General features: G+C 70.4%; 50 protein-coding genes and 1 pseudogene. 17 read left to right on the plus strand and 34 right to left on the minus strand.

Features of this window, described 5'->3' with window-relative positions; genetic code table 11:
* The first annotated feature begins 225 nt into the window (after positions 1-225).
* Complete coding sequence (locus J7I98_RS30175) at positions 226-801, plus strand: hypothetical protein (protein WP_214928210.1); 576 nt, start codon at positions 226-228, stop codon at positions 799-801.
* A gap of 32 nt (positions 802-833) precedes the next feature.
* Entirely contained in the window at positions 834-1,274 is a 441-nt protein-coding gene (locus J7I98_RS41505) for a hypothetical protein (protein ID WP_251021432.1), read from the plus strand.
* Between the two features lie 219 nt (positions 1,275-1,493).
* On the opposite strand, the gene J7I98_RS30185 is transcribed toward J7I98_RS41505, so the two are convergent.
* The gene (locus tag J7I98_RS30185) at positions 1,494-2,207 is read right to left on the minus strand and encodes a creatininase family protein (protein ID WP_214928211.1); all 714 of its coding nucleotides are present in this window, start codon (positions 2,205-2,207) and stop codon (positions 1,494-1,496) included.
* Between the two features lie 32 nt (positions 2,208-2,239).
* Positions 2,240-3,538, minus strand: a complete 1,299-nt coding sequence (locus tag J7I98_RS30190; RefSeq protein WP_214928212.1) for a hypothetical protein — start codon at positions 3,536-3,538, stop codon at positions 2,240-2,242.
* Between the two features lie 515 nt (positions 3,539-4,053).
* On the opposite strand from J7I98_RS30190, the gene J7I98_RS30195 reads away from it, so the two are divergent.
* Both J7I98_RS30195 and J7I98_RS30200 read left to right on the plus strand, forming a co-directional pair.
* Positions 4,054-4,527 (plus strand): ATP-binding protein, encoded by a 474-nt coding sequence (locus J7I98_RS30195; RefSeq protein ID WP_308377999.1) that lies wholly within the window; start codon positions 4,054-4,056, stop codon positions 4,525-4,527.
* Between the two features lie 405 nt (positions 4,528-4,932).
* Positions 4,933-5,142, plus strand: a complete 210-nt coding sequence (locus tag J7I98_RS30200) for a DUF397 domain-containing protein (RefSeq protein WP_214928213.1) — start codon at positions 4,933-4,935, stop codon at positions 5,140-5,142.
* 312 nt (positions 5,143-5,454) lie between these two features.
* Here J7I98_RS30200 and J7I98_RS30205 read toward each other — a convergent pair whose 3' ends face one another.
* Positions 5,455-7,923, minus strand: a complete 2,469-nt coding sequence (locus tag J7I98_RS30205; RefSeq protein ID WP_214928214.1) for an ABC transporter permease — start codon at positions 7,921-7,923, stop codon at positions 5,455-5,457.
* Positions 7,917-8,654 carry an ABC transporter ATP-binding protein gene (locus J7I98_RS30210; RefSeq protein ID WP_214928215.1) on the minus strand — a complete coding sequence of 246 codons (738 nt, stop codon included), beginning with the start codon at positions 8,652-8,654 and terminating at the stop codon, positions 7,917-7,919. Before J7I98_RS30210 ends, J7I98_RS30205 begins: the two co-directional genes overlap by 7 nt.
* Positions 8,655-8,912: 258 nt before the next feature.
* Between J7I98_RS30210 and sbnB the strand changes: the two genes are divergently transcribed.
* A complete protein-coding gene (gene sbnB, locus J7I98_RS30215; RefSeq protein ID WP_214928216.1) occupies positions 8,913-9,911 on the plus strand; it encodes a 2,3-diaminopropionate biosynthesis protein SbnB in 999 nt (332 codons plus the stop codon).
* Between the two features lie 303 nt (positions 9,912-10,214).
* On the opposite strand, the gene J7I98_RS30220 is transcribed toward sbnB, so the two are convergent.
* Positions 10,215-12,065, minus strand: coding sequence for an AfsR/SARP family transcriptional regulator (locus J7I98_RS30220; protein ID WP_214928217.1), 1,851 nt, complete (start codon positions 12,063-12,065; stop codon positions 10,215-10,217).
* 327 nt (positions 12,066-12,392) lie between these two features.
* Here J7I98_RS30220 and J7I98_RS30225 point away from each other — a divergent pair, with 327 nt between their 5' ends.
* Positions 12,393-12,911 carry a phospholipase gene (locus J7I98_RS30225; RefSeq protein ID WP_214928218.1) on the plus strand — a complete coding sequence of 173 codons (519 nt, stop codon included), beginning with the start codon at positions 12,393-12,395 and terminating at the stop codon, positions 12,909-12,911.
* Here J7I98_RS30225 and J7I98_RS30230 read toward each other — a convergent pair.
* Positions 12,842-13,657, minus strand: a complete 816-nt coding sequence (locus tag J7I98_RS30230) for an alpha/beta fold hydrolase (protein ID WP_214928219.1) — start codon at positions 13,655-13,657, stop codon at positions 12,842-12,844. The genes J7I98_RS30225 and J7I98_RS30230 overlap by 70 nt on opposite strands.
* A gap of 181 nt (positions 13,658-13,838) precedes the next feature.
* On the opposite strand from J7I98_RS30230, the gene J7I98_RS30235 reads away from it, so the two are divergent.
* Entirely contained in the window at positions 13,839-14,057 is a 219-nt protein-coding gene (locus J7I98_RS30235; RefSeq protein ID WP_214928220.1) for an MbtH family protein, read from the plus strand.
* An 89-nt stretch (positions 14,058-14,146) separates the two neighbouring features.
* Here the strand turns inward: J7I98_RS30235 and J7I98_RS30240 are convergent, their stop codons facing one another.
* The 3 genes from J7I98_RS30240 to J7I98_RS30250 form a co-directional block, all read right to left on the minus strand.
* On the minus strand, positions 14,147-15,664 hold the full coding sequence (locus J7I98_RS30240; RefSeq protein ID WP_214928221.1) for an FAD-dependent monooxygenase: 1,518 nt from the start codon (positions 15,662-15,664) through the stop codon (positions 14,147-14,149).
* A complete protein-coding gene (locus J7I98_RS30245; RefSeq protein ID WP_214928222.1) occupies positions 15,661-16,947 on the minus strand; it encodes an alpha/beta hydrolase in 1,287 nt (428 codons plus the stop codon). The genes J7I98_RS30240 and J7I98_RS30245 overlap by 4 nt, the downstream gene beginning before the upstream one ends.
* 74 nt (positions 16,948-17,021) lie before the next feature.
* Positions 17,022-18,482, minus strand: a complete 1,461-nt coding sequence (locus tag J7I98_RS30250) for a DHA2 family efflux MFS transporter permease subunit (protein ID WP_214928223.1) — start codon at positions 18,480-18,482, stop codon at positions 17,022-17,024.
* Between the two features lie 218 nt (positions 18,483-18,700).
* On the opposite strand from J7I98_RS30250, the gene J7I98_RS30255 reads away from it, so the two are divergent.
* The 8 genes from J7I98_RS30255 (at position 18,701) to J7I98_RS30290 (ending at position 27,677) form a co-directional block, all read left to right on the plus strand.
* Complete coding sequence (locus J7I98_RS30255; RefSeq protein WP_214928224.1) at positions 18,701-19,750, plus strand: Gfo/Idh/MocA family oxidoreductase; 1,050 nt, start codon at positions 18,701-18,703, stop codon at positions 19,748-19,750.
* Positions 19,747-20,970, plus strand: coding sequence for an ATP-grasp domain-containing protein (locus tag J7I98_RS30260; RefSeq protein WP_214928225.1), 1,224 nt, complete (start codon positions 19,747-19,749; stop codon positions 20,968-20,970). The genes J7I98_RS30255 and J7I98_RS30260 overlap by 4 nt, the downstream gene beginning before the upstream one ends.
* Positions 20,971-20,996: 26 nt before the next feature.
* Positions 20,997-22,229 (plus strand): ATP-grasp domain-containing protein, encoded by a 1,233-nt coding sequence (locus tag J7I98_RS30265; protein WP_214928226.1) that lies wholly within the window; start codon positions 20,997-20,999, stop codon positions 22,227-22,229.
* Complete coding sequence (locus J7I98_RS30270) at positions 22,216-23,466, plus strand: MFS transporter (protein ID WP_214928227.1); 1,251 nt, start codon at positions 22,216-22,218, stop codon at positions 23,464-23,466. Before J7I98_RS30265 ends, J7I98_RS30270 begins: the two co-directional genes overlap by 14 nt.
* A gap of 92 nt (positions 23,467-23,558) precedes the next feature.
* Complete coding sequence (locus J7I98_RS30275; RefSeq protein WP_214928228.1) at positions 23,559-24,182, plus strand: phosphoribosylanthranilate isomerase; 624 nt, start codon at positions 23,559-23,561, stop codon at positions 24,180-24,182.
* Between the two features lie 95 nt (positions 24,183-24,277).
* On the plus strand, positions 24,278-25,690 hold the full coding sequence (locus tag J7I98_RS30280; RefSeq protein WP_214928229.1) for a phenylacetate--CoA ligase family protein: 1,413 nt from the start codon (positions 24,278-24,280) through the stop codon (positions 25,688-25,690).
* Entirely contained in the window at positions 25,687-26,385 is a 699-nt protein-coding gene (locus J7I98_RS30285; RefSeq protein ID WP_214928230.1) for a hypothetical protein, read from the plus strand. The genes J7I98_RS30280 and J7I98_RS30285 overlap by 4 nt, the downstream gene beginning before the upstream one ends.
* A complete protein-coding gene (locus J7I98_RS30290) occupies positions 26,382-27,677 on the plus strand; it encodes an amidohydrolase family protein (protein ID WP_214928231.1) in 1,296 nt (431 codons plus the stop codon). Before J7I98_RS30285 ends, J7I98_RS30290 begins: the two co-directional genes overlap by 4 nt.
* A 21-nt stretch (positions 27,678-27,698) precedes the next feature.
* On the opposite strand, the gene J7I98_RS30295 is transcribed toward J7I98_RS30290, so the two are convergent.
* The 15 genes from J7I98_RS30295 to J7I98_RS30365 form a co-directional block, all read right to left on the minus strand.
* Positions 27,699-28,382: a flavodoxin family protein gene (locus J7I98_RS30295; protein WP_214928232.1), complete on the minus strand. Its 684-nt coding sequence runs from the start codon at positions 28,380-28,382 to the stop codon at positions 27,699-27,701.
* Positions 28,340-28,951, minus strand: a complete 612-nt coding sequence (locus J7I98_RS30300) for an aminodeoxychorismate/anthranilate synthase component II (RefSeq protein WP_214928233.1) — start codon at positions 28,949-28,951, stop codon at positions 28,340-28,342. Before J7I98_RS30300 ends, J7I98_RS30295 begins: the two co-directional genes overlap by 43 nt.
* A complete protein-coding gene (locus tag J7I98_RS30305) occupies positions 28,948-30,420 on the minus strand; it encodes an anthranilate synthase component I family protein (RefSeq protein ID WP_214928234.1) in 1,473 nt (490 codons plus the stop codon). The genes J7I98_RS30300 and J7I98_RS30305 overlap by 4 nt, the downstream gene beginning before the upstream one ends.
* A 140-nt stretch (positions 30,421-30,560) precedes the next feature.
* On the minus strand, positions 30,561-31,244 hold the full coding sequence (locus tag J7I98_RS30310) for a phenylalanine--tRNA ligase beta subunit-related protein (RefSeq protein WP_214928235.1): 684 nt from the start codon (positions 31,242-31,244) through the stop codon (positions 30,561-30,563).
* Positions 31,241-32,572 (minus strand): Gfo/Idh/MocA family protein, encoded by a 1,332-nt coding sequence (locus J7I98_RS30315; RefSeq protein WP_251021433.1) that lies wholly within the window; start codon positions 32,570-32,572, stop codon positions 31,241-31,243. The genes J7I98_RS30310 and J7I98_RS30315 overlap by 4 nt, the downstream gene beginning before the upstream one ends.
* A complete protein-coding gene (locus tag J7I98_RS30320) occupies positions 32,569-33,681 on the minus strand; it encodes an Ldh family oxidoreductase (protein WP_214928236.1) in 1,113 nt (370 codons plus the stop codon). The genes J7I98_RS30315 and J7I98_RS30320 overlap by 4 nt, the downstream gene beginning before the upstream one ends.
* A gap of 41 nt (positions 33,682-33,722) precedes the next feature.
* Positions 33,723-35,030, minus strand: coding sequence for a M20/M25/M40 family metallo-hydrolase (locus tag J7I98_RS30325; RefSeq protein ID WP_214928237.1), 1,308 nt, complete (start codon positions 35,028-35,030; stop codon positions 33,723-33,725).
* Positions 35,023-35,907 carry a sugar phosphate isomerase/epimerase gene (locus J7I98_RS30330; RefSeq protein ID WP_214928238.1) on the minus strand — a complete coding sequence of 295 codons (885 nt, stop codon included), beginning with the start codon at positions 35,905-35,907 and terminating at the stop codon, positions 35,023-35,025. The genes J7I98_RS30325 and J7I98_RS30330 overlap by 8 nt, the downstream gene beginning before the upstream one ends.
* 5 nt (positions 35,908-35,912) lie before the next feature.
* Entirely contained in the window at positions 35,913-37,049 is a 1,137-nt protein-coding gene (locus J7I98_RS30335) for a DegT/DnrJ/EryC1/StrS aminotransferase family protein (protein ID WP_214928239.1), read from the minus strand.
* Positions 37,046-38,191 carry a DegT/DnrJ/EryC1/StrS aminotransferase family protein gene (locus J7I98_RS30340; RefSeq protein ID WP_214928240.1) on the minus strand — a complete coding sequence of 382 codons (1,146 nt, stop codon included), beginning with the start codon at positions 38,189-38,191 and terminating at the stop codon, positions 37,046-37,048. The genes J7I98_RS30335 and J7I98_RS30340 overlap by 4 nt, the downstream gene beginning before the upstream one ends.
* Positions 38,188-38,985 carry a tryptophan synthase subunit alpha gene (gene trpA, locus J7I98_RS30345; RefSeq protein WP_214928241.1) on the minus strand — a complete coding sequence of 266 codons (798 nt, stop codon included), beginning with the start codon at positions 38,983-38,985 and terminating at the stop codon, positions 38,188-38,190. The genes J7I98_RS30340 and trpA overlap by 4 nt, the downstream gene beginning before the upstream one ends.
* Positions 38,972-40,168 (minus strand): tryptophan synthase subunit beta, encoded by a 1,197-nt coding sequence (gene trpB, locus J7I98_RS30350; RefSeq protein ID WP_308378000.1) that lies wholly within the window; start codon positions 40,166-40,168, stop codon positions 38,972-38,974. The genes trpA and trpB overlap by 14 nt, the downstream gene beginning before the upstream one ends.
* Positions 40,165-40,956, minus strand: a complete 792-nt coding sequence (locus J7I98_RS30355; protein WP_214928242.1) for an indole-3-glycerol-phosphate synthase — start codon at positions 40,954-40,956, stop codon at positions 40,165-40,167. The genes trpB and J7I98_RS30355 overlap by 4 nt, the downstream gene beginning before the upstream one ends.
* A gap of 58 nt (positions 40,957-41,014) precedes the next feature.
* Positions 41,015-42,058, minus strand: coding sequence for an anthranilate phosphoribosyltransferase (gene trpD, locus J7I98_RS30360; RefSeq protein ID WP_214928243.1), 1,044 nt, complete (start codon positions 42,056-42,058; stop codon positions 41,015-41,017).
* Positions 42,058-43,389 carry a nucleotide sugar dehydrogenase gene (locus J7I98_RS30365; protein WP_214928244.1) on the minus strand — a complete coding sequence of 444 codons (1,332 nt, stop codon included), beginning with the start codon at positions 43,387-43,389 and terminating at the stop codon, positions 42,058-42,060. Before J7I98_RS30365 ends, trpD begins: the two co-directional genes overlap by 1 nt.
* 108 nt (positions 43,390-43,497) lie before the next feature.
* Here J7I98_RS30365 and J7I98_RS30370 point away from each other — a divergent pair, with 108 nt between their 5' ends.
* A complete protein-coding gene (locus J7I98_RS30370) occupies positions 43,498-44,892 on the plus strand; it encodes a PLP-dependent aminotransferase family protein (protein WP_214928245.1) in 1,395 nt (464 codons plus the stop codon).
* 172 nt (positions 44,893-45,064) lie between these two features.
* Here J7I98_RS30370 and J7I98_RS42355 read toward each other — a convergent pair whose 3' ends face one another.
* The 5 genes from J7I98_RS42355 to J7I98_RS30395 all read right to left on the minus strand — a co-directional run bounded on the left by J7I98_RS42355 (position 45,065) and on the right by J7I98_RS30395 (position 50,987).
* Complete coding sequence (locus J7I98_RS42355) at positions 45,065-45,286, minus strand: ferredoxin (protein WP_214928294.1); 222 nt, start codon at positions 45,284-45,286, stop codon at positions 45,065-45,067.
* 45 nt (positions 45,287-45,331) lie between these two features.
* The gene (locus J7I98_RS30380; protein WP_214928246.1) at positions 45,332-46,558 is read right to left on the minus strand and encodes a cytochrome P450; all 1,227 of its coding nucleotides are present in this window, start codon (positions 46,556-46,558) and stop codon (positions 45,332-45,334) included.
* Between the two features lie 66 nt (positions 46,559-46,624).
* Positions 46,625-47,446 (minus strand): ABC transporter permease, encoded by an 822-nt coding sequence (locus tag J7I98_RS30385; RefSeq protein WP_214928247.1) that lies wholly within the window; start codon positions 47,444-47,446, stop codon positions 46,625-46,627.
* Positions 47,443-48,444, minus strand: a complete 1,002-nt coding sequence (locus J7I98_RS30390; RefSeq protein WP_214928248.1) for an ATP-binding cassette domain-containing protein — start codon at positions 48,442-48,444, stop codon at positions 47,443-47,445. Before J7I98_RS30390 ends, J7I98_RS30385 begins: the two co-directional genes overlap by 4 nt.
* A 287-nt stretch (positions 48,445-48,731) precedes the next feature.
* On the minus strand, positions 48,732-50,987 hold the full coding sequence (locus J7I98_RS30395; RefSeq protein ID WP_214928249.1) for an MMPL family transporter: 2,256 nt from the start codon (positions 50,985-50,987) through the stop codon (positions 48,732-48,734).
* A 204-nt stretch (positions 50,988-51,191) separates the two neighbouring features.
* Between J7I98_RS30395 and J7I98_RS43035 the strand changes: the two are divergent.
* Positions 51,192-51,419: pseudogene (locus J7I98_RS43035) on the plus strand (histidine kinase dimerization/phospho-acceptor domain-containing protein); the annotation flags it as partial.
* 566 nt (positions 51,420-51,985) lie between these two features.
* On the opposite strand, the gene J7I98_RS41515 reads toward J7I98_RS43035, so the two are convergent.
* From J7I98_RS41515 to J7I98_RS30420, 5 genes are all read right to left on the minus strand, one after another.
* Complete coding sequence (locus J7I98_RS41515; protein WP_251021434.1) at positions 51,986-52,822, minus strand: DUF4097 family beta strand repeat-containing protein; 837 nt, start codon at positions 52,820-52,822, stop codon at positions 51,986-51,988.
* Between the two features lie 69 nt (positions 52,823-52,891).
* A complete protein-coding gene (locus tag J7I98_RS30405; RefSeq protein WP_214928250.1) occupies positions 52,892-53,428 on the minus strand; it encodes a hypothetical protein in 537 nt (178 codons plus the stop codon).
* A gap of 238 nt (positions 53,429-53,666) precedes the next feature.
* Positions 53,667-54,347, minus strand: coding sequence for a response regulator transcription factor (locus tag J7I98_RS30410; RefSeq protein WP_274558669.1), 681 nt, complete (start codon positions 54,345-54,347; stop codon positions 53,667-53,669).
* Entirely contained in the window at positions 54,325-55,386 is a 1,062-nt protein-coding gene (locus J7I98_RS30415) for a sensor histidine kinase (protein WP_214928251.1), read from the minus strand. The genes J7I98_RS30410 and J7I98_RS30415 overlap by 23 nt, the downstream gene beginning before the upstream one ends.
* A 190-nt stretch (positions 55,387-55,576) precedes the next feature.
* Positions 55,577-56,266 carry a 4'-phosphopantetheinyl transferase superfamily protein gene (locus J7I98_RS30420; protein ID WP_214928252.1) on the minus strand — a complete coding sequence of 230 codons (690 nt, stop codon included), beginning with the start codon at positions 56,264-56,266 and terminating at the stop codon, positions 55,577-55,579.
* Positions 56,267-56,633 lie beyond the last annotated feature (367 nt).

Here is a 56,633-nt window from a genome sequence, read left to right on the forward strand (position 1 = left end):
AGTCTTCGATTTCATCGGGCTAGACCAATTACCCGCATAGGTTTCACGCATCGGCCGCCCAGGGGGGGCGGCTCGAAAAGAGAGGTGCCTCGTGGGCATCGCAACAAGGAAGTGCCTTCTCGCTTCGGCGGCTACTGCGATGATGCTGACGGGTCTGACCACCCGGCGCTAGCAGCAGGCACGGAACCTTCGCCACCCAGCACTTCCGTCGACTCGGAAGAGTCCGTGATTAACACCGCTCCGCCCGCCGAACCGGAAGAGGACGTGACAGACGTCCCCGAAGAGTCCGTCAGTCAGGAACCCACTGACCCTGGGAACTCTGACGATGAGACGCTCCCCACCCAGAAACCGTCAGATTCACCGGCTGCGGAGTACTGCGGTCCCACACGCGGCGTGTACCGGGCCACCAGCAAGGGCGGCAACAAGCACAAGGGTGTCGGCCCCACCCTGTCCAATTACAACAACACGAGCCGGACAGCAGAGTCGAGATTTGAGTCCGAAATGACGGGCGAAGTCGGTGTTGCTGTAAGCGCAGGCCTCAAGGTGAGCGCAAGTGCCATGGTGGCGGAGATCGAAGGGACCTACAACGTCGATCTCTCAATGAAGATTACAGCGAAGATGGGTGTTTCGGTCAGGGTTGACACGCCTCCGAGGAAGACCACTAACGCGAAGTTTGGTGTTTTCCGCTTGAAGAACACGGGCAAAAGTTACACGCAATACAGCAACTGCAGTACCTCGGAGAAGAAGACGATCACCAGCTACTCTCCGATCAAGGTCGGCTGGTACTTGTGGGAGTCGTAAGAATCCCACGCGGCCTGATCGCATTCGCAGTGGTGACCGGAGCTTCCGGTTTGCTGGCAAGCTGCACTGACGGCACCCCCGAGGGCACTCCGCGTTCCAGCGCGTCACCCTCGGTTAGCTCATCGGTGACGGCTGAGGCTGGCGCAGAAGGTCCGAAGGAATCGGTTACCAAAGCGCCCGACATCTACGGTGGAAAGGTCCTTGCCTCTGTCGCTAACGGCAAGGGCAATCAGTCCCTCCCTCTGGAGGGAGGTGTCGGCTCCGGCGAGTTGGCGATTGCTGTGAACTGCCAGGGCAAGGGGCTCATCAAGATCACCCTGGAACCCGTGGGGTTGAGCTTCCCCCAGGAATGCAAGGCGGGAGAAGTCACAAGCACCTACAACGAGTTCGCGCTCAAGCGTTCACGCAAGGACGCCTCGGTGAAGGTCGAAGTACCGTCCACAGTCCGCTGGTCCATGACCATCGGGCAGTGACCCAACCGCTGCGTGCTCGATAGTCCGCGAGTTCGACGAATGCCGGGGTGTTCGTAAGAACATCTGCAAGGGGTGCGTCGCCCAGCGCACGGCAGGTCCCCGGCTCATCCGGGGACCTGCCATGTTCGGATTTCATGCATTCCCGCGCGCGACGGTCCAGTCCGCGACGTATGGCACAAGTCAAGCAGTGTTCATAGTTTTTAAGTGGGCGGCGAGCCATCAGTCCTTGGTGATCACAGCAATGTGAGCGCGGACCGACTCGGAGAAGCTCTCCAAGAGGGCCTTGCCCTTGGCGGCGGTGGCCAACGACGGCTGGCCGATGATCCCGTTCGTGGTGTACCCGGCCATGCCCATGGTGAGCAGATGCGGGCGACTGGGTGCCGAGTGGTCGTCCTGCTCGATGCCCTCACGGACAAGGTGAGGCGCTCCGTGCAGGAGTAGCGATACCTCGAACTCTCCGCCGTGCATGTCATCGGCTCCACTGCTCTCCAGCCCGGCATCTGCTCGGGCCTGGGCCCGGTCCTCGTGTACCGGGAAAAGAGCGACGCGCGGGCCGTTGACGTTGATCTCCTGGGCGACGTTGGACAGGACGTAGTTGCCACCGTGTCCATTGACGATGACCAGACCGGGGACGCCTGACGCTTGGAGTGATCGCCATATGTCGTTGACCACGGCGTAGAGGGTGGCGGCGCTGATGCTGACGGTGCCAGCCATGGGCGCGTGCTCGTGGGAGCAGGAAACCGTGATGGGCGGCAGAAGGAACAGACCGTGGTCGTCCGCAATCTGCTTCGCGATCAGGCAGGCGATCGCGGTATCAGTGATCAGGGGTAGATGGTCGCCGTGCTGCTCGAAGCTCCCGACCGGGAGGACCGCAACGGCCGGTCCCCTGCGGTGCTCGTCTCCGGACGTGGCCTGCGTGATCAGATCGTCCATGCCCTCAGCTTCCCTCATCGCGGCCGGCCCAACTAGGCAGCGAACCGATCACAAACGATCTGAAAGCGCTCAATGAACGTTGCCACAGTGGGCATGCTCTGTCGCGACTCTACAGAGCGGGTCACTGCCGCCAACTCGGCAAGTGTCCTGGCTGAGCCCGTATGGGCAACGATCGCAAGGGCCTTTGTGCCGGCTTCGGCTCCCTGCTCGGGCTCCCCGGCCTTGCTGTATGCACGGGCGAGCCGCGCGAGGTAAACACCCCGGTCGTTGCGGTAGATCTGGGGCAGCGCGGCGATCTCGCCCTCGAAGATCTGGATGGCCCGCAGCGGGTCGCCGAGATCAATCCAGCAGTTCGCCCGCTGGATCTCGATGTAGGCGGGTGTGCAGTACGAGGTGTCGAGTGTGCTCACGGGGTCATTCGCAGTGGGTTGTGATGCCAACTCGCGTGCCTCGTCGAACTTGGCGATTGCGGCTTTGAGGTTGCGCTGCAACGCGTAACCGGTCGCCTCCTGTTGGGCGGCCAATGCGCTGATTCTCGCCGTGAGGTTGGGTACCCGCTGCGCGGCGCGAGCAAGCCCGATGGTCCGCTCTGCATTCACCTGTGAGGCGGCCTGGTGGCTCTTGCGGAAGAGCACGTACGACTGCATGTGGTCGTCGGCGGCCTCTTGGGCCCATTCCATCGACCGGTCGGACCAGTAGCCGGCAGACCGGAAATCCCCAAGATCTTGGTAGAGCCAGCCGACGAATTCCGCGGTTCGGCTACCGATGCGCAGCAACTCGCGCCGGGTTGAGCCGTTGGCATCTTCCAACAGATGGTCGATGGTCTTTGCATGGTGGACAACTGTGGCGAGCGGCTGCCGTGCGCCGAAGTAGTTCGCACTCTTGTAGTGCTGGGGTAACTGGCTCTCGATGAGGGCTGCGGCGAACTCGGGGTCCGCTAGATCGTCGCCGGGGGACGCGACCCACAATTCATCCGCTCCCGGGCCGTGGCTGGGCAGTCTGGCGGTCAGCGGCGCGGTGGATGGCGGAGTACTTCCGGCCTCCTCCCACTCTCGACGCATGAGGCCGAGCATGTGCCCCGGAATGCGTAAGGCATCGGCAATCTGAGCGATCTTGTTGAATGTGGTGACGCTGCCCTCGCCGCGTGCCAGAGAACCAACGCGCTCCGGCTTGATGTCGCATTCAGCCGCGATCTTCGAATAGCTGATCTTGGCCTCGCTGCGGGCGATACGGAACACGGTGCCGAAGTCGTGAGCTGTGATCGCGGTTCTCACGTCTGCCCGGTTCAGGAAGCTGCGCGGTAGCGCCGTCGGCGGTTGGTATGCGGTCATACGGTGCCCCGTCACGCCTGCTGTTGAGAGTGTCGCAATGGCCCGGTCGTCAGCCTACCCATGATGGGGATACCCGGCGTGGGGAAGTCAGATCGCTTGCGCCAAAGAAGAGTTGAGAGCTCAAACCCCCGCAACCGCGCGAACGGTCCGGGGGCGTGGCCAACGCTTCTAAGGAGCGCCGACATGCTGAACCCTATCGCCCGTCTTTTCGAACCACTTCTGCGGTTACTGATCCCGCCTGTGGGGCGTCACCGACATCGGGAAGCAACCCCGAACCCCGTGCCTCTCGTCCGGCGACGTCGGCTGTTGGTCTGCCGTTCTGCGGTGTCTCTCACCTCTCTGCCTTCGCTCGCCGCGTGCCACGAAGCATTCGTCAAGTCACGTGAGCAGGTGGCTCATGAGCGGTGGGAGCGTGTGGAACTGCGGTTGCGGCGGGAGCGGCGTCGGGCTCTCTGGCTGGCCGTGCATGGGGTCGATGTCGGGCCACGTGTGATTCACGGGGTGGCGGTCGTCCGGTGAGTGCGGAAAGCGTGCGGCTGTCGGCCGTTGGCGAGCTGCCCTGCGATGAACCCGCCTTGGGCGGTCTGGTGGTGCTGCGATGGAGCGATGACCCTCGCTGCGTCAGGCAGGCACGAGCCGCGCTGCAAGCGGCCCTGATGCGATGGGGCCTATCGGCTGTCGAAGACGCCGCGCTGTTGATCCTGTCCGAGCTGCTGACCAACGCGGGGCGCCACGCCTGCGTACCGGGACAGGACATCGAGACCCGCTACCTCTGGATGGTCGGCGGACTGCGCATCGAGGTGCATGACGAGTCGTGCAAGCTGCCGAGCCTGTCCACTCCTGACGACGACCGGGGCAGTGGACGCGGACTGTGGCTGGTCGATGCGCTCGCCGACCGGTGGGACGCCGCTGAGCGGGCGGGTTTCGGCAAGGTCGTGTGGGCCGAGCTTTCGGCGCCTGCCGGGGTTGGTGAGAGTGGTGAGCGGTGACGGGACGGCGCGGGCCGGGACGGTGCTGCGCTTTGCGGATTGGACGCTGAGCCCGGATACCTCGGGCAGTGGACCGATCGATGAGGTGGAGTGCACGACGTGTCATGAGACGCCGGAACCGGACCAGCGGGACGCCTTGGAGCGATGGTGTCTGTGGCACGCGGGTCGTACCCGGCATACCGGGTTCCGGGCCATCACGACTGCGTTCTTCCGTGCGACTTGTCATGAGTCGCTGCCGGAGGTTGCTGATGACGGCGCGTAGGTGGGTGGCGTCGCTGCTGCTCGCGGCGGCTGCCCCCCGCTGCGCCCCGGCATAAGCCCCCGCCCCAGTGGATGAACACTGCGTGCGGGTTGCACAACGGTGTGGGGACCGTCTCCCCGCTGTTCGGTGAAGGGACAGGCATCATGACCGATCGGCCGCAGTTCGAGTTTGTCAGTGCAGCAGCCTGCCGTGACGCGAGGGTGGACAACTGCATGGAGGTGGCGACCAATGTTCCCGGCGTCGTCGCGTTGAGGGAGAGCGCTGCTCCCGGTGTCGTGATCGAGACGACTCCGGAGAAGTGGGCGACCTTTGTCGAGGCCGTGCGAGGGGGAGAATACGACCTGAGCGCGTGACAGAGGAGGCGCACTGTGGAGCCCTGCCCCCACTGCGGCAGAGGCAGCACGACGGACCCTGAGAACGGGCTCTTGTGGTGCTTCGCCTGCCGCTGGTTCTTCCGGATGCTGCCGGAGTCCTGCGTGGGCGGCAGCCGCTTGGAGCGCTTCACGACCACCCGCGCCCCCTACTCCGTGCGCAAGCACTGAGACGCCCTACCGGCCCCGTTCGTGTGTTCCCCCCCGGGTAGTGCACGCGCGGTAGTCACCAAGGCGCCCCGTCCGGTGCGTGACCGGACGGGGCTGCCTCAACGCAGGTACTTACGAGCTGCGCTACTCCCGCATGCCCGCCAGCTCCACCGGACGCGTACGCATCGCGAACAGCGCCGGCAGTACCGCCGACACCACGGCCAGCGTTGCGCAGGCCGCCACGATCAGGCCGATCGTGCTCCAGGGGATGACGATGGGGCTCCAGATCGTGAGTACGCCCAACGCGCCCCAGATTCCGAGCAGGTTGAGGACGGTCACGGCCAGGCCCAGCACCGCTCCCACACCGACCACCACCAGCGTCTCCGTCGTGATCAGCCACAGCACCTGGCGCTTGGTCGCTCCGGCCAGTCGCAGGACGGCGAGGTCACGCACCCGGTCGGAGGTTGCCATCACCAGGACGTTGGCGAGTGCGATGCCGGTGTAGATGAGCGCGATGCCGAGGACCACGATGATGTCCACCTTCATCTGCCTGCTGACCAGCGGGTACGCCGCCTCCAGCCACTCCTCCTTGGTCGCCACCTGGCCACCGACCGGCTCGACTGCCTTGCGCAGAGCGGCGGATACCGCTGCCGTGTCAGCACCGGACTTCAGCTTTACGTCGATCTCGTCGACGACCGCGCCCGCGCCGTTGCGCGGGGTGACGTACACACCGTTGTTGCCGGTGCCGTTGCGCATGACCGCGGCGATCGTCAGTGTCTTCTTCGTGCCGTCGCCCAGCCACACGTCGACCTTCCGGCCGACGGTGTTCACCGCCCACTCCTGGGTGACGATGATGCTGTTGTCGTCCAGATCCGCCGCGTCACCGGCGACGACGGGAAGCTTGGCCACGCTCGCGAGCGCCTCGGCATCCGCGACCCGGGTCTCCTCCTGGAGCAGTGCTACGCCCTCCTCCAGCGTGTAGATGGAGGTGGAGGCGAGCGGCAGCGCGTCGATGCCGTCGATCGCGCGGACGCGGGCCAGTGCGCGCTCGTCGAAGCCGCTCTTGCCGCCGGCCGTGACGATGTAGTCGGCCGCGGACTGCCCGGCCGACTCACCGGCCTTGGCCTCGCGCACCGTTGCCGCAGCCCCGAACAGCGAGCCCGCGAGCGCGACGGTGACCAGGACCGGCGCGACGATGGACGCCGTACGGCGCAGGCCTGTCCTGGCGTTCTCGCGTGCCAGCATCGCCGTGGCGCCGGGCAGCCGGGCCGGGAGCCACGTCAGCAGCCGGATCAGCGGACCGACCAGTACGGGCGCGAAGAACGCGCACGCGGTGATCAGGTAGATGGGCTGCGTGGAGTACGTCTTGCGGTTGAGGGCCTTCTTCGGGTCGTCGAGCAGACCGAGGACGACGAACGCCACGCCCGCGAGCAGCAGCGTCACACCGAGCACCCAGCGGCCGAACGTCATGACGCGGCTGTCCACGGCCGCGTCCCGCAGCGCCTCGATCGGCGCGACCTTGCCCGCGCGCCTGCTGGCCGCCCAGACGCCGATCAGCGCGACGATCACGCCGGTCGTGAAGGCGACGTAATACGGCCAGGCGTAGTCACCGATGGTGAACCAGGCGGGCGCGACCTCGCCTTCCACCAGCACCTCCGCCAGTCGCGGAGCACCCCAGCCGCCGACCACGCAGCCCACCGTCGAGGCCAGGACCCCGACACCCACGGCTTCGAGGAGCACCGACCGCCGGATCTGGCGGGGCGTGGCGCCGGCCGTGCGCAGCAGGCCGAATTCGCGCCGCCGCTGGGCGACCGCGAACGTGAACGTGGTGGCCACCACGAAAACCGACACGAAGCCGGTGATCGTGCCGCCGAGGCCGAGCAGGATGAGCGTCTCCATCAGCGCTTCGCTGTCGCGCGTCGGATCCGGGTCGGCGTGCTGGCGGTCGTGGCCGGTCAGCACCTGGACCCCGGCCGCTCCTTCCACGGCCGCGCGCACCGCGTCGGCGTCGGCGTGCACGACGAGGTTGTCGATGCGCGGCGAGATACGGGCCGCTTCCGCGTCGGTGAAGAACACCGCGGACTCGAAGCCGCTGCGCGGGACAGTGCCCACGACGGTACGCGTGCCGGAGCCGTCCGTGGTCGCTACGTCGACCCGGTCGCCGACGGCGGCGGTCCCCTCGGCGACGACGATCTCGCCGGGTGCCGCCGGAGCGCGTCCCGAGCCGAGGCGGTACGGGGTGAACGCCGCCGCCGACCACGGGTGGCCGACCTGCGCCTCGGACGCGTCGCCGACGCGCACCGCGAAGCTGCGGTCGGGCACGGTACGCCCGACCTCGGCCAGCTTGCCCGCCAACTCCTTCGGCACGGCGTGGGGTTGGGCCAGCGGCTTCACGCGCTCACCGATACGGCTCGGCACGCGCAGGGTGTCCGCGCCGCGCACGACGACGGCCGCGGCCCCGAAGCGCACGGTGTCGCGCTCCTTGGCCCCGAGGGTGGAGGCGAGCGCCAGGCTCATGGTGGCGATGAGTGCGACGCCGAGCATGACGGCGACGAACGTACCGACGAAGGTGACCCAGCGGGTGCGCAGACTGCGCAGGACGACGCTCAGCACGGCGCGGCCTCCAGCTTCGTCATGTGCGCGGCGATGTCCTCGGCGCGGGCGCCGGTCAGTTCGCCGTTGACGCGGCCGTCGGCGAGGAAGACCACGCGGTCCGCGTAGGAGGCGGCAACAGGGTCGTGGGTGACCATGATGATCGTCTGGCCCTCCCGGTCGACCATCGAGCGGAGCATGGTGAGCACTTCGCGGCTGGTCGTGGAGTCCAGCGCACCGGTCGGCTCGTCGCCGAACAGGACCTCGGGACTGGTGATCAGGGCCCGGGCGATCGCCACGCGCTGCTGCTGGCCGCCGGACATCTCGGTGGGCCGGTGCTTGGCCCGCTCGGCGAGGCCGACCTGGCCGAGAACCTCCCGGACCCTGGTCCGGGAGGGGCGGCGGCCCGCGAGGCGCAGCGGCAGCGACACATTCTGCTCGGCCGTCAGCGACGGCAGCAGATTGAACGCCTGGAAAACGAAGCCGATCCGGTCCCGCCGCAGCAGGGTCAGCTTGGTCTCGCTCAGCTTTGTCAGCTCGGTGCCGCCGACGGTGACCGAGCCCGAAGTGGGCCGGTCAAGACCCGCGGCGCACTGCAGAAGCGTCGACTTGCCGGACCCCGAAGGACCCATCACAGCGGTGAAGGTGCCCTTGGGAAAGAAGAGAGAGACCTGGTCAAGGGCGGTAACGGCACTGTCCCCGGACCCATAGACCCTGCTCACGGAGCGCAACTGAATCGCGTCGTTGTTCATGTATTCCACTCAATCGGTGTCGGCACTCCCGCACAGCAGGGCGGGACGGAGTCTTGGGGGTAGGGCCGGCCATACCTGTCAGGTCTGTCCAGCCTGCCCGGCGGACGGAGCCGGTTCAGTACGTACGCGTGGCAGGAGGCTGCGGTGGCAACACCTTGCCGAGTGGTGGCCGTGCGGATACGGGCCCATATAGGGCGGCTATAGCGACCCGTCGGACGATCCGCCGAAAGTCTCAGAAGACCGAAGAGAGGGTTCCCCATGCTGATTCTCCGGCGTGCCGATGTGACGGACGTGCTGTCCGGCCGGGAGACGGAGATCATCGACCTCGTCGCGGAGACGTACCGTCTGCACGACGAGGGACAGACGTCTCTCCCGCACTCGACCTTCCTCCGTTTCCCCGAGGAGCGGCACAGCAGGGACCGGATCATCGGCCTGCCTGCCTACCGGGGCGGCGACCAGCCGGTCGCGGGGATGAAGTGGATCGCGTCCTTCCCCGGCAATGTGGCGGCGGGCATCGAGCGGGCCAGCGCGGCGATCGTCCTCAACTCCCTCGACACCGGGCGCCCGGTGGCGTTCGCCGAGGGCGCGGAGATCTCTGCCAAGCGCACGGCGGCGAGCGCGGCGCTGGCCGCGCGCGAGCTCACCCGGGAGGATCCGCCCGCCTCGGTCGTTCTGATCGGCTGCGGCGTGATCAACCTGGAGATCCTGCGGTTCCTGGCCGTGGCCCTGCCGGGGCTGCGGGAGGCCGCGCTGTACGACACCGATCCGGCACGTGCGGCGGCGTTCGCGAAGCAGTGCGCCGTGGTGGCGCCGGGGGTGAAGGCGTACCCGGTCGGCGACTTGGACGCGGCTCTTGGTGAACACCGGCTGGTGTCGCTGGCGACGACTGCTGCCGCGCCGCACATGGATCTGTCGGCGTGCGGGCCGGATACGACCGTGCTGCACATCTCGCTGCGGGATCTGACCGCCGAGACGATCCTCGGGGCGGTCAATGTCGTCGACGATGCGGATCATGTGTGCCGTGAGAGGACGTCGCTGGACCTGGCGCAACAGGTCAGCGGGAACCGGGACTTCGTTACGACGTCGATCGGGGCGGTACTGCGGGGGACGGCGCGGGTTGTGCGTGAGGCGGGGCGTCCGGTGGTGTACTCGCCGTTCGGGCTCGGGGTGCTTGATATGGCGCTGGCGGAGTTTGTGCGCCAGGGGGCGGAGCGGGACGGTCTGGGTGTCCGGGTGGACGACTTCCTGACGGGGTGACGGTCTGAGGCCCTGCGGGGCTTTCCCCTCCCGCCCCTTCCCGAAACTGGGGGCAAGCCCCCAGACCCCCGGACGCCCTTGGGGGTCCCCCCCCCGGGCGAAGTCTGGGGGAGTGTCCTCAAACGCCGGACGGGCTGAAGTACCAGCCTCTCCGGCGTTTGAGGAGCGGGGTCTGGGGCGGAGCCCCCACGCGGCGGCAGCCGCGAAATGTCACAGCCGGGAAGGGGCGGGGAACAGCGCCGCAGGCAACCCGCACCGCACCCGAACCCGTACCGCACCGTGCACCGCACCCGCCCCACTCCCTCACCCCGCCCGCGCCAGCGAACGATCCCCGCAGTGGCCCGGGAGTTGCGCCGCTGCCAGGCGTACCAACTCGTGGAATCGATACCTCGGCAACCCCGCCGTATCGATCCCCGCCATCTCCAGCAGCGCCACATCCACCATCCCCTCCAGGAACTCCTCCGCCACCGCTTCGGACATCCGGAGCACCGCGCCCGCCGCCTTGGCGGGGAATTCGTCCCGGCCCAGTACCGCCAGCCGCCCCAGCAGCTCCGCTTCACCGGCCGGCAGCCGGCGCAGCGAGGTCAGCAGGGAGCTTCGTACGTCCAGGTCGCCGGAGTGCAGTTCGCCCATCCGGGCCGCCGGGTCGGCCAGTCGCTGGGCCAGCCGGGACGCGGGCCAGTGCGGGCGGGAGGCGAGCCGGGTGGCCGCGATGCGCAGGGCGAGCGGCAGTCCGGCGCAGGCGGCGGTGATCTCCCTGGCGGCGTCGGGTTCGACGGCGATACGTGAGACACCGGCGATCGTGGCGAGCATGGCCAGAGCCTCCCCCTCGTCCATGGGGGCGAGCGCAGTCGTGTGCGAGCCGGGTACGGCGGCCAGCTGACCCCGGCTGGTGACCAGTACCGCGGCCTCCGCACTCGCGGGAAGCAGCGCATCGAGCTGCAATTCGCTCGCTGCGTTGTCCAGCACGATCAGCACCCGCTTCCCCGCGGTCCTGGTGCGGTAGAGGCGGATCAGCTCGTCGAGGTCTTGTGCCTTTCCGTCCTGGGGCGCGGAAACGTGCGGGGACGTCTCGCCGAGCGCGCGCAGCAGCTGCACCAGCACCTTGCCCGGGTGCTTCGACTTGCCGTCCGCATCGCGGAGTTCGGCGAAGAGCTGCCCGTCGGGGAAGCTGTCGGCGACGGCGTGCGCGACCCGTACCGCGAGTGCGGTCTTGCCGACGCCCGCCATGCCGTTGATCAGCAGCCGACGCGGCCGGAACACGGTGCGGTCGCCCTCGACCGCCGGGGCCAGCCGGGCGCACAGATCCGCGAACTCGCTCTCGCGGCCGGTGAAGTCGGCGACGTACGGCGGGAGTGTCACGGGGGTGTCCGCAGAGCCGTACGGCGCCGAGGTCGGCACCGACGCCGGCTCGGGCAGCGGGCTCAACTCGCCGCGCAGTACGGACTGGTAGGCGGTGGTGAGATCCGCACCGGGGTCCACGCCCAGCTCGTCGGCGAGCACTTCTCGCCCGTCGTGATAGACGCGCAGCGCGTCCGCCTGCCGCCCGCAGCGGTACAGGGCGACCATCAGCTGGGCGCGCAGTCGCTCTCGTACGGGGAACTCGACGACCAGGCCGGTCAGTTCGGGCACCAGCTCGTGATGCCGGGCGAGCGCGAGGTCGGCTTCGATGCGGTGTTCCAGGGCGGTGGCCCGGGTCTCCTCCAGCTGCGGCAGCTCGGCCTCCGCCAGGTACGGCGTCACATTCGCGAGGGCCGGACCCTGCCACAGACCGAGCGCGGAGCGAAGGGTCTCGCCCGCTTCGGCGTACCGCCGCTCCTCCAGCGCCCGGCGGCCGATCCTCTCCAGCCGCTCGAACTCCACAGTGTCGACGCGCGCCCCCTCGGCGAGCAGCTGGTAGCCGGGCTGGCGGCGGACCAGGTCGACGTCTTCGCCCAGCAGCTTCCGCAGCCGCGAAATGTAGGTGTAGATCTGCGCGTTCATGGTGGCCGGCGGCTCCCACCCCCACAGCAGCGAGCTCAGCCGCGTGTCACCGACCACCCTTCCGCGCGCCAGCAGCAGCACGGCGAGCACCGTGTGGACCTTGGAGCCCGACAGCGGGACGCGCTGGGTGCCCACTCTCGCCTCGACCGGACCAAGAAGCTGGAATTCCATATGTGATTCCCCCACCCGTTCGCGGCGCTGGCCGCGGAACCGAACGCCGGAGCGTTTCCCTGGCGGCCATTGTTTGCGCCACTCAGCGGCGGAATTGAGCCTTCAACCTGGCAACAGTCTGCGATGGCAAGACACTGCACGCGTAGACCCGTGACCCGCGTGGGCCCGGGCGACCTCCGTGGCCCGGTGACCTCGTGCCCCGCGCGTATAGGCCGCGCGTAGGAGCCGTATACACCCGTGATATCTCCGCGGTGAACGCTGTGCCGGCCCCGCACACCGCACAACGACCCCCGGGGCAGCCCGCGTTACCTCACGGAGGAATCCCCCATGCGCCGACGCCTGTACGCCCCCCTGCTCACGGCAGCCCTCGCGCTGTCCGCCGCGCTTCTCCCCATGTCCGAGGCCTCCGCGGCCCCGGCCGACAAGCCGCAGGTGCTCAGCTCCTGGACGCAGACCGGCGCCACCAGCTACAACGCGTTCTTCGCGGCCCGCGCCAACCAGAGCGCCTGGAGCACGTACGGCTTCGACTGGTCCACCGACTACTGCACGACGTCGCCCGACAATCCCTTCGGCTTCCCGTTCCAGAACGCCTGCGTCCGCCACGACTTCGGCTACCGCAACTACAAGGCGGCGGGCACCTTCTCCAGCAACAAGGAGCGCCTGGACGACGCGTTCTACGCGGACCTCAAGCGGGTCTGCTCGGCGTACTCCGGCATCAAGAAGGGGTCGTGCGACGCGGCGGCCTGGACGTACTACCAGGCGGTGGACAAGCTCGGCTACACCGCGGTCGTGGACGCGAAGAATTCCAGCAGCGCGGCGTTGACCTGGTCGGGCCGCTCCAAGTAGCCGTAATGACCCGCGTCCCCGATTTCCGTGTAGCGGGAATCGGGGATCGCGTCGGCGACCTCACGGCTGAGATGCGGCGGCAGTACCAGGTCGTCGGCGAATCCGATGACGAGGCACTCCGAACGGATTCTTCTGTAGGCGTCCAGGCGGCTTGCGGTGATGCTCACATTCATCTGGGCCCGGTATCCGGGTGTCCGTGCGACCGGCGCGACCTCGAAGATGTCGAGCCAGTTCTGAATCTCCTTGTCCTCATTGAGAGTCGCGGGTGAGAGATATTCCATGGCCCGCTGGGTGGCCGCGTAGAGCGGCGGTATCTTCTGGCCGCTGTCGTGGAATTCCCGTTCCGCTTGTGAACGGGTCCTGCGCATGACGTCACTGCGTCCCCGCGTCGCGATCAGCACCGCCTGGCTCACCAATTCCGGTCGCGCCAGACACAGTTCCTGTACGACGTGGGCGCCCATCGAGGTGCCCACGAAGCGGCAGGGGCCGAGCCCAAGATGTTCGGCGAGTCCGGCCGTGTCCGCCACCATGTCGTCGACGGTGAACCCGTCGGCGCAGGCGTCGGTCGGCGCAATGCCACGGTTGTTGAAGGTGACGACCTGATATCCCGCCGACACCAGCGCCGGAACCTGGTGCAGGTGCCATGCCCGGCCGCTCGATCCGGATCCCATCACCATGACCACGGGTTCGCCCTGGCCTGTGACGTCGAAACTGATGTTGATCCCGTTGACTTTGCTGATCGGCACGGCCGGCTCTCTCTCCGTCGACTGGTTCGCAAGATAGCCGCAGCGGCAATTCACCGGCCACAGCCCGCCCAGGTCATTCAGTCCTCGGTAAAAGGGCTGTACGGGCCGAAGCCGCCGGGAGAGCATCCCCAGGGGCCCGGAGAAGGGTTCCGGGACCCGCACATGAGCGAAGGGGAAACTCATGGACAATCCGTTCGACGACGAGAACGGCACCTTCTACGTACTGGTCAACAGCGAGAACCAGCATTCGCTGTGGCCCGTATTCGCGGAGGTGCCGGAGGGCTGGACGGTCGTCTTCGGCGAGGACAGCCACCAGGCGTGCCTCGACTATGTCGAGAAGAACTGGACCGACATGCGGCCCGCCAGCCTCATCAAGGCCATGGAGGCCGATGCCGCCTGACGAGACGTCAGGACATGTGCGGCGGGTGTTCCGGACGGACAGCTGTCCGGGACACCCGCCGCCTCGTGCGACCTTGCGGGCTCTACGGATCAGGCTCCCGTCGACCAGCTGCGCAGGGCCGCCGTGAGCCGGGGCTCGTCGGACAGCGGCGCGAGGAAGTCGATCACGCCGTCCGGACGGACGAGCACGGTGCTCGGCTCGCGGATGCCGAATTCCTTGTGGAGGCGGCCGTCCGGGTCCTCGGCCGGGCCGATCACCGCCGTCCGTACGCCCTCCGGGACCCGGGCCGTGGCGAGGAAGCGGCGGGCGCGCTCCGGGGCCGACGGGTGGCCGGACGCGGCCGTGAGGATCAGCAGCACCGGGTCGCCGAAACTGAGTTCGTCGTGGAGGGTGCCGCCGCTGCCCAGCGGGTGATCGGGCAGGCGGGCGCCCGCAACGAGCTTGCCCAGGCGTTCCGCGCGGCCGGGCAGCGTCAGGTCCAGCTGGGCCTGGCGCGGAGCGACAACCCGGTCCGTGAAGCCCGTGCGCTGTCCGGCGGCGAGGGCCAGGTCACGGGCCGTACGCCGCCAGCCGGACAGCATCCACATCCTGGTCTGCCGGTCGGTGTCGGTGACGACGCGCTCGGCGATGTGCATACGCTCCCGCTCCCAGACGTCGAGAGCGGCGGCGGCCGGGCCCTCTCCGGCCCGGGCGAGCCGCCACGCCAGGGCGGAGGCGTCCTCGATACCGGTGTTGAGGCCCTGCGCACCGGCCGGGCTGTGGATGTGCGCGGCGTCGCCGGCCAGCAGCACCCTGCCCTCGCGGAAGCGTCCCGCCATCCGCCGCTGCACCTGGAACAGGCCGGTGCGCTGCTCGCCCACCAGCCGCACGGGTACGGGCGAGCGTTCCGTCGCGGCCGCCTGGATGACCTCGCGGGCGTCGGTGGTGTCCACGCCGGGCGCGACGCTGACGAAGACCCGGTAGAGGCCGCCGGGCAGGCCGACGACGACGAGCACCCCCTTAGGGGTCATGAAGTAGTGCGCCTCGTCGTGCGCGAGCGGGGTGTCGCACTCGCCGTCGGCCAGCAGGAACTGCTGGGGGTAGGTGGCGCCGTCGAAGGGGACGCCGAGCTGCTCGCGCACGGTGGAACGTGAGCCGTCCGCGCCGATGAGCCATGGCGTGCCGAAGGTGGAAGTGGTGTCGCTCGTGGCCAGTTCCGCGCGTACGCCGTCCGCGTCCTGGCTCAGGGCGGTCAGCCGCACACTGAACTCGATCTTGCCGCCGAAGCGCCGGAGCGCTCCGCGCAGTACATCCTCGGTGTCCTGCTGGGGGAGCGAGACGGCGTACGGGTAGCTCGTACCGCGGACCTGGTCGAAGCCCAGGCGGAGTTTGCGGCGGCCGCCCGAGTAGTAGTTCTGGGCGTTCAGCCTGAGTCCGCGGTCGAGGATCTCGTCGGCCGCGCCGAAGCGGGCGAACGCCTCTATGGCCCGCGGCCACAGCACGATGGACTTCGAGTGGGGGTGCGGGTGGTCCACGCGGTCGACGATCCGCACCGGTACGTCTCTGCGCAGGAGCTCGATACCGGCCGTCAGGCCGACCGGGCCCGCTCCGACGATCAGGGCGCTCATCGGGGCTCCCCGGAGGCGATGCGGCGCAGGAAGGACGGGAGCGTACGCAGCAGGATGTTGCTGTCCGGCTCGGCGAGCAGCAGGTCCTGGTGGGAGATTGCCGCGTCGGTGTGCAGCTCGAACTCACCGATCCGGGACTCGGCGGCGACCTTGGCCGCGGCCTGGCCGACCGTACCGTTGGAGAAGCCCGACTGGACGGCGTAGAAGGGGAGCTGGATCTCCTTGCCGTGCTGCACCCGCAGGCCCAGGAGCTGTGCGAGGTCGCCGTCGCTGGTGAAGTCGACGGCCCCGACGAGGTCGATCATCAGGCGGTTGAGGGTGTACCAGACCCAGCTGCCCGGCTGCGTGGCGGCGAAGGCGCGCGCGGCCCGGTCCAGCGGGGTCGGCCCGTCGTCGGTCCAGCCGCCGCTGCCGTCCGGGCGGCCGGAGTTGATTTTGAAGCCGGGGTGGTGCATCGACGCGTCGACGAGGTGGCCGAAGAAGCCGCGGTTGGTGAGCGGTTCGCCGCTGCGGTACGGCTCGGGGGCGACGGCCGCCAGGGGCGAGAGGGCGTCGGGCTCCTCCACCGCGTGCACCGCGGCGAGCTGGAACCACAGCGCGGCGAGCTCAGGCAGCTCACCGAATCCCGCGCCCGTACTGGACGCGTTCTCGAAGTAGGCGCCGGACTTGGTCTGCTGGAGCCAGCCCTTGGCGTCCTCCAGGGAGAGCTCGAAGGAGAACCCGGCGCCGGTGAAGGCGTGATGAACGCCGCCGTCGATGGCGACGAGGCCGTCGATGTCCCGGTGGCCGGGGTGGCCGTCGAAGTCCCAGGCGGCGTAGAGGAGGGCCTCGGCGGCGCCCAGCGAGTGCCCGCCGAGCACCACCTTGCGGCGGCCGCCGTCGGACGCGGCGCGCACGGTGTCACGGACGTCGTCGAGCAGTACGGCCAGGCCCCACTCGCCGGCTTCGGGGGCGGTCTCGGCGCTCTGCTGCTGGTAGGTGCCGCCCAGGTAGTACGCGCGGGCGGCCTCCGGCGTGAGGGTGAATCCGCTGAGGTCGGAGAGCGTCTGCTCGCGCCGGTCGACGGCCCACACCTGGAGGCCGGGTATCCGGGCGGCGAGGTGACGGGCGGCCGGGCGGAACACTCCGGCGGAGCCCTCCCGCCCGCCCAGCAGGACAAGCACGGTGGAGGCGTCGTCGGGGCCGACCCGCAGGACATGGGGGCGGTGGGTGTCGCCGGGGCGGCCGCCGGGGACGGGGCCGTACGACTCCCGCGCGGGGCGGCTGGTGTTCTCGGTGGTCATGAACGGGGTTCCTTCCGGGGACGGGGCTGGTGGGCCTTTCCGGGGGACGGGGCTGTGGGCGGGGACCTGTACGGTCAGTTGGCGGCGGACGCCGCCACCGGCTCGGCGCCGGCCGGGGCCTGTGCGGGGGCCGGGTCCGTGGCGGGCGCCTCCCGCTGCGGGTGCTTGATGAACAGCGCGCCCACCGCACCCACCAGGACCACTGCCACGCCGGTCCAGATCGCCGGGCGCATCCCGTCCACGAACGCCTGCGCGGACTCGCCGCCCGTGCCGACGCCGTCGCCCGCAGCGAAGAGGAAGACGGTGGTCAGTACGGCGACGCCGAGCGCGCCGCTGAACTCCCGCACCGTGTTGTTGATTCCGGACGCCTTGCCCTGCTCGTGCTCAGCGACCGATGCCAGGACGACCACCGGATTGGAGGCGAAGACCAGGCCCATGCCGATGCCGGCGGCGACCATGGCGGGGGCGAGCGGGCCGTACGACATCCCGGGCTCCGCGACAAAGGCGATCCAGCCCAGCGCCGCGCCCTGCAGCAGTGACCCGGCGGCCATCAGCCGCCCGCCGCCGATCCGGTCGACGAAGGCGCTGGCCAGCGGCACGACGACCATGGGGGCGAAGGTCCACGGAAGGGTGGCGAGCCCGGCCTCGACCGGGGTGTATCCCATCGGGCCCTGGATGAACTGCACCAGGTAGTAGATCGAGCCGAATACGCCGAAGTACATCGTCAGCGAAATCAGATTCGAAAGGGCGAAGGCAGAGTTACGGAAGAACCGCAGCGGTACGAGCGGGGAATCCGTGCGCTGTTCCCAGACTACGAAGGCAATCATGGTCACCACGGTGAAGGCGAGAGACCCCAGCACGGAAGTCTGGCCCCAACCCCCCTCCGCCGCCTGCACAATGGCCCAGACGGCCGCGACCACCGACGCCGACACCAGTACGGCGCCGACCACGTCCACCTTGCTGTCCTGGCCGCGGCTCTCCTTCACCGCCCACAGCAGCGCGGGCAGCGCCAGCACGCCGATCGGCAGATTGAGCCAGAAGATCCAGTGCCAGTCAATGCCCTGGGTGACCGCCCCGCCGACCAGCGGTCCCACCGCGATGCCGAGGCCGTTGACGCCGCCCCAGATGCCGATGGCCATGGAGCGGCGCTCCTCGGGTACGGCGGCCGCCGACAGGGTCAGGGAGAGCGGCAGGATGGCGGCCGCGCCCGCGCCCTGGACGATGCGGGCGGCGACGAGCAGGGCGGCCGAGTCGGCGAGCGCGCAGGCCACCGAGGCCACGGTGAACAGGGCGACGCCCCAGGCGAAGACCCGGCGCCGGCCGAAGCGGTCGCCGAGCGCGGAGGCCGCCAGCAGCAGACCGGCGAAGGCCAGCACGTAGCCGTTGACCACCCACTGAAGATCGGCCTGGCCGACGTCGAAGGTCTCGCTGATGTCGGTCAGGGCGTTGGTCACCACCAGGTTGTCCAGCGACACCATGAACATCGGGACCGCAGTCACCACGACCGCCCACAACGGGCTTACGCGTTGCGACATTCCGTTCCGCCTCCAAAGGGGATTGAATTAATTGCAGTGCACCGCTCAACGGTAGCGAGAATTTCAATCCCGAGGACAAGTGAAGGAGTGTCACTTTAGAGGTATGGAATGCCTCTTCAGGCCAGTGGATTGCCTATAAATGGCTGCGGGAAAGTGGACTGCCGCAGGATCCGGTGAATGGTCTGGAGAGTTGTACGGTCATGGGTGACGCTCGTGCCATGAAGAATTCGGAAAGCGCAGGTGAATCGTATTCGGTGATCGTCGGATACGGGAGAGCGGGCAGCGGACTGCATCACCGCGCCCTGCGGGACGCGGTCCGCCCGCAGCGGCCGGTTCTGGCCGTCGACCCGCGGCCGGCCGACGTCCCCGGCGGGCGCTGGGTGGCCACCGTCGAGGACGCCGTCGCAGTGCTGAAGGCAGAGGGGCAGGAGGTGTCCGCCGCGGTCTTCCATGTCGCGGTGCCGCCGGACGTACACCTCGACTGCATGGAGCGGCTGGTGTCCGCCGGGGCGCGTCGTTTCATCCTGGAGAAGCCGCTCGCCCCTTCGGCCGCCGAGGCCAGGCACATCGCCGACGTGGCCGATGTGACCGGCAGTTCGGTGCTGCCGATGAGCGTCTGGCTGGCCAGCCGGGTCACCGAGGTCGCGGAGGAGCTGGTGGCCTCGGGTGCGATCGGTGAGCCGGTCAGCTTCCACATGGAACAGAGCAAGCCGCGTTTCCGCCGCTCCGTGGACACCCGCGGCCACGGCAGTGCCTTCGAGGTGGAGCTGCCGCACCAGCTTCTGCTCGCCCTCCATCTCGCGGGCCCTGTCGCCGAGTTGACCGGGTCGCGCGGCTGGGACATGCCACTGCCCGTCGGGCGGCTGCCCCGGATGGGCGGCGCCGAGGTACGGATGCGCCACACCTCGGGCGCGGTCACCACCCTCCTCACCGACCTCGCATCGCCGGTCCGCCGCAGACGCCTGCACATCAGCGGCACCGAGGGAACGCTCGTCGCCGACTACCCGGTCAGCGGCGACGACGACTTCGGCCAGGTCAGGATCGCCGGGCGCAGTACGCACACGGTGGTCGCCGATGCCCCCCTCACCCGGTTCATCGAGCAGGCGTACGCCCACTTCGACGGCGCGGGGCCCGCTCCTCAGGGCGATCTCGCCCTGCACCTGGAGTCGATGGAACTCCTGGAGGCGGCCCGCGCCGCGGCTGCCGCGGGGATCGCGCCCGCGCTCGTCCCCCCGCTCGTGCCCCCGCTCGCCACGGAGGCGGCATGAGCGTCGTAGCGATCATCGAACCGCGTTCGTCCGGTGCGGAGCTGATCGTGCGGGCCCGCGAACTGGGCCACACCGTCCTCGTACTGACCGGCGGATCCGGGGCACGGACCATCCCGGAGCGCCAACTCGCCCACGCCCACCGGGTCGTGCGGGCCGACACCGACGACGCGGCCGCCGTCACCGCACTGCTGGGCGCGCTCCACGAGGAACAGCCGCTGAACGCCGTACTCCCCGGCTTCGAGCACTACGTGCCGCTCGCCGCCCGGGCCGCCGCGGCCCTCGGGCTGCCCGGCATCGATCCGGGGTCCGTCGACGGCCTGCGGTACAAGCATCTGATGCGCCGGGCGGTAGCCACCGCCGGCCTGGACCAGCCCGCCTTCCGAGCCGCCTCCAGCGAACGGGCGCTCGCCGCCGCGTACGCCGAACTGGGCCCGCACTGCGTCGTCAAGCCCGTCGACCAGTCGGGCAGCCTCGGCGTACGGAAGGTGTCGACGGCCGCCGAAGCGCTGGCCGCCTTCCGCCAGGCCCTGCGCCCCGGCGGCCGGTCCGGGCCGGGCGGGCTGCGCCTGGCCCTTGTCGAGGAGTACGTCCAGGGGCCCGAGTACAGCGTCGAGGGGTACGCCGAGGGCGACCGGATCCACGTCCTCGGGATCACCGAGAAAGTCCTGGGGCTGGAACCGCACTTCGTCGAGGTCGGCCACATCGTCCCCGCACAACTGCCGCCGTCCCCGGCCCGTGAGATCGAGGAGTACATCACGGGCGTCGCCCGGGCGCTCGGGCTCGGACTCGGGCCGTTCCACGCCGAGTTGAGGATGACCGAACGCGGCCCGCTGCTGATGGAGATCGCCGCCCGGCTGCCCGGCGACCGCATCCCCGATCTGCTGAGGCTGGCCAAGGGAGTGGATCTGTACGAGATCATGCTCCGCGCCCACCTGGGGCAGCCCAACCCGCAGCCGCGGCCCGCCCCCGGCGGCGGCCGCGCCGGCATCCGCTACTTCCTGCGGCCAGGACTGCGCGGCTATCAGGACTTCCGCGTCGACCCGCTGCTGGAGTCCGACCCACGGGTCAGGGAGATCGGCGTACTGCTGCCGCCCGGCACCGAGCTGCCCGACCCGGGCAGCTCGGCGGGCCGGCTCGGCTATGTGCTCGCCGCCGGTGATTCGTACGACGAGACGGCGGGGCTGCTGCGTCTCGCCGACACCTCCGTGACCTTCAGCTGACCCGAACCGGACCACCAGGAGCCACCGTGAACCGCCACGTCCTTGTCATCAACCGCTGGACCAACACCTTCGCCGAGTACCACCGCTACATCGACCACACCGCCGACCGGGTCTCGTATCTGACCACCGAGAGCGGCAGCGTCCCGCTGGACGCGGCGCTCGCCGAGGACATCCGGGTCCTGCCCGACCTCTTCGACACCGAGGACGCCGTCCGCGTCACCGCCGAACTGATCGACCAGTACGGCCGGTTCACGCACATCCTGGCGCTCTCCGAGTTCGACCTGGAGCTCGCGGGCGAGCTGCGCCGCCGCTTCTCGGTCCCGGGCCGTGGCCCTGAGGAGGTCGCCGCCGTCCGCGACAAGGTGGTGATGAAGGGCAAGGTCGCCGATGCCGGTCTGCGGGTGCCCGGCTTCCGGGCCACTCCCACCGCCACGGATGTCCGGGCCTTCGCCGCCGGGTCGGGCTTCCCGTTCGTACTGAAGCCGCGGGCCGGGGCCGACAGTCAGGGCGTGCATGTGGTGCGCGGCGCCGGGCAGCTGGAGGCGCTGCTGAACGGGGCCGACCTGACCGACGCGCAGTGCGAGGAGTTCATCGACGGGACGCTGTACCAGGTCGACGGGGTGATGGCCCGCGGCGAGCTGCTCGTCGTACGCAGCTGGCGGTGCGGCGGCAACTGCCTGGACTTCGCCACCGGCACCGCCTTCAGCTCCGTCGCCAATGACGACGCGGACTTCGAGCGCCGCGTCACGGTCTTCGCCGAACAGGTCTGCGAGGCGCTCGGGATCACCGACGACGTCTTCCATTTGGAGGTGTTCCGCACGGCGGACGACGACATCGTCTTCCTGGAGATCGGCGCCCGTGCGGGCGGCGGCCAGGTCCGTTTCGTCTGGGAAGAGGTGTACGGGGTCGACCTGGTCGCCGCATCCGCACAGGTCCAGCTCGGCGACGTACCGAAGATCGAGCCGATGGACCTGAACGGCCTTGTCGCCGGCTATCTGATGATGCCCGAGCCGCCGGTACGGCCCTGTGTCGTCGACAGCGTGGAGTCGCTGGTGGCACGGATTCCCGCGATGTACGCCGAGACGCTGCCGCCGCGCGGCACGGTCCTCCAGGGCCACGGCGGAGCCGTCCACACGGCGGGAACCTTCCGCTTCAGCGCGAGCGGTGCGGAGCTGGTCGAGACCGCGATCCGGCAGACCCTCGCCGCGTACCGCATCGATTGGAGTCCGCTCAGGGAGGACCACGATGTCCTCGTCTGACCTGCTGACCAAGGCCGAGGAAGTCCCCGGCCTGTGGCGCAACCGGGACTTCCGCAAGCTGTGGGGCGGCCAGACCGTCTCCCTGCTCGGCTCCCGGGTCACCGAACTCGCCCTGCCGCTCACCGCGATCGTGCTGCTCGACGCCTCCCCGGCGCAGCTCGGACTCCTCAACGCCGCACAGTATCTGCCGGTGCTCTGCGTCACCCTGCTGGCCGGGGTGATCGCGGACCGGGCCCGCCGCAGGCCGCTGCTCATCGGCGCAAATCTGGGCCGGGCCGCCGTACTGACACTCGTACCGCTGCTCGCCTGGACCCAGGGGCTCAGCATCGGCGCGCTGTGCGTCATCGCCTTCGTCACGGGCGTGCTCACCGCGCAGTTCGACGTCGCGTACCAGGCGTACCTTCCCGCCCTTGTCCCCAAGGAGCAGCTGGTCGAGGGCAACAGCAAGCTCCAGGCCAGCCGTTCGGTGGCCGAGACCGCCGGGCAGGGGCTCGGCGGAGCGTTGATCCAGTGGCTCACCGCGCCCGTCGCGATCCTGGTCGACTGTCTCGGGTATCTGGTCGCGGCCGCGGCGCTGCTGCGGATCCGCACTCCGGAGGTACGTCCGGTCAGGGCGGCGCGCACGTCGGTCCGCAAAGACGTGGCGGAGGGGCTGCGGGTGACACTGCGCAGCAGACTGCTGCGCGTGATCATGTTCCATGCCTCCTGGTACAACCTGCTGTGGGACGTGGTGCTCGTCGTCTTCCCGCTGTACGGAATCCGGGTCCTGGGCCTGGGCCCGGCCGGGCTCGGCGGCGTCGTCGCGGCGGGCAGCATCGGCGCTCTGGGCGGTTCGCTGGCCGCCGGCCGCCTCGGGGCAAGGCTCGGAGTCGGACGGGCGATGGTCTTCGGGATGGCGGTGGCCTCGGCGGCGACCCTGCTGCTGCCGCTCGCGCCGGGGCCGGGCGCCACCGGGATCGCCGTACTCGTTGCCGGCTATGTACTGAACGGCTTCGGCATCGCCGTCTTCAACATCCACTCCATTACGCTGCGCCAGGCGACCGTCCCCGGCCATCTCATCGGCCGGGTCAGCGCGACCTTCCGCTTCGTCACCTGGGCGGTGATCCCGGCGGGCGGGCTGCTCGGCGGTCTCCTGGCGACGGTCTTCGGGCCGCGCACGGCGCTGCTGGTGACGGGCGTCGGACTGGGCGTGGGCGCGGTTGTCTTCGTACTGTCGCGCACCGCCAAGCAGTCCTGATCACCGAAGTTCCCCGTCCCCGAGTCCCCGAGTTTCTGAGTCCCCCAAGTCCCCCGAGTCCCCCAAGTCCCCCGAGTCCCTGAGGAGTACGCGTGTACGTCAAGGTCTGTGGTCTGCGGAAGGCCGCCGAGGTGGAAGCGGCGGTCGCCGCCGGAGCCGACGCCATCGGTTTCGTACTGACCCCCAGCCCCCGGCAGCTGACCCCGCAAGCGGTCCGCGAACTCGCCGCCCTGGTTCCGTCCGGGACCGCGGCGACCGTCGCCGTCTTCCGCGGTGAGCCGCTGGACGAGGTGCGCCGCGCGGTGGCCCTGGCAGGCGTCGACACCGTCCAGCTGCACGGCGAGGAGAAGCCGGAGGCCTTCGCGGCCCTCCGCGCCGAGGGGCTGCGGCTGATCCGCGCCACCTCGCCCGCGACCGGCGCTCCGCTGGAGACCGGGGCGTACGGCGAGGACCTGCTCATCGTCGACTCGCCCCGGCCCGGCTCCGGCGAGCGGTGGGACCCGGCGGCGCTCGGCACCCGCCCCACCGGCTCCTGGATGCTCGCCGGCGGGCTCGCCCCGGACAATGTCGCCGACGCCGTCACCGGCCTGCGGCCCTGGGGCGTGGATGTCTCCAGCGGAGTGGAGATCAGCCGGGGCGTGAAGGACATCGGGTTGATCGAAAGGTTCATCGCTGCCGCGAAGGGAGCAGGCTCCCTGCCTCCAAAGGCGGATTGAGGCGGCCACCGGGCGGATAGCAGCATCGGACTGCCCGGTGCCCGGACACGTACGGGCGCACTGCGCACTCGCACCCGATACGTCGTGGAGGATCCATGTGGCTGCCCACATCCGAAAAGTACCGAGACTTCCTGGACCGGTACCTGCCACTCCATACCCGTTATGTCTCCGGTGAACTCACCGAAGCAGAATGGGAGTTGTGGGCGGAGGGGCAGCTGCGGCGCGTCGTCGCGCTCGCGCAGTCCGGCTCGCCCTTCTACGCCGGCCGCCTCGACGGGGTCGACCCCGCATCGCTCACCCTCGCCGCCCTCCCGGACCTCCCCTTCACCACGAAGGACGACCTCCGGGAGGCCATGCACGCCATCCTCAGCCGTGATCTCGACGAGGCGTGCTTCTTCTACGAGACAACGGGAACGACCGGGCCCGCCACGCCCTGCCCGCGCGACCAGCGCGAGGTGATCGCCTCCAACGCCCATGTCACGGAGGGCTGGCGGAACATCTTCGCCGAGCACTTCCCCGCTCGGTCCCCGCGCGTCGGCATCATGGGGCCGACCGAGGTGCACTCGCTCGGCGACACACTGGGCGACGTGGCCCGCAACCTGGGCTCCGCCGTCGCCAAGATCTGGCCGTACTCGCCGGTCATCGGCTTCCCGAAGGCGCTCCAGCTGATGCGCGACCTCGCCCTGGACGTGGTGTTCTGCACGCCCAATGTGGCGCTGTCCCTCGCCAAGGCCGCCCGCGCCCAGGGCCTCGACCCGCGCCGGGACTTCGCCGTCAAGGTCTTCCTCGTCACCGGCGAGATGTGCACCCCCGACCTGGCGAGGCAGATCGATCAGGCCTGGGGAGTACGTACCTACAACGCGCTGTACGGAGCCCAGGAGTCGCTGGTCATCGCATCCGCGTGCGCCCGTGGGCAGCTGCACCTGGCGCGGCCCAACTATGTGGCCCAGGTGGTCGATCCGGACACGGGCGAGGAGTTCGGTGCGTACGGCACCGGTGAACTCGTCATCACCATGCTGATCGACGGGATCAAGCCGCTCATTCGCTACCGCACCGGCGATCTGGTGGATCTGCGCCCCAACGACTGCGGCTGCGGCATCCAGGGCCCGGTGCTGAAGGTCGTCGGGCGGACCCGCGACCGGCTGCGGCTCGGCGGACGCTCGTTCCAGGCCTGGGAGATCGAGCAGGCCGTACTGCGGGGCATCGACGGAAGCCTCGGATACCAGGTCGTCATCGACTGCGACGAGGCCGGCGAGGACCGGGTGACGGTGCGGCTCGACCTGCCGGGCGGGCCCGGCCGGGAGCTCCGGCAGGCCCATGCGGGGCGGGTCGCGGCGGCCCTCGGGGTGCGCTGCGACGTCGAGTTCCTCGACGAGCTCGACCCGGTGACCACCACCGGCGCCTTCGTCAGCTGGAAGGCCGCCCGCATCCACGACCGGCGCACCGCCGCCGACCACGAGACCGAGGCGGCCCGCCGTCTCGCCGGAGCCCGGGGGCACCAGTCATGACCGAGAGCCTGCTGCACACACCGGCGGCCGGTACGGCCGAGGTCGACCCGACGCCGTTCCCACTGCTCTGGGAGCCCGACCGCATACCGGGATCGCCACTGCTGCGCCCCGGCACGATGCGCATCGGCACGCTCGGCCCCGGCGGCACCACATCGATGGTCGCCCTGGAGCGGCTCGGGCACCGGCTGGCACATCTGGGCGGACCGGACGTACGGCCGGTGCCCTACGACTCCTTCGAGGAGCTCCTCGCGGCGGTCGGCCGGCGCGGTGGCCCGTCGTACGCGCTCGTACCGGGCGCCGCCGAGTGCGCCACCCGCTTCTTCTGGTCGTCCGAGCTGCGTCTTGAGGCGTCCTTCTCCACACCGACACCGGAGTACGGGATCGCCTCGCGCGCGCCCCGGCTGCCCGAGGGGCGGCTGCGGCTCGCCACACTGCACGAGACGCAGCGCCTTGCCGAGCTGCTCGACCAGGCTGCGGGCGGCAGGGACCGCTACGACATCGTCTGGGTCCCCGCCGAGTCGACGATGCACGCGGCGCAGCTCGCGGCAGCGGGGCGCGCGGACGCCGCCATCACCAATGAACCGGGGCGCACGACACACCGGTTGAGGTTCCACGTGTCCAGACCTGGCGTCCCCATGGTCTGGATGATCTTCGGCCCCGCCGCCCACGCACGACCGACAGGAGCGCACCAGTGACCACCGCCCACCGACCCCGTCTGCTGCTGCACGACGTCACGGTCCAGGAGGGCAAGGGGTACGCCTCCCTGCCCGCGCGATCGGTGCTGATCGACGGGGACCGTATCGAAGCCGTACTGCCGGCCGCCGAGGCGCCGCTGGAGGGCGACTTCGTCCGCTGGGAACCGGGCGAAGGCGAAGGCGGAGGCGCTGCCACGGTCATGCCGGGCATGACCCTCGGCCACACCCACATCGCGTACGTCAACGTCACCAACGGCCGCGAGACGCTCTTCAAGTACCGCGTCCCCGAAGTCGCGCTGCACGCCGCCCGGCACGCCGCCGACCTGCTCACCTGCGGCTACACCGCCTTCGTCGGGGCCGGTTCGGTGGCCGGAATCGACATGGCGCTCAAGAACGCCATCGAGGCCGGGGTCATCCCCGGGCCCCGCATCACCCCGTGCAGCCGCGATCTGATGGTGTCGGGGCCCGAGGGCCGCCGCAGCCCCGGGCTCAAGCAGCGCATGCCGCGCGAGCTGATGCCCGTCGTGGACGAGCTGGGCGATCTGGTGACGTACACGGAGGAGGAGATCGACCAGGGCGCGGAGATCATCAAGGTCTTCTCGTCCGGCGACGACACCTTCCCCAACGCCCGCTCCGAAGAACTCCTCTTCACCCGGGAGGAGCTGGCGACGGTCGTACGCGTCGCCCATGCCCGCGGTGCGCGGGTACGGGCCCACTCGCGCGGCCTCGGCGGGATCCGAAACGCACTGGCTGCGGGGGTCGATGTCATCGATCACGCGACGTACGCCGACGACGCCGCACTCGACCAGATCGCCGAGCGCGGGATCTTCGTCGTGCCGAGCCTCTTCCAGCCCTCCCAGCTCCTCGAACTGGGCGAGAAGTTCGGCAAGGCACCCGACTATCTGGAGGCGCTCGACTTCAAGGACGAGATCGCCAACACCCTGCGCTTCCTGCCGAAGGCGGAGGAGCTGGGCCTGCGGATCGTGCCGGGCGACGACTTCGGCTTCGCCTGGACCCCGCACGGCACGTACGCCGACGAGCTGGTGATGTACGTCGAGCGGGCCGGCATCTCGCCCGCGACGGTCCTCAAGTGGGCCTGCGCGAACGGGGCCGCCCTCGCGGGGCGCGGCGACGACGCGGGCACGGTCGAGCCGGGGCGCCTGGCCGACCTGGTCGTCCTGGACCGCGACCCGGCCGCCGACCTCACGGTCCTCCAGGACCGCGCGGCGCTGCGCACGGTCCTGCTCGGCGGCCGCCACGTGGCGGGCCCGGCGGCCCCGCCCATCGCCTGACGCGCGGGGCCCGGGGACGGCTCAGGCTGCCGCCGGGGTGAGGAGGGCGGCGCGTTCGTTACGGGGGAGCGAGGCCAGCAGACGGGCTGTGTCCTCGCGTCCGCCGTGGGGGAGCAGCAGGACCCGGAGCATGTCGATCATCCGGTCGATCAGGCCACGCGCCGCCGCCAGTCCCTCCCGGTCCTCCTCCGGCGCGAACTGGTCGTGCACAAAGGCGGGGAAGCCGCTGCCCGCCATGATCATCCGGTTGAGCAGCACATTGTCGACCAGCTGCCCGTACACCCGGTCGTGGCTGTAGCGGCGGCCCGTGACCACCACCCCCGCCACCTTGTTGGCGAGCGGCCGCTCGAAGCGCAGGTGGCCCACCCCGGCCCGCTCGATGAAGGTCTGCATCACGCTGGACAGCCCGAAGCCGTGCACGGGCGCCGCGTACAGCACCCCGTCCGCCCGGATCAGCCGGTCCACCAGGGAGGCCGTGTCGTCCGGCATCCCGCACGGGACCGGGCGGATGTTGCAGTCCCCGCAGGGGCCGCAGGGGGTGATGTCGTACTCCCGGAGCGGGATCACGTCCAGGTGCACCCCGTGCTCCGCCGCCGCCTCGCCGAGCATCCGCAGCACGCGTGCGGTCAGTCCGTCCGGGCGCTCCGATCCGTTCAGCGCGGCTATCGTCGCCCAGTGGCCGGGACTGTCGCCGTTTCTGTCCATCTCTTCGTACCTCCAAGGAAGTTGTCGATGAAGCGCAGCCCGTGCTGCGTCGTGATGCTTTCGGGGTGGAACTGCACGCCCTCGACGGGCAGTTCGCGGTGGCGCAGGCCCATCACACAGCCGTCCTCGCGCGCCCGCGCGGTCACGGTGAGCCCGTCGGGGAGCGGCTCGGAGACGGCCAGCGAGTGGTACCGGGTGACCTCGGCCCCGTCCGGCAGCCCGGCGAAGACGCCCGTGGAGTCGTGATCGATCCGGCTGGTCTTGCCGTGCACGGTGCGGGCCGCCGTCTCGATGCGCCCGCCGTACGCCAGGCCGATGGCCTGATGGCCCAGGCACACGCCCAGGATGGGCACCCGGCCGGCGAAGCGGCGTACGAGCTCGACATGGCCCGAGTCGGCCGGGTGACCCGGCCCCGGGCCGAGAACCAGCGCATCGGGGCGGGCCGCGGCCAGCTCCGCCGGAGTGCGGGTGCGTGACCTGACGACCTCGGTCTCGGCGCCCTGCTGCCGCAGATAGTGGTCGATGATGTGGAGGAAGCTGTCGTACGCGTCGATGAGCAGGACCTTCATGCGGTGAGCTCCTCACCGGTCACGGCGCCGTACACCGCACTCATTTTGATCAGCGTCTCGCACCACTCGCCGTCCGCCGACGAGTCGGCGACGATCCCGGCGGAGGCCTGGAGCGCATATGTGTCGCCCTCGTGCACGGCGGTACGGATGCACAGCGCGAGCACCGCGAAGCCCCGCACATCGATCAGTCCGATCGCCCCGGCGTAGGCGCCGCGCGGTTGCCGCTCGATCTCGTCGATCAGCTCCATCGCCCGCAGTTTCGGCGCACCGGTCATGGTCCCGGCGGGGAAGACGGCACGTAGCGCGGACCAGACGTCCTCGCCCTCCGCCAGCTCTCCGCCGACCGTGGAGACCAGATGGTGCACATGGGAGAAGGCCTCGACGCTCATCATCGAATCGACCGACAGCGTGCCGGGCCGCGTCACCCTCGCCACATCGTTGCGGCACAGGTCGACGAGCATGACGTGCTCGGCGCGCTCCTTCTCGCTGGCGCGCAGTGCCTCGACGCGCCGGGCGTCCTCCGCCGGGTCCGAGGACCGGGCCGCCGTGCCCGCGATGGGCCGCATGGTGAGCCTGCCGTCCTCGATGCGGAACAGCAGCTCGGGGCTGGCGCCGATCAGGGTACGGCCCGCCCACGGCGCGAGGTACATGTACGGCGACGGATTGCGGTGCCGCAGCCGGCGGTAGGCGTCGAGGACCCCCAGCGGGGTGCGCACCTCGATGCGGTGGCCGATCTGGATCTGGTAGACGTCACCGGCCCTGATGTGCGCGAGGCACCGCTTCACCCGCTGGGCGAAGGTCTTCCGGCCCACGGTGCGGCGTACGGCGCGAGGGCGAGGCGCGGTCGGCACGGCGGTGTACCGGCGGGCGGGCAGCCCCCGTACCAGGACGTCCAGTCCGCTGCCGAGCGGGCCGCTGCCACCGAACTCCGCCGCCTCCGCCCGCAGATGGCGGGCGCCGCCGCCCGGCACGTCGTACCAGACGGTGTGCCGGAAGGCCGTCAGCGTGATCTCGGGCGCAGCGCCGGGTCTGCGCGGCGGCAGCTCCTCCATGTACCAGGCGGCCTCGTAGCCGAAGGTGGCCAGGAAGCCGAAGGCGTACGTCCCGGGGCCCACCTCGCTCTCGACCGCGAACGACGCGTCGACGGCCCGGAGCAACTCCCACACGTCCGGGTGCTGGGCCGCCACCGCCTCCAGGTGCCGCATCAGCTCCGGCAGCCCGTCGAAGGAGACCCGCCCGTCCCGCACGGTGATCCGTGCCAGCACGTCCGCGCCGACGACCGCGGCGCGGCAGTCCTGGTCCGGTCCGGCGAGGCTCTCGAAGAGGAACACCTGGTCGGAGCCGAGGCGTTCGCGCAGATCCGCGTAGAGCGCGAGCGGTTCGTGCGGCGGCAGTTCGTCACGTGCCACGCGCACCCGCATCAGCGTGGCGGCCGGCGCCGGGGCCGGAGCCGGGGCAGTCACGGTCATCGTCGGTGGTCCTTCTTCCGGTACGGATCGGTAGGTCGCCGCACCTCGACCGGCGGCGTACCGCAAGCCAATCAACGACGCCCGTACCCGGCCCAGACCACCAACCGGTGTGACTGCCGGACCACTTAGGGGGTGTCCCCCTACTCCTGGCCGGTGAGCAGCCGGTGCGCCGCCACCAGGGCGTCCCTGCAGGTGTCCGCGTCCACGCCGGGGACCGAGCAGGCCAGCAGCAGCACCCGCCGGGTCTCCGCCGTGACGGCCTGGTGCACGCCGTCGCGGTGGGCGAAGAGGGAGAGGACACGCCGGTCGTCGGCGAGGACGGGGCGTCCCGCTTCCAGGGCCACAGGACCGTCCGCGCCCAGGGCAGTGAACTCCTCCTCCCCTGCGGCCAGTTCGAGCCGTACGTCCCCTTCCAGCTTGTCCCGGTCGAAGACGCCGAGCGCCACCAGAGAGCTGACCGCCACGGCGTTCACCGCGTCGACCGCCGGGTTGATCCGGGGCCAGGCGCCCAGCGGCTTGCCGCGCAGTCCCCGGTCGACCAGGGCCTGGACGGAAGGAGGCTGCTTGTCGGGGTGGGCGCCCAGCATCCGGGAGAGATCGCGGTAGGCGGCGGTGTGCGGGGCGTTCCTGACCTCGCTGCGACTGGCCCGGTGCCATACGGCGTGCGCCTCGCTCCACAGCCGCTCGGTGGAGACGGCCAGCGACGCCGTATCGGCGGTGATGTCGGCCGCCAGAGTCAGTACTTCGACACCCGGCATCAGGTCACGGGCGGCGGGCGACACCGTGATGCGGCGGAAGGTGGTGCCGAGGGGAGTCGTGGTCACTGGGTGCCTCCGGAGAAGGTGAGCCGGTCGGTGGTCCGCAGGTCGAGATCCTCCGCGGAGACGACCCGGTCGGTGTCGACAAGGATGTTGTAGTGGTTGGGCGCGTGGCTCTCGTCGAATCCGGCCACCACTCCGATCAGGCCGTCCGGTCCGTGCACCCGGTCGCCGCGTTCGATCACCGCGCCCACCGGGAACTCGGCGAAGCCGAGGAAGCCGACCCGGTCGACCCGGTCGCCGGGAGTGGCGGGACGGTCGGTGGTCGTCACCAGTTCGTGCACGTCGCCGGCGCGCACACAGCGCGACTGCCACGGGGAGAGCGTCATGCCACGGTCGGTCCTGCGGTGGAAGAGCAGCTTCACCATCCGGGCCGTCACGGGTTCCTTCGCGGCCATCCGCATCCGGCTCTCCTTGGTGCGCCCGACGGCGTACGCCTCCTCGACCAGGTCCACGATGTGCGGACCCCGGTCCGGCTCGTCCCTGCCACCGCGTACTGTCTCGAAGAAGTCGGCCATGATGCCCGCGTACTCGTGGTCGAGGGACGACTTGAACGCTGTGTAGCCGTCGAGCATGTCGGCGTGCAGCACACGCCCGTCCTTGAGATGGACGGTGATGTCCTTCCGCTCCCCGGTCTCCAGCGCCCAGTCGAGGTCCACACCGACCGGAATGCCGTCGGCGGTGGCCAGCTCCAGGGTGGCGCAGAATTCGACTCCCGCCCGTACGTCCCCGATCGTCGCGTCCAGCAGCGTCAGCGGCCCGAGTACGGTCTCCAGGGCGTCCAGCGCGTTGGGTCCGTTGTCGATGATGCAGCCACCGCCGCAGCGGTCGATGTCGAGATACCAGCGGTCGCTGCCCGTGTGCTCCTCGATGCGCTCCTGATAGCGGCTGGTGACGCGCTCGATCCCGGCCGGGTCGGGCAGTTCGGCGGCCAGCCGCCGCACGTGGGAGTTGTAGCGGCGGTGGAACGCGGTGAAGAGGGTCGCGCCGTACTCCTCGGCGAGCGCCGTCAGTTCGCGGGCGTCGCTGGACGCGACCGTGAGCGGCTTCTCGCAGCAGACATGGATGCCGGCCCGCAGGACGTCGGCGACGACCGGCGCGTGCGCATGGTTGGGCAGGGTGACCACCACGCCGTCCACCAGGCCCGATGCGAGCAGCTCGCGGTGGTCGGTGAAGGTGGCGACGCCGGGGGCGAAGCCGTCGAGCTTGGCGGTGTCGAGGTCGCAGACCGCCGTCAGGGTCAGGGAGGGGTCGTCGTCGACGGCCCGGTAGAAGAATGGCGCGATCACACCCAGACCGATCATTCCGATACGCATGGGTCGCACGGTGCTCATGCCGCCACCTCCAGGACACGCTCGGTCAGCTCGACGGGGGCCTCGGTGGACAGCTGCTCGGCCAGCCTCACGAGGCCTTCGGCGACCGGGTCGGGCAGTTCGACTCCGTGCAGGACGGAGCGCTCGTAGCGGGCGGCCTCCGGCGCACCCGGGTAGGTGACGCCGTTCGCGTACGCCGCGACGGGGGAGTTGGCCACCGTGTCGAGCAGAGTGCGGTTCTCGGCGGCGATGTGCGGGGCCGAGCCGAAGGCGGCCGGGTCGATCACGATCGCCGTGTGGCCCACGTTGTCGTCGCCCGCCGGCTCGCCGTTGAGCACCCCCGGGCGCGGCCCGTACGACGCCCCTGACAGCGGCCCGCACAGCAGGTCGACCAGCAGCGCCAGCCCGAAGCCCTTCGCCCCACCTGTGGCGGCGGGGCCGCCCAGCCAGGCGACGTCCGCCTCCTCGTCCATGAACGCGCCGGGATCGGTTGTCGGGGTGCCGTCGTGGCGTACCAGCCATTCCTCGGGCACCGGACGGCCCTCCTTGTGGGCTGCCTTGATCTTGCCGGTGGCGACCACCGTGGTGCTCATGTCCAGTACGAAGGGCGCACCGTGCGTGACGGGGACCGCCGCGCTGAGTGGGTTCGTACCCAGCATCCTGACGGTGCCGCCGAGTGGCGGTGCGACGCCTTGCGCCCCGCAGTTGGTCATGGCGATACCGATCAGCCCGGCGGCCGCGGCCCGCTGCGTGTAGTACCCGGCGCTGCCGAAGTGGGTGCTGTTGCGCACGGCGACCATGCCGATGCCGGTCTGGCGGGCCTTGTCCATGGCGATGTCCATGGCCCGGTCCATGGTGACCAGGCCGAGTCCGCGGTCGCCGTCGAGGAGGGCGGTCGCGGCGGTCTCCCGGACGATGCGGGGCTCTGCGGAGGCGGAGATACGGCCGTCGAGGAGGCGTGGCGCGTAGATGTTCACCAGCCCGTTCGTGCCGTGTGTGGTGAAGCCGTTCGCGTCGGCATAGGTGATGACATCGGCTGCCGTACGGGCGGAGTCCCCGTCGAGTCCGCACTCCAGGAGTATCTGCTGGACGAACTCGGTGAGGTCGGTGAGCGGAACGGTGACAGTCATGGTCGGTCCTTCTCTCTCGTTCGATGGTGTCGGTCAGTCCGTCAGTCGGTGCTGGTCGCGAAGGCGTGGACCAGCGCTTTGATGCGATGTGCGTAGTCGTCGAGGTCGTCGAGGTGGACGTGCTCGCCGGGGGTGTGCGCGCCGTTCGCGTCGAGCCGGCCCGGGCCGCACATCGCCACGTAACGGCCGGGCGCCGGGGCCCAGATGGCGTCGCAGGTGAAGGCCGAACCGTCGGCCATCCCGTCGTGGCGTACGAACCCTGCCCGGCCCAGAAGGAGTTCGGCCTCGGCGTCACGGTTGTCGAGGGTCGGCAGGCCCCGCTTGAGCCAGTCCAGCCGTACCGTCCGCCGCCAGTCCCGTACCGTGCGCCGGTTGAAGGGGTCCTGGGCGTGGGCGGCGGTGAACTCGCTGCGCGCCTCCTCCAGCAGCACCTCCAGCGAGGCGGCGAGCAGCTCGGCCTGTTCGGCGGAGGGGTAGGCGATATTGAGGAGCAGCTCCCCGCCGCCGTACACCCGGTTGTGCGCATGGCCGGTGTGCAGGCCCGCGACGCACAGCTTCGCGCCCATGCCGTGCGCCAGCGGGCCGAGCCTGCGGGCCAGGAAGTCCGCGAGGAAGCCCAGGGCCACGGTGGCGTTGTGACCGTCGCCCGGGTGGTCGTCGGTGGAGTCCTCGCCCCTCACGGTGATCCGCGGCGTCATCGCCGCCGTGCACGCGTCCATGAAGCGGCCGCCGGTGGGCTCGGCGAAGACCATCAGCCGCCCGGTGTATCCGGCGTCGACCAGGGCGCGGGTGCCGTACGTTCCCATCGCCCCGCCCTCCTCGCCGGGCACCGAGGCGATCTGCACCTCGATCCGGCGGGCCAGCGACGGGTCCTCGGCGAAGGCGGCGGCGACTCCGGCCAGCGCCGCGACGCCGGGCCCCTTGTCGTCGACGGCGCCCCGGCCGTACAGCACCCGGCCGTCCAGACGGGGCGCCACGTGCGGTCCTACGGTGTCCATGTGGAAGTTGATGACGAGCCGCCGCTCCTCGGGCTGCGGGGCCCCGAGCGCCACGACGGCCGACGGCTGGCCGGCCAGGAAGCCCGCCAGATCCCTGCGGGCCGCCTCGCGCACCGGTGCGGGCACCTCGGGGCGCTCCAGGAGCTCGGGCTGCGGGGCCTCGTGGAGCACGGCCTTGAAACCGCGGGCCTCGGCGCCCGCCACGAACACCCGCTGGGCGCGGGCCGCGCCGTCGAGCGGGCCGCCCTCCAGCGGGGAGACGGAGTCGACGTCCATCAGCTCGGTCAGCCACTCCAGGTCGTCCCGGGTGAGAGTGGTGGCGGGCTCGGCGGCCTTGGTCCGCTCAGACATGGGAAGCCTCCTTCTGGATTCCGAGGAGCTGGGTGAGGGCCCGGGCGTAGGCCCGGTATCCGGCGGCCAGTTCGGCCGGGTCGCCGGCCACGCCGAGGTGCGGAATGCGGGCCAGATGGGGTTCGAGGCTGTACCAGCCGCGGTAGCCGTACTCCTCCAGCAGCCGTACGCACTCGGTGAGCCGGACCGTGCCCTCGCCTGGCAGGGTGAACTCGGCGGCGCCGTCCGCCCGTACGAACCCGTCCTTGATGTGCACGTGGTCCACCCAGGGCAGCACCCGCTCCAGGAACTCCACCGCGTCGTAGCCGTACGCCAGACCGTTGCCGGTGTCGAAGAGCAGCCGCAGCCGCGGGCTGCCCACCTCCTCCAGCATCTGGACGGTCTCCTCGGCACCCTGGCCCGCCCAGCCCTGGCAGTTCTCGTGCAGCAGGGTCACCCCGAGGCGCTCGGCCTCGCGGGCGAGGACCCGCATCCGGCGCAGCGACTCCGCACGCCACTCGGCGGCGGGGCGCCCGTCGCCCGGGTACGACATCACGCGCAGCCGGTCGCACCCGAGGAGGGCGGCGGCGTGCGCCGAGGCTTCGAGTACGGCCAGTTCGGCGTCCAGGGAGGTGGCGACGGTGGTGGACCAGTTGCCGACCGGGGTGTCCACGACCGGCACCGTCAGCCCGGCGACGATGGTCCTGCGGGCCACATCGGCGGCCTCGCCCGGCGGCAGCTCGTGCAGTGCGCGACCGCCGTCGACGGTACGCAGCTCAAGTCCGGTCAGGCCGAGTTCGTGGTGGATGGTGAGCTGCTCGGTGAGGCCGGGGGCGGCCTCGTCGCCGATGCCGCACAGCCGGGCGTACTCGATGCTCTCGGCGGGACCGGTGGTCACGGCGCTCACCGCCCGGCCGCGTAGAACCGGGTGACCGCGTCCACGACCCGCTCGGCCGCGCCGGGCGCCATCTCGGGATGGAGCGGCAGGGCCAGGGCTTCGCGGCTCAGGCGCTCGGCGACCGGGAAGTCGCCGGGGCCGTGGCCGAGGTGGGCGAAGGCGGGCTGGAGGTGGAGCGGGCGCGGGTAGTAGACGGTGGTCTCGATGCCCTCGGCGGCGAGGTGGGCGCGGAGCGCGTCGCGCTCCTGGGCGCGGACGACGTACGTATAGACGGAGCGGCCGTCGAATCCGGCGGGCGGCGGCAGCAGCGCGGGAGCCAGCGGCCGCAGACCGGTCTCGTAGATGTCGGCGATACGGCGGCGCTCGGCCTGGAGGCGGTCGAGGTGCGGCAGCTTGCGGAGCAGGAAGCCGGCCGTGAGCTCGTCCATGCGGCAGTTGAAGCCGACCAGCTCGTGGTAGAAGCGCTTGCCGGCGGGCTGGCCGTGATTGCGGAGCATCCGGGCGGTGCGGGCGAGCTCGTCGTCGTCCGTGACGATCATTCCGGCGTCGCCGATGCCGCCCGACGGCTTGGCGGGGAAGAAGGAGTAGACACCGGCGTCTCCGTGCCGGCCGGCCGGGCGGCCGTCGACGCTCGCGCCGAGGGCGACGGCACTGTCCTCGACCACGCGCAGACCGCGGCGGCCGGCCAGCTCCGTGAAGGCGGCCATCTCGGGGGAGTTCGAGAAGAGATACGCGGGCAGCAGGGCCCGGGTGCGGTCCGTGACGGCGGCCTCGGCGGCGGCCACATCGAGCAGCCCGGTCTCGTAGTCCACATCGGCGAAGACCGGAGTGGCGCCGCGCAGAGCGACCGTGGAAGCGGTGGAGATGAACGAGAAAGCCGGGGTGACGACCTCGTCGCCGGCACCGATTCCCATCGCGGTGAGGATCACCGTCAGGGCGCCGGTGCCGCTGGCGACGGCGACGGCGTGCGCCGCCCCGGTGCGGCGGGCGACCAGGGCCTCCAGCTCTTCCACCCGGGACTTGAGGATGAACTCGTCGCTCTCGGCGACCTCGCGGAAGACCTCGACGATGTCGTCGGTCCAGTTGTCGAACCGGGACGACCAGTCGAAGTAGGGGACGGTCTGCGGTGAGTTGGCGGTCACGACTGGTCTCCGTAGAAGGCGTGAAGGAGTGCGCAGACCCGGTCGGCCTGCTCGTCGGCCAGGTCCGGGTAGAGCGGCAGGGCCAGGGCCCGCCGACTGGCGGCGGCGGCCACCGGGACCGGGTGGCGGGCGCCGTCCAGCGGGGCGAGTACGGGCTGCTCGGTGAGCGGGCGCGGGTAGTACGCCTCGGTGCCCACCCCGTGCGCGTCCAGGTAGGCAACCAGCTCGTCGCGCCGGTCGCACTCGATGAGATAGACGTAATAGACCTGATTGCTGGGGGACTTGGCGGGCGCCATCCAGGGCGTCGTCACCTGCGGTGCGAGCGGGGCCAGCGCCCGGTCGTAACGGGCGGCCAGCTCCGAGCGCCGCTCGATCTCCTCGCTCAGCCGCTCCAGCCTGTGCAGCAGGAAAGCCGACTGGAGCTCGTCGCAGCGGCTGTTGTAGCCGACCTCGTGGTAGAGATACTCGCCGTCGGTGTCCTGCCCGTGGCACCGCAGCCGGCGTGCGTGCCCCGCGATGTCGTCGTCGTTCGTCAGCAGCATCCCGGCGTCGCCGAGCGAGCCCAGGGTCTTGGTCGGGAAGAAGGAGAGCACGCCCCCGCTTCCCCACAGCCCCGCGTGGATGCCGCCGGCCCGCATGTCGATGCCCTCGGCGCTGTCCTCCAGTAGCAGCAGACCGCGGCGGTCGGCGAGCTCCCGCAGCGCCTCCATGTCGGCCATCTGCGAGAAGAGATGCACCGGCATGATCGCCTTGGTGCGCTCGGTGACGGCGGCCTCGGCGCGCTCCGGGTCCATGGCGTACGAACCGGGCAGTACGTCCACCAGTACCGGCTCGGCACCCACGTGCAGCACCGCGGAAGCGGTCGCGAAGAAGGTGTACGCGGGAACGATCACCTCGTCGCCGGGGCCGATCCCCGCCGCCCTGAGCAGGATCACCAGGGCGTCCGTGCCGTTGGCGACGGCGATCGCGTGCCGTGCGCCGGTCCGCTCCGCGACGGCGGCCTCCAGCTCCGCCGTCACCGGGCCCGAGGTGAACCGTCCCGATGCGGCGACCTCGCGGATCCGGGCCTCAAGTCGGGGCCAGTCGCGGCGTACGGACTGTGCGCCGCTGAAGAAGGGGATGGGGGCGGTCGTGGCATTCATCGGGTGGCCGCCTTCAGGGACGAGATCAGCCCGGTGGTGGCCCGGAGCCGCCCCGCGGCATCCTTCGCCTCGCCGATCCGCTGCAGCAGCGCGCTGCCGACGATCACGCCGTCGGCCCTGCCGTGCAGCGCGGCGACATGCTCGGGGCGGGAGATGCCGAAACCGACGGCCATCGGGACCTCGCACACCGACCTGACCCGGTCCAGATAGGCGGGCACGCCCGGGTCGAGTTCGGCCCGTACGCCCGTGACGCCGTTGGCGGCCAGTACGTACAGGAAGCCGCGGGAGGCGGCGGCGGACTCGGCGATCCGCTCGGTGGAGCTGCCGGGCGCCGCGAAGAAGACCTGGCCCAGCTCGGCGGCCTCGGCGTTCTTCACCCACTCCGCGCCCTCGCGGGCCGGCAGGTCGGGGACGACGAAGCCGTCGGCCCCGGCGGACTTGGCGTCGTCGTACAGCTGCGCCAGTCCGTAGCGCAGGAAGGGGTTGCAGTAACCCATCAGCACGATCGGCACCTCGACACCCGCGGCGCGGGCCTCGGCGACGATGTCGAGGGTGGCGGCGGCGGTGGTGCCGGTGTCGAGCGCGATCTGTCCGGTCGCCTGGATGACCGGGCCGTCGCCCAGCGGGTCCGAGAACGGCACACCCAGCTCGATCACATCGGCGCCGGCCTCGGCGGCCGCGGAGATCAGGCCGACCGTCTCGCCGAGGTTCGGGTAGCCGGAGGTCAGATAGGCGACCAGGGTGGTCTCGCCCTTGATGCGGTTGTCCGCGAAGGTCTGCTCAAGCCGCTTCATTGCGGAGCTCCTCACGCTGCTGGAGGGCGGCCATGGCGGACGTCAGGTCCTTGTCGCCGCGGCCGGAGAGGTTGACGAGGATGGTGGAGCCGGGCCCGTACTCGCGGGCGATCTTCAGGGCTCCCGCGACCGCGTGCGCGGACTCCAGGGCCGGGACGATGCCTTCCTGTGCGCTGAGCGCGGCGAAGGCGTCGAGTGCCTCGTCGTCGGAGGCGGAGATGTACTCGACCATGCCGGTGTCCTTGAAGTGGCTGTGCTCGGGGCCGACTCCGGCGTAGTCGAGGCCCGGCGCGATGGAGTGGGTGAGCTGGATCTGCCCGTCGTCGTCCTGGAGGAGGTACGTCCGGGTGCCCTGCAGGACCCCGGGGTCGCCGTAGAGCAGCGGCGCGGCATGGCCGCCCTGGCCGCACTTGCCCTCGCCCGCCGCCTGTACGCCGACCAGGCGGACCGGGTCGTCGAGGAAGGCGCTGAACATGCCGGCCGCGTTGGATCCGCCGCCGACGCAGGCGACGACCGCGTCGGGCAGTGCGCCGTTCTCGTCGAGGAACTGGGCGCGGGCCTCGCGCCCGATGACCGACTGGAAGCCGCGCACGATCGTCGGGAAGGGGTGCGGTCCGACGACCGAACCGAGCAGATAGTGGGTGGTGTCGGGGTGGGCGATCCACTCGCGGATCGCCTCGTTGATGGCGTCCTTGAGGGTGGCCGTACCGAGGTCGACGAGGCGGACCTTGGCCCCGAGGAGCTTCATGCGCTGGACGTTGGGGGCCTGCCGCTCGGCGTCGACCCGGCCCATGTAGACGGTGGCGTCGAGGCCGAGGTACGCACAGGCGGCGGCGACGGCGACACCGTGCTGGCCGGCGCCGGTCTCGGCGATGATGCGCTTCTTGCCGAGGCGGCGGGCGAGCAGCGCCTGCCCGATCGAGTTGTTGATCTTGTGGGCGCCGGTGTGGGTGAGGTCCTCGCGCTTGAGCCACAGCTGCACGCCGTTCTCGGTGGCCCCCAGCCGCTGCATCGGGGTGATCGGCGTGGGCCGCCCGACGAACATCTTGAGCAGCCAGTCGAGTTCGGCGAGGAACTCCGGGTCGGCGAGCGCCTTCTCGTACTCGGCCTCCAGCTCCTCCAGGGGACCGACCAGGGTCTCCGCGACGAACTGACCGCCGTACTCTCCGAATCGGCCGTTCACGATGCCACCTCCAGAATGGGAACCCCGGTGTACGACCGCACCTGGCGGGCGGGGGTCGGGCTGCTGAGCAGGGACTCGCCGATCAGTGCGGCGTCGAAGCCGTGCGCGGCGATGCGTTCGATATCGGGGCGGCCCGAGAGGCCGCTCTCGCTGACGGTGAGGACACCGCGGGGGATGTCGCGGCGCAGCCGCGCGGAGTTGTCGAGGTCGACCGAGAAGGTCGCCAGATCGCGGTTGTTGATCCCGACGATCCGGGCACCGGCGGTCAGCGCGCGGTCCACCTCGTGCTGGGTGAACGTCTCGACGAGGGCGCCGAGGCCGAGGCCGTGGGCGGTCTGTACGAGGTCGCGCAGCAGGGCGTCGTCGACGGCCCTGACGATGACGAGGACGGCGTCCGCGCCGCTGTCGTGGGCGAGCTGGACCTGGCGGATGTCGACCAGGAAGTCCTTGAAGAGGACGGGGACGGTGATGTCGGGGTGTTCGGCGACGGTACGGACCAGCTCGGGCGAGCCGCCGAAGTAGGGGGTGTCGCCGAGCACGGAGACGGCGGCGGCACCCCCGGCGACGTACTGCCGGGCGGTCGGGACGGCCAGTACCGGATCCAGCAGGTCTCCCTTGGAGGGGGACTTGGGCTTGATCTCGGCGATGACGGACACGTCCGGGCCGCTCAGCGCGGCGGCGAAGCTGCCGGGCACGACGGGGTGGCGCCGGCCGCGCGCGGCGGCATCGGCGGCACGGGGGGCGCTCCAGGCGGCGCGCTTGGCGGTGATGATCTCGTCGAGGTGCATGGTGGTCACTCCTTTCAGTTGCGGTGGTTCGGGGCGTACGGGCGTGTGGGCGTGCGGGTTACAGCGCCGCCGGCTGCAGGCGGCCCGCTGTCGTTGCCGCCGCCAGGCCGGTCGCCAGGGTCTGCGCCCTGCCGTCGGAGACGGCCTCGCGGGCCAGAGTCAGGCCGTCGCCCAAGTCCTCGGCCAGACCGGCCAGATGGAGCGCCGCGGCCGCGTTGAGCAGGACCGTGTCCAGCAGGGGGCCCGCCGCCGCGCCTGCCAGGACCTGGCGGGCGAGCGTCTCGTTGCGGCGCGGGTCGCCGCCTGCCAGGTCGGTGCGTCCGGCCGGGCGGACCAGCAGGTGGGCGGGGTCCACGTCGAAGGAGGCGACCCGGCCGTCGTCGACCGCGAGCACCCTGCTCGCGCCCCGGGTCGTCAGCTCGTCGAGTCCTTCGGCGCCCAGGACGACCCAGGTCTTCCGGTACCCGAGCAGGGACGCCGCCTCGGCCAGGACTTCCTGGTCGCGCCGGTCGGCGGTGCCGATCAGCCGGCCGTTCAGCGGTACGGGGCTGGCGAGCGGCCCCGACAGGTTGAACAGGGTGCGGAAGCCCAGCCGGCGGCGCAGCGGTGCGATGCGGCGCAGCGCCGGGTGCATCGACGGTGCGAAGAGGAAGGCGAAGCGGTGCTCGGCCAGCAGCTCGGGGATGCGCTCGCCGGCGTCGATGTCGATGCCGAGCGCCTCCAGCAGGTCGGCGCTGCCGCACCGCGAGGTCGCGGCCCGGTTGCCGGTCTTGGCGACCGTGGCCCCGGCGGCGGCGGCGATCAGCCCGGCCAGCGTCGAGATGTTCACCGAGTTGCTGCCGTCCCCGCCGGTGCCGACCACGTCGACGGCGGGCCCGGTCCATGCGACCGGCCGGGCCGCGGCGACCACGGCCCGTACCGCTGCCGCCACCAGCTGGGCGGAGACGCCGCCGGTGGCCAGCGCGGTGAGGAAGGCCGCCGCGTCGACCGGGTCCGTCGACGCGGCGAGCAGCGCGGCGACCGCCTGGGTGGCCGCCTCCTCCGGCAGCTCCCGGCCCGCGACGACGTCACGCGTCGCGGCGGTCAGCACCCCGGTGCCCATCAGAGCACCGCCACATTGCTCGCGGCGGAGAGCCGGTTGTGGGTGTCCAGGACCACCGGCGGCACGCCCCACAGCACATCGTCCTCGAGCCCGCGCACCGGCGTGACGAGGACCGCCGCGTCCTGCTGCGCCAGCTCGACCGCCGTCCAGCCGGCCGCGGGCACCGCCGCGCCGTCGATCTCCAGCTCGGGCACGAGCGGGTCGTGGTACGAGACCTGGGCGCCGGCCGCGCGCAGTCCGCGCACGATGTCCAGGGCGGGGGCGTTGCGCAGATCGGCGACGCCGGTCTTGTAACTCACCCCGACGAGCAGCACCTTCGCCCCCCGCAGGGACCGCCCGCGCCGGTCGAGCAGAGCGCCGAGACGTTCGACGACCTGCTGCGGCCGCTGCTCGATGCGCCGGTGGGCGGCGGCGACCAGTTCCATGTCCGTACCGGCGCGGGCCGCGGCCTCACGCAGGAAGAGCGGGTCGACCGGTATGCACTCGCCGCCGACGCCCGGGCCGGGGTAGTGGGCGAGGAAGCCGTACGGCTTGGTGGCGGCGGCGTCGATGACCTCCCGTACCGGAATCCCCAACTCCTGGCAGAGGTCGGAGAGTTCGAGGGTCAGGCCGATATTGACCAGCCGGAAGGTGTTCTCGAAGACCTTGGCCAGCTCGGCGACCTCCAGGCTCGACACCGGCACCACCGTCCGGCAGACCTGCCCGAACAGCAGGGCCGCGCGCCGGGTGCACTCGGGGGTGAGCCCGCCGACCACCTTCGGGGTGTTGGCGAGGTTCCAGCCGTTCGTGTTGGCCGGGTCGACGCGCTCGGGCGCCATCGCCACATGGAAGTCGATGCCCGGCTCCAGGCCGGTGCCTGCCACGGCGGCCGCGACGGCGGCCGCGGTCGCGCCCGGCGGCACCGTGGACTGGACGACCAGCAGCATCCCGCGGCGCAGCAGCGGCGCCACCGAGGCGAGCGCGGCGTCGACGTAGTCGAGGTTCGCCTGCTGGGAGCCGGTGACCGGGGTGGGCACGCAGATCATCAGTACGTCCGAACCGGCCAGCTCGCCGGGCTCGGTGGTGGCGCTCAGCCGGCTGTTGACCGAGGCCAGTTCGGCGTCGCTCACATCCGGCAGGTACGACTCGCCGCGCATCACCTGCGCCGCACGGGCCGCGTCCGTGTCCAGACCGCGCACCGGGAACCCGGCGGCGGCGAAACCGAGGCCGAGCGGCAGCCCGGTGTAGCCGAGTCCGACGATCCCCACCCGCAGCGTCCGGCTCTCCACCAGGCCGTCGAAGGTGTCGGTACCGGGCCGGCGGACCAGTGCGGGAACGAGTACGTCAGTCATCGTGTTCTCCCCTCAAGTTGCTATAAATAAGGGCCGTTGGCGTGATCAAGTAGGCCAGTCGGCAAGGGGGAGCACCCAGACCACTAAGTGGGGGATGGAGCAGACCAGATGGCTTGGCACTTGGCGGTCCAAGTGGACCGGGACTCGGCGGTGTCGCTCACGACGCAGCTCCAGGACGCCATCAAGGGCATGGTCGAGGACCGGGTGCTGCACCCCGGGACCCGGCTGCCTTCGAGCCGTCAGCTCGCCCAGGACCTGGGGCTTTCCCGCAGCGTGGTGGTCGAGGCGTACGAGCAGCTGATCGCCGAGGGGTACCTCGACGCGGTACGCGGATCGGGCACCCATGTCACCCGCCAGCTGCCCGAGGGCGCCGGTTCCCCCTCGCTCCTGGACCCCCGGCCGGCCCCTGCGGTCCGTTGGGATCTGCGCGTCGGCATCGCCAACCTGTCCAACTTCCCACGGCAGGAGTGGCTCAGCTCCTATACGAAGGTGCTGCAGAACGTGGGCCGCGAAGGCGTGGACTACCCGCCGGTGGCAGGCATCCCCGAGCTGCGCAATGAACTCTCCGGCTACCTGGGGCGGGTGCGTTCGGTCCGTACCGAGCCGGCCCATGTGATGGTGACGGCGGGCTTCGCCCAGGGCCTCGCTCTGCTCTGCTCCTCGTTCCAGCATCTGGGCATCCATGAGCTGGCCATCGAGGAGCCGGGCCACAACAGTCAGCGCCGCTTCATCCTGGACACCGGTATACGCCCGGTTCCGGTGCCGGTCGACGAGGAGGGCCTGGTCGTCGAGGAGCTGGCCCGTACCGGTGTACGGGCCGTTCTTGTCACCCCGGCCCATCAGTTCCCGACGGGCGTCACCATGTCGGCCAAGCGCAAGGAGGAGCTGCTGCGCTGGGCGGAGGAGGTGGACGGCTGGATCATCGAGGACGACTACGACGGCGAGTTCTGGTTCGACCGCCAGGCCAGGCCGCCCGCGGTGCAGGACGGTGACCCGGAGCGCGTCATCTACGCCGGGACCACCAGCAAGGTGCTGGTGCCCGGGCTGCGGCTCGGCTGGCTGGCGATCCCGCCCAAGCTGTTCCCGCTGATGGACCGGGTCCGTTCCCGGCAGGACCAGGGCTCGGACACCCTCACCCAGCTGGCGTTCGCCGACCTGATGCACGGTGGCCTGCTCGACCGCCACCTGCGCCGGGTCCGCTCCCGGTACCGCTCCCGCAGCGAGGCGATGGCCGCGGCCGTACGGGAGCATCTGCCGGACGCCAGGATGAGCGGTTCGGCGGCCGGTCTGCACAGCTATGCGCTGCTGCCGCAGGGCACCGACGAAGCCGCCCTGGTCCAGGGGGCGTTGCGCCGCTCGGTACTGGTGCGCGGCGGCCAGCAGTTCAGGTTCGGCGGCCCGGCCGGCCGCCCCGCGCTGCTGCTGGGTTACGGATCACTGCCGCTGAGCGGGATTTCGGAGGCCGTCGCCGCGATCGGCGAGGCGTACGACGAACTGCGCTGAGGCGGCCGGCACAGGCACCCGGGGGCGTTGCGGGGGTGTTCGGGCGAGCTGACCGACGCGGTGCTGTGTGCTGAGCCCGGGGGCCGGGGCGGCGTGGCGGACGGGTCCGCACACGCGAGAGCCCCCCACCGGTGCGCGGTGCGGGGTTCTCGGTCCGTGAGGTGCCACGTCGCTACGAGTCCGTGGAATCCGGGGAGTTGAGGGCGATGGCTCCGGCGGGGCAGAGGCCGACGGCCATCCGGGCGGCGGCCCGGTGCTCGGGGGCCGGCGCGGGGTGCAGGAGCACCACCAGGCCTTCCTCGTCGTCCTGGTCGAAGACCTCGGGAGCCGTCAGGGCGCACATGCCGGCGCCGGCGCAGCGGTCACGGTCGACGCTGAGACGCAGCGGCTCCATGGGGTATCCCCTGCTCGAAGAGCTTGGGGAAGGGTCGCTCATGGGCTACTCCTTGTCCCAGGTGACGGGCAGGCTGATCACGCCGTAGATGTTGGAGCAGTCGCGCAGCGGCACTTCCTCGGGCGGCACCGCGAGGCGCAGGGTGGGGAAGCGGGCGAACAGCGCCGGGAAGGCGACGGTCATCTCGACGCGGGCGAGCTGCTGGCCGAGACACTGGTGGGCGCCGTGGCCGAAGGCCAGGTGACCGGTGGCCTTGCGGTGGATGTCGAGCCGGTCGGGGTCGGGGAACTTGTGCGGGTCGCGGTTGGCGGCCTGCACGGAAATGGTCACCGTCTCGCCCGCCCTGATCAGCCGGCCCTCCACCTCGACGTCCTCGAGCGCCGATCGCGGAATCGGGTCGGCCACGGTGAGGTAGCGAAGCAGCTCCTCCACGGTCTGCTCGGCGAGGCCCGGGTCGGCGCGCAGGGCCTCGAGCTGGTCGGGGTTGCTCAGCAGGGCGAAGGTGCCGAGGCCGAGCATGTTGGCGGTGGTGTCGAGACCGGCGGCGAGCAGCAGCCCGCCGATTCCGGCCAGTTCCTCGTCGGTGAGGTCGGAGGTGGTCAGATCGCTGAGCAGGTCGTCGGTGGGCTCGGCGCGCTTGGCGAGGACCAGTTCGTTCAGGTACTGGAGCAGCGCCGTATAGGCCTCGCCCTTCGCCTCCGCATCCGCCGTCTGGTCGAAGATGGTCGCCACCTGGCTCTGGAAGCGCTCCCGGTCGGCGTACGGCACGCCGAGCAGCTCGCAGATCATGAGCGCGGGCACGGGCTGCGCGAACGCCTCCACCAGGTCGGCCGTGGGCCCGGCCTGCTCCATGGCGTCCAGGCACTCGGTGGTTAACTGCGCTACTCGGTCGGCGAGTTGACGCATGCGGCGGACGGTGAACTTACCGGTGAGCAGGCGCCGGTAGCGGGTGTGCTCGGGGGCGTCGAGGCCGATGATGTCGCCGGTCGGCGCCGGCGGCATCTCCTCCGGCATGCCTGCCATCGGGAACGGCGGATGCATGAGTTCGTAGCGTGAGCTGAAGCGCGGGTCGGCCAGGATCGCGCGGGCCGCGGCATGGCCGGTGACCAGCCGGCCCACGTGTCCGTCGGCGTAACGCATGCGGCGCAGCGGCTTGTCGCTCAGCGCGGTGAGTTCGGCGGGCGGGTCGAAGGGGCAGCCGGTGCGCCGGTCGGTGGGGAGGGTGGGCGGCTCTTCGGCGGTGGTGTCGGCGGCCGTCGGGTCGTACGACATGGGGGTCCTCCTGCGATCGTCGGGCGGGGTGTGCTTGCCTGTCTCGCTGGGCTCAGCAGGTGATGGTCAGCGTGTGACGGTGCGGTTGAAGGTGGAGCGCGACCAGAGGTAGCCGACCAGGGCGAGCCCCGCGCACCAGGCGAGGGCGATCCAGCCGTCGTTGCCGATCGGGGTGCCGAGCAGGAGGCCGCGCAGGGTCTCGTTGATCGGGGTGAAGGGCTGGTACTCGGCGAACCAGCGCAGAACGGTCGGCATGGAGTCCGGGGTGACGACCGCGCTGCCGAGGAAGGGCAGGAAGGTCAGCGGCATCGGGGCGTTGGACGCGGCCTCGATGGTCTTGGCACCCAGGCCCATCGCAGCGGTCACCCAGCTGAGCCCGAAGGCGAGGAAGAGGAGCAGGCCGATGGCGGCGATCCACTCGACGGGCGAGGCGTCGGGGCGGAAGCCCACCGCGAAGGAGGCTCCGATGATCAGGACGAGGATCGCCGCGGCCTGGATGACGCTGGCGAAGACATGGCCGGTGAGGATGGATCCGCGCGAGATCGACATCGTACGGAAGCGGTTGACGATGCCTTCCGTCATGTCGGTGCAGACGGAGATGGCGGTCGTGATGGCGCCGGAGGTCACGGCCATCAGGATGATGCCGGGCACCACGTAGTTGGTGTAGTCGCCGCGGCCGGTGCCCCCGATGCCCGTGCCGAGCGCGCCGCCGAAGACGTACACGAACAGCAGCAGCATCACGATCGGCATCATGACGATCATGACCGTCATCGACGGGTAGCGCAGCATGTGCTTGAGGTTGCGGCGCAGCATCGTCATGGAGTCGCGCAGCGCGTACGAGCGGGTCGGCTTGGCGGGCTTGGCCGGGGAGAGGGTGACGGTGCTCATCGGTTCGACTCCTTCTGGGCGGTCGCGGAGGTGGCGGTGGGGGCGTTCTGCTGGCCGGTGAGGGTGAGGAAGACGTCGTCGAGGTCGGGGGTGTGCACGGTGAGCGACTCGGCCTGCACCTCGGTGGTGTCCAGGACGTCGAGGACCGCGCGGAGGTTGGTGATCGAGCCGTCGCTGGGGATCTGCAGGGTGAGCGACTCGTCGTCGCGGGTGGCGACGCCGAAGAGATCGGCTGCCTTGTCGAGGTGGGCCGCGTCGGCGAACTGGACGCGGATGTGGCCACCGGGGATCAGTCGCTTCAGCTCGGCCGCGGTCCCCTCGGCGACCAGCTTGCCGTGGTCCAGCACCGCGATGCGGTCGGCGAGTTGGTCGGCCTCCTCCAGATACTGCGTGGTCAGGAAGATGGTCACGCCCTGGTTCACCTGGTCCCGGATGAGCTCCCACATGACGCGGCGGCTGCGCGGGTCGAGGCCGGTGGTCGGCTCGTCGAGGAAGATGATCCGCGGCGAGCCGACCAGCGTCATCGCCAGGTCGAGCTTGCGGCGCATACCGCCGGAGAAGGTGGCGACGTTTTTGCGGGCCGCCTCGGTCAGCTCGAACCGCTCCAGGAGATCGGCGGCGCGGCGGCGGCCCTCGCGCTTGCTCAGGTGGTGCAGGTCGGCCATGAGGAGCAAGTTCTCCTCGGCGGTGAGCAGTCCGTCGACGGCAGCGAACTGTCCGGTGACGCCGATCTGGTGGCGTACCTCGTCGGCGTCGGCGACCACGTCGTGGCCCGCGATCTGCGCCTCGCCCCCGTCGGCCGTGATCAGCGTGGAGAGGATCTCCACGGTGGTGGTCTTGCCGGCGCCGTTGGGGCCGAGCAGGGCGAAGATCGTGCCCTCGGGGATCCGAAGGTCGATTCCGTCGAGCACCACCTTGTCGCCGTACGACTTGCGCAGGCCGATCGCGGAGATCGCGGCTGCTCGCGTGGTGGTGGACACCTGGGTCGCGGTGTTCATGGTGGGCGGGCCTTTCTGCAGGGAATCCGGGGACGGACGGAGGCGGCCAACCGGCCGTGGCGCTCAGGTGGCGCATGTCTGGCGCAATTCACGGGGTGCTGTGCCGTGCTTGCGTCTCTATGATGGTACATCTATGGCGCCATTGCGAGCCGAAGTGGCGCCATTCTTTTCATTCATGCCGCGTTGCCCCGCCTGACCTGCGTAGATGTACGTCACGAGATGGCGCCCCCGTACCGATCAGGAACCGGTACGGGGGCGCCATCGTGGTGCCATCTTGCGGAGCCCACTCAGCCGACGAGGGTGCTCTCCCGCCGCGAGTGCGGTGCGGAGTGCTCGTGCTGGTCGAGCGTCTCGCCCTCGACATCCACCCGGGGCAGGATCCGGTCCAGCCACTTCGGGAGCCACCAGGCGGACTCGCCGAGCAGGGCGAAGAGCGCGGGCACGATCGCCATGCGGACGATGAAGGCGTCGAAGAGGACGGCGATCGCGAGGGCGAAGCCGATCATCTTGATGAAGTCGTTGTCCTCCACGATGAAGCCGGAGAAGACGCTCATCATGATGACCGCGGCCGCGGCGACGACCCGGCCGCCGTGGCGGAAGCCGTCGACGACCGCTTCGGCCGGGCGTGCTCCGTGGACGTACGACTCACGCATCCGGCTGACCAGGAAGACCTCGTAGTCCATCGCGAGGCCGAAGACTACGCCGATCATGAAGATCGGCATCGTGCTCATGATCGGGCCGGTCTGCTCGATGCCGAGGACATCCGCGAACCAGCCCCACTGGAAGACCGCCACGACGGCGCCGAGCGCCGCGGCCACCGAGAGCAGGAACCCGAGGGCCGCCTTGAGCGGGACCAGGATGGAGCGGAAGACCACCATCAGGAGCAGGAAGGCGAGGCCCACGACCAGGCCCAGGTAGGGCAGGAGCGCGTCGTCCAGGGTCTGCGAGAAGTCGATGAACATCGCCGTCTGGCCGGTCACCAGGATCTGGGACGCGTTGCTCCGCTCCAAGCCGTCGGCGGTGTCGCGGAGTTCGCGGACCAGCTCCTCGGTCTTCTTCTCGGTCGGGCCGGTCTTCGGGATGATGTTGATGATCGCGGTGTCGTCCGCCTTGTTGCCGATGGCGGGGGAGACCGAGGCCACGCCGGGGTTCCGGGCGAAGACCTTGCCCGCGGAGTCGGCCGCCTTCGTGGCGTCCTCGGCCTGCACGGTGATCATCAGGGGTCCGTTGAACCCGGGCCCGAAGGACTCCGACAGCATGTCGTACGCCTTGCGCTGGGTGGTCTTCGTCGACATCGAGCCCTCGCCGGGCTGCCCGAGTTCGAGGCTCGTGGCCGGTACGGCGACCGTGCCGAGGCCGACCACGCCGATGAGCAGGACGGCCACGGGGTGGCGCAGGACGTAACTGGCCCAGCGGGAGCCGAGGTTGGGCTTGTCCTTCTTGGTGAGCTTGGCCGCGCGCTTGGCGGCCTTGCGCTGCTTGCCCTCCGACAGCGGCTTGACGGCGTACTGCAGGCGCCCCTTGCGAGCCATCACCTTGACCGGCGCGAAGCCGAGCAGGGCGGGGACCAGGGTGATCGCGACGAGCACGGAGACCGCGACGGTGCCGGCCGCGGAGAGGCCCATCTTGGTGAGCATCGGGATGTTGACGACGGCCAGTCCGGCGAGGGCCACGATGACGGTCAGCCCCGCGAAGACGACCGCCGAACCCGCGGTGCCGACGGCCCGTCCTGCGGCCTCTTCGGGGCTGCGCCCCTCGGCGCGCTCGGCGCGGAAGCGGGAGACGATGAACAGGGCGTAGTCGATGCCGACCGCGAGGCCGATCATCATCGCGAGGGTCGCGGTGTTGCCGGACAGGCCGAGGGCGGAGCCGAGCGCGGTGATGCCGGAGATGCCGATGCCGACCCCGATCAGCGCGGTGATCAGCGGCATTCCGGCCGCGATCACCGAGCCGAAGGTCAGGACGAGGACGATTGCGGAGACCAGGATGCCGATCTGCTCGCCGGTGCCGCCCATCGTCTGGTCGATCTTCACAGCGTCACCGCCGGCCTCGACGGTCAGTCCCGCCTTGTCGGCCTTCGCGATGGCCGCGTCGAGCGCGTCGTGCGCCTTGTCGCCGACCTCCTTCGCGGAGACCTTGTACGTCACCACCGTGTAGGCGGTCGTACCGTCCTTGCTGATGCTGATCTCGGCGGTCTTGTAGGGGTCGGAGGCGCCCACCACCTGCGAGGAGGACGTGCCCAACGCGGCGACGAGGCGGCCGACTTCGGCCCGCTGCTCGGGGGCGGTGATCTTCTGGCCCCAGGGGGCCCGGACGACGACCCGGGCGCTGGCGCCGTCGGCGCTCGCGTCAGGGAACTTCTCCGTCAGCAGGTCGAAGGCCTCCTGCGACTCGGTGCCCGGCATCGAGAACGTGTCGGCGGGCGGCGTCGGCGCGGAGGAGGCGGCAAAGCCCACGCCGCCGAATATCAGCAGCCAGAGCAGTAGCGTCACCCCCCGGCGCCTGAAGGCGAGGCGGCCCAGTCTGGAAAGGAACGTAGCCACGGTGGGACTCCCGTTGGGTCGGTCGTGTGGTCGTTTGAGTGGTCGGTGATCGGCATCCGGGCAGCACGGAATGGCGCCATGGCGGCGCATGGGTTGTGTCTGGCTGGGTGCACGAGTGGTGCTGGAAAGCGCGCGGGGAACGGTCAATCCCCGCGTTGCCATCATGGCATAAGTGTGGCGCCATTTGCGAGCCAAAGTGGCGCCATGACTTCGGCCGGGGGCCGTCAGGGGCGGCGGCGGCTGCAGGGCGAAGCTCAGCAGGCGCGCGGCATCCCGGAGGGCAACCGGATCCGTACGGCGCTGCTCGCGGCGGTCAGCCACGACCTGCGCACGCCCCTCGCCGGCATCAGGTCTGCGTCACGTCCCTGCGCTCGGAGGGCGTGCACCGGTCGGACGAGGATCGGGCGGAGCTCCTGGAAGGCATCGAGGACGGCGGACTGCCTGGGCCACCTGGTCGGCAACCTCCTCGACGTGTCCCGCCTGCAGGCCGGCACGGTCGCCCCGCTCATCCGCGAGGTCGACCTCGACGAGGTGGTCCCGGCGGCGCTCGGCGGCGTACCGCTGGAGAGCGTCGAACTGGACATCCCGAGAACCTGCCATGGTCACGGTCGACAAGGGCCTGTTGGAGCGGGTCGTCGCCAACGTCGTGGGGAACGCGGTGAAGTACAGCCCCAACGCCGAGCCCGTGCCGGTCGCAGCCGGCACCCTCGGCGAGCGAGTCGAGGTCCGTGTCGTCGTGTCGTCGACCGCGGCCCCGGCGTCCCGGACGATGCCAAGGACGCATCTTCGAGCCCTTCCAGCGCTACGGCGACGCCTCACGCGGGGCGGGCGTGGGTCTCGGCTTGGCAGTCGCCCGCGGGTTCACGGAGTCGATGGGCGGGACGCTGAGCGCGGAGGACACACCTGGGGGCGGCCTCACCCATGGTGCTCACGCCGCGGGCGGGGCAGGCCCTTTTGGAGCGGTGAGCGGCTCGGGTCCTCTGGGGCCGGTGAGCGGCTCAGGCCCGGCGGATCACGATGTCGCCGGCGCTGGTCCGGCCCCGAACCTCGACCGTCTCCTCGGACGCCTGGGGCCCCTCTGCCGCCCCGAGCTCATTACGTACACGCCCCGCCTTGGACCGCACATCCAGCCAGGCCGCAGACCCCTCGGCGATCCCGATCTCGAGCGCCCCGGCCGAGGTCTCCAGGCTGATCTGCCCACGCACCACCTCGGCGAGCCGAATCGCGCCGCTCGCGGACTTGGCCGTGACGGAGGAGCCCGCGTGCTGGACGCTGATGGGCCCGTTGGACGAGCGCACCGTCAGCTCCCCGCGGATCTCCCCGATCGCGGTCTCGCCGTTGAGGTTCTTGATGGTGGCCGTGGAGTCGGCCCGGCCGACCCGTACCCGCCCCGACCCCTGGATCTCGACCTCGCCCGTCGCACGGTCCACGAGGATGTCCCCGTGCGGGGTCTTCAGCTGTACGGCCGCGGCCTCTTCCAGCTGGATGTCACCGGTGGACGTCGTCAGGTGGCAGTTCCCGAACCGGCCCTCGGCGATGAAGTCGCCGAGACCCGTCTTGCCGGTCAGGTCCGAGCCCGTGGGCAGCTCGACGGTCACATCGACCGAGCCGATCTTGCCGAAGGGCGAGCGATTCTTGGGGCCCTTGACCACGAGCTCCCCGCCCGCGCAGGTGACCTTGGTGTCCTCGGCGGCCTGTACGTCCTGCTTGTTGCCGGGGTCGCTCGGCGTCACCTCGACCACGGTGTCGGTGCGCTTGCCCGCGATGATCCGGATCCGCCCGAAATCGAGTTCAAGGGTGGCGGAGAGGGGCTCGGGGGTGTCGAAAGTAGGCATGGCTGAGCCGTCCTTTGGCTGTTGTGTGTTGGTTGCTTGGTTGGGAGTACGTGAGCGGTGCGGGGTGGGCTAGCGCACCCAGCCGGTGAATCCCTGCCCGGCCGCGTGCGACCGGCTCGAGCCGGGTGAGCCGCTCTTGCCGCGAGCCGCCGTGGGTTCCAGGGCGGCGGCGACGGCCCTGACCAGCCAGGCGTTGACCGAGAGCCCTTCGCGGCTCGCGGCCTCCTCGACCCGGACCTTGAGCTGGGCGGGCGGGCGGAAGTTGATGCGCGAGGTGGCGCCGTCCTCGAAGTCCACCGGGGCCGGCGGTGTGGGCGCCGCCGGCGGCGCCGGGGCGTCGCCCTCGCCGAAGGTGTCCGGGGTGGGCGGGGCCGTGACCACGAACTCGGGGTCGAGCCCGCGCAGTCGTACGTCGACCGAGCCTGGGGCCAGGTCGCGGGTGACCTCGTCCATCGCGTCGGACAGGGCGTTCAGCAGGGTGAGCCGGGCGGCCGACTCGAGCTGGGCGGTGAGCCGCTCGGCCAGGGCACGGGCTTCGTCTCCACCGGCTTCGGCGGCGACGCCGAGTTCGTGCCGGAGGTTGTCGACGTAGGGAGTGAGGTCCATAGCGCAATCATGGCACCATCATGGCGCCATGGCAAGTCGCATGGCGCCATGATGGTGCAGGGGTCAGAATCCAGCCCCTGGGGGTCCCCCCTGGACGTAGTCCTTGGGGGAGTTTGAGGAGCGGGGTCCGGGGCGCAGCGACATCAGCGGCTGCGCCGCGGGCCCGTGTCCTCACGCCTGCGGGGCAATCTCCGAGATCTTCATCGAACGTGATCGGCTCCGACCGTAAAGATCAAGCTCAGCGCACGGAACGGCCCCGTGGCGCGGCGATCAGCGACAGAGCCATCGCCTTGTTCACGGCGTCGATCCTGGAGACCGCGCCCAACTTGTCGAAGATATTGCGCAGGTGGCGCTTGACCGTGCCCTCGGTGATGCCCAGCCTGACCGCGATCTGCCGGTTGCTCAGCGCCTCCGAGACGCAGACCAGCACCTCGCGCTCGCGCGGCGACACCGCCCCGGACGAGTGCTCCCGGCCCCGCTCCACGCCCCCGGTGAAGCTCTGCCGGGAAACGGAGATGGTGACCTGCTGGTCGTCCTGGGCGGCATTGCGGATGGCTGACAGGAGCGCCTCGCGCGGCACGCTCTTGTGCAGAAAACCGCGCGCCCCCAGTTGGAGCAACTCCTGGACCAGGGGCGGGTCGTCGAACATCGACAGGATGATCACGCGCAGGTCGGGGAAGTGCTCCAGCAGCCTGCGGACCGTCGTCTTGGGATGGTTGTGCGGCATCTCGACATCGAGAAGCACCACATGCGGCCGGTTCTTCTCGACGAGTGCGAGGAGGTCACGGCCGCTGCTCGCCTCCGCGACCACCTCGAAGTCGTCCTCGGCCCGCAGCAGTTCGCACAGCGCCGTACGCAACAGTGTGTGGTCGTCCGCGGCGAGTATGCGGATCGTTTCAGGACCCGGATTCAGTGTCACCTGAGTGCTCCGACAGTGGGATGGAGACCGTGACGCGGGTACCGCCGGCCCTGGGATTGCTGGAGATCAGGATGGTTCCGCCGAGGAGTTCGACCCGCTCGGTGGCCGACGCGATGCCGTTGGCAAGGCCGGCGTCCCCGACCGCCGCGAGGTCGAAGCCGCATCCGTCGTCCTCGATCAGCGCGTGCACGCCGAACGGCGCGATGTCGACGACCGCGAGGACCTGCTGCGCGTCTGCGTGGGCGAGTGCGTTGCGCAGGCACTCCCGTACCACGAGGAAGATCTCGTCGAGCACCTGCTGCGGGGCCCACTCCTCACTGCCGTTGACCTGGACGCGCACCTCGGGATGGGTGATCGCCATGGACTCCAGGAAGGCGGTGAAGGCACCTTGCAGCGTGCCCTCGCTCTCCGATCTGCGCAGCTGTCCGACGAGATCGCGGATGATGCCGAGCGATTCGGTAAGGGTCGCCTTGACGGCGGCGATGCGGGCTTCGGTGTGCTCGGGCCGCTTGTCCCTGTCGATCTCGTACAGCTCCAACTGCCGCAGCGCGAGACTGACGTTGTTGCCGAGATGGTCGTGGATCTCGCGGGCGAGCTGCCGGTGTCCGGCCGCATTCACCTCTCGTACGGTATTGAGCAGGTAGATGTCGTGGCCGAGAGCCCCGGCCTCCAGCCGCTCGCCGATGCCCATTTGCAGGGACCGGACCGCCGCACCGAACCGCCCGAGGTCACCGGGACTGTCCGCGACGGCCTCGGCCAGTGCGTCAAAGGCGAGTTCGAAGAGGATGACGCCCGCGCGGATGGAATGGACGCCGTAAATACCCTGGGTGGCGCGTTCCATCCCCAGTCCCTGCACCTGCTGGATCAGGGAACCGCGAACCTGCGCCTTGTCGTGCAGAAGGCTGTCCGCGCAGTCCGTGATGATCCGCTCGGCCTGCAGCGCACAGCCTTTCCAAGCGCCCTCGTCGGTCACCAGCGGGCTCTTGATCTGCTCCAGCCGGAGCCGGTACTGCTTCAGCAATTGTGGTTTACGGCTCAAGAACTTTTCGGCCGTCGACGCTGTCGGTCCGAACGTTGCATCCGTGGCATCTATTTGTTGTGTCATCGGAGCTCACCCCACTCCCCCCGAGCTCATCCTCGGGGATCATGGCCGGGTCTGTGACCAGTGTCAACGTGATGAGCCCGATGTCCCACATATTGAACTACGGTGCGTGGCGGCTCGTATACGACTACGGATCAATGGGCGGCCAGTGGTATGTCCTCACAGTTACTCCGGGTCGATTGGTTGCAAGAGAACCGACATATCCGTCCGGGCATTCGACCTCGGACACGTACCAGTCGGATACGTCGCCGGGGAGGCGGGCCCGCCGAATTCCACCGGGCTCCGGAGGGCCGATGGCGGCCATGTCCCGCAGTCCCGTACCGGCGGCTTTCCCCACCGCCTCGATGCCGGTCCAGGTACGGAATCCGGCCACGCGGCCACTCGGTCCGACGGCCGGCACCCGGCTCCAGTCGAAGTGGCTGCGTATCCGTTCGATGTCCACACCGACCACGCCGGGCGCACGGCACAGCGCCAGCAGGGCGGCGGAGCCGGAGTGCGAGAGGTTGATGTCGAACTCGGGCCAGGGGCCCGCCCGCAGCGCGGGTTTTCCGGCCCCGCACCCGCCGCACTCGTCCGGGTCGGGGCAGCGGCGCTCGAAGCGCGGGAGCTGTGGGACGACGCCGAGATACCCGGCGAGCAGGGTGCGCAGCGCGAGGTGCGCGGAGAGATAGCGGAACCGGCCGGCCCGGTGACGGATGCCCGTCGCCCGGCGGAGCTCGGAGTCGTCGAGGATGTCGGTGGCTTCGGTGACGCGTATGCGGTCGAGGGCCACGAACCAGACATGGATCTCTTCAGGATCCAGGACAGGGGTGCGCATGAGGCTTCCCGGAGGTCGGAAACGGACCAGGGCTGCCAACGGCCCTTCACGGGAAGCGGGGTGCCGGAAGTGGCGCCCGCCTGCGGAAACTCAATCGCAGAGGGGGCTCGGGGCAGGGGTCCACTTGGGGCGCGGTGCGACGTACCACGTGACCGGCCGGGCGGCGTACCGCGCGACGGACCAGGCCACGTGCCACGCGAAAAGGGCCGCCGTCGCGCCGATTCGCGGCGGACGGCGGCCCAGCGGCCCCATGGGGCTCAACAGCCCTTTTTTCCATACTCCTTTAGTGCCATGAGTGGCTCATTGGCAGTGCAGCCAGTGCCGGTTGAGCCTGCCTACAATCCGGACATGCCGAATGTGACGACGC

Origin of the sequence: Streptomyces sp. ISL-98, from assembly GCF_018614055.1 — a bacterium.
Lineage (GTDB): Bacteria > Actinomycetota > Actinomycetes > Streptomycetales > Streptomycetaceae > Streptomyces > Streptomyces spiramyceticus.

What these genes read in the sequence shown, in the direction of transcription:
- J7I98_RS30355 (WP_214928242.1), bottom strand. Translation starts at nt 40,956, where the DNA reads ATGCACCTCGACGAGATCATCACCGCCAAGCGCGCCGCCTGGAGCGCC.
- J7I98_RS30320 (WP_214928236.1), bottom strand. Translation starts at nt 33,681, where the DNA reads ATGACTGTCACCGTTCCGCTCACCGACCTCACCGAGTTCGTCCAGCAG.
- J7I98_RS30225 (WP_214928218.1), top strand. Translation starts at nt 12,393, where the DNA reads ATGCGCCGACGCCTGTACGCCCCCCTGCTCACGGCAGCCCTCGCGCTG.
- J7I98_RS30185 (WP_214928211.1), bottom strand. Translation starts at nt 2,207, where the DNA reads ATGGACGATCTGATCACGCAGGCCACGTCCGGAGACGAGCACCGCAGG.
- J7I98_RS30270 (WP_214928227.1), top strand. Translation starts at nt 22,216, where the DNA reads ATGTCCTCGTCTGACCTGCTGACCAAGGCCGAGGAAGTCCCCGGCCTG.
- J7I98_RS30250 (WP_214928223.1), bottom strand. Translation starts at nt 18,482, where the DNA reads ATGTCGCAACGCGTAAGCCCGTTGTGGGCGGTCGTGGTGACTGCGGTC.
- J7I98_RS30235 (WP_214928220.1), top strand. Translation starts at nt 13,839, where the DNA reads ATGGACAATCCGTTCGACGACGAGAACGGCACCTTCTACGTACTGGTC.
- J7I98_RS30220 (WP_214928217.1), bottom strand. Translation starts at nt 12,065, where the DNA reads ATGGAATTCCAGCTTCTTGGTCCGGTCGAGGCGAGAGTGGGCACCCAG.
- J7I98_RS30255 (WP_214928224.1), top strand. Translation starts at nt 18,701, where the DNA reads ATGAAGAATTCGGAAAGCGCAGGTGAATCGTATTCGGTGATCGTCGGA.
- J7I98_RS30325 (WP_214928237.1), bottom strand. Translation starts at nt 35,030, where the DNA reads ATGTCTGAGCGGACCAAGGCCGCCGAGCCCGCCACCACTCTCACCCGG.
- J7I98_RS30420 (WP_214928252.1), bottom strand. Translation starts at nt 56,266, where the DNA reads ATGCGCACCCCTGTCCTGGATCCTGAAGAGATCCATGTCTGGTTCGTG.
- J7I98_RS30305 (WP_214928234.1), bottom strand. Translation starts at nt 30,420, where the DNA reads ATGACCGTGACTGCCCCGGCTCCGGCCCCGGCGCCGGCCGCCACGCTG.
- J7I98_RS30210 (WP_214928215.1), bottom strand. Translation starts at nt 8,654, where the DNA reads ATGAACAACGACGCGATTCAGTTGCGCTCCGTGAGCAGGGTCTATGGG.
- J7I98_RS30190 (WP_214928212.1), bottom strand. Translation starts at nt 3,538, where the DNA reads ATGACCGCATACCAACCGCCGACGGCGCTACCGCGCAGCTTCCTGAAC.
- J7I98_RS30340 (WP_214928240.1), bottom strand. Translation starts at nt 38,191, where the DNA reads ATGAATGCCACGACCGCCCCCATCCCCTTCTTCAGCGGCGCACAGTCC.
- J7I98_RS30260 (WP_214928225.1), top strand. Translation starts at nt 19,747, where the DNA reads ATGAGCGTCGTAGCGATCATCGAACCGCGTTCGTCCGGTGCGGAGCTG.
- trpA (WP_214928241.1), bottom strand. Translation starts at nt 38,985, where the DNA reads ATGAAGCGGCTTGAGCAGACCTTCGCGGACAACCGCATCAAGGGCGAG.
- J7I98_RS30280 (WP_214928229.1), top strand. Translation starts at nt 24,278, where the DNA reads ATGTGGCTGCCCACATCCGAAAAGTACCGAGACTTCCTGGACCGGTAC.
- J7I98_RS41515 (WP_251021434.1), bottom strand. Translation starts at nt 52,822, where the DNA reads ATGCCTACTTTCGACACCCCCGAGCCCCTCTCCGCCACCCTTGAACTC.
- J7I98_RS30370 (WP_214928245.1), top strand. Translation starts at nt 43,498, where the DNA reads ATGGCTTGGCACTTGGCGGTCCAAGTGGACCGGGACTCGGCGGTGTCG.
- J7I98_RS30200 (WP_214928213.1), top strand. Translation starts at nt 4,933, where the DNA reads ATGACCGATCGGCCGCAGTTCGAGTTTGTCAGTGCAGCAGCCTGCCGT.
- J7I98_RS30300 (WP_214928233.1), bottom strand. Translation starts at nt 28,951, where the DNA reads ATGAAGGTCCTGCTCATCGACGCGTACGACAGCTTCCTCCACATCATC.
- J7I98_RS30285 (WP_214928230.1), top strand. Translation starts at nt 25,687, where the DNA reads ATGACCGAGAGCCTGCTGCACACACCGGCGGCCGGTACGGCCGAGGTC.
- J7I98_RS30240 (WP_214928221.1), bottom strand. Translation starts at nt 15,664, where the DNA reads ATGAGCGCCCTGATCGTCGGAGCGGGCCCGGTCGGCCTGACGGCCGGT.
- J7I98_RS30380 (WP_214928246.1), bottom strand. Translation starts at nt 46,558, where the DNA reads ATGTCGTACGACCCGACGGCCGCCGACACCACCGCCGAAGAGCCGCCC.
- sbnB (WP_214928216.1), top strand. Translation starts at nt 8,913, where the DNA reads ATGCTGATTCTCCGGCGTGCCGATGTGACGGACGTGCTGTCCGGCCGG.
- J7I98_RS42355 (WP_214928294.1), bottom strand. Translation starts at nt 45,286, where the DNA reads ATGGAGCCGCTGCGTCTCAGCGTCGACCGTGACCGCTGCGCCGGCGCC.
- J7I98_RS30365 (WP_214928244.1), bottom strand. Translation starts at nt 43,389, where the DNA reads ATGACTGACGTACTCGTTCCCGCACTGGTCCGCCGGCCCGGTACCGAC.
- J7I98_RS30295 (WP_214928232.1), bottom strand. Translation starts at nt 28,382, where the DNA reads ATGGACAGAAACGGCGACAGTCCCGGCCACTGGGCGACGATAGCCGCG.
- J7I98_RS30390 (WP_214928248.1), bottom strand. Translation starts at nt 48,444, where the DNA reads ATGAACACCGCGACCCAGGTGTCCACCACCACGCGAGCAGCCGCGATC.
- J7I98_RS30385 (WP_214928247.1), bottom strand. Translation starts at nt 47,446, where the DNA reads ATGAGCACCGTCACCCTCTCCCCGGCCAAGCCCGCCAAGCCGACCCGC.
- J7I98_RS30315 (WP_251021433.1), bottom strand. Translation starts at nt 32,572, where the DNA reads ATGAGCACCGTGCGACCCATGCGTATCGGAATGATCGGTCTGGGTGTG.
- trpD (WP_214928243.1), bottom strand. Translation starts at nt 42,058, where the DNA reads ATGGGCACCGGGGTGCTGACCGCCGCGACGCGTGACGTCGTCGCGGGC.
- J7I98_RS30405 (WP_214928250.1), bottom strand. Translation starts at nt 53,428, where the DNA reads ATGGACCTCACTCCCTACGTCGACAACCTCCGGCACGAACTCGGCGTC.
- J7I98_RS30245 (WP_214928222.1), bottom strand. Translation starts at nt 16,947, where the DNA reads ATGACCACCGAGAACACCAGCCGCCCCGCGCGGGAGTCGTACGGCCCC.